53 protein-coding genes, 1 tRNA gene and 1 pseudogene (2 of these 55 running past the window's edge) are annotated in these 56,959 nt (G+C 63.9%); 21 read left to right on the top strand and 34 right to left on the bottom strand.

From position 1 onward, the window contains the following. Positions 1-1,540: the 3' portion of a DUF6504 family protein gene (locus ACGHJ7_RS01390; RefSeq protein WP_390473960.1), read on the top strand. 68 nt of this gene lie to the left of the window's left edge; only the last 1,540 of its 1,608 coding nucleotides appear in the window; the start codon falls outside the window, past its left edge; the stop codon is at positions 1,538-1,540. 90 nt (positions 1,541-1,630) lie between these two features. On the opposite strand, the gene ACGHJ7_RS01395 is transcribed toward ACGHJ7_RS01390, so the two are convergent. After that, positions 1,631-2,227, bottom strand: coding sequence for a phosphoribosyl-AMP cyclohydrolase (locus ACGHJ7_RS01395; protein WP_390473961.1), 597 nt, complete (start codon positions 2,225-2,227; stop codon positions 1,631-1,633). Between the two features lie 215 nt (positions 2,228-2,442). After that, positions 2,443-3,270, bottom strand: a complete 828-nt coding sequence (locus ACGHJ7_RS01400; protein ID WP_390473963.1) for an alpha/beta fold hydrolase — start codon at positions 3,268-3,270, stop codon at positions 2,443-2,445. 137 nt (positions 3,271-3,407) lie between these two features. Between ACGHJ7_RS01400 and ACGHJ7_RS01405 the strand changes: the two genes are divergently transcribed. From ACGHJ7_RS01405 to ACGHJ7_RS01420, 4 genes are read left to right on the top strand one after another with little or no spacing between them, the layout of a single operon-like run. Further along, a complete protein-coding gene (locus ACGHJ7_RS01405) occupies positions 3,408-4,652 on the top strand; it encodes a putative DNA modification/repair radical SAM protein (protein WP_390473965.1) in 1,245 nt (414 codons plus the stop codon). Continuing rightward, positions 4,649-6,094 carry a UdgX family uracil-DNA binding protein gene (locus ACGHJ7_RS01410; RefSeq protein WP_390473967.1) on the top strand — a complete coding sequence of 482 codons (1,446 nt, stop codon included), beginning with the start codon at positions 4,649-4,651 and terminating at the stop codon, positions 6,092-6,094. The genes ACGHJ7_RS01405 and ACGHJ7_RS01410 overlap by 4 nt, the downstream gene beginning before the upstream one ends. Positions 6,095-6,103: 9 nt before the next feature. Then, positions 6,104-9,718 (top strand): error-prone DNA polymerase, encoded by a 3,615-nt coding sequence (locus ACGHJ7_RS01415; RefSeq protein WP_390473969.1) that lies wholly within the window; start codon positions 6,104-6,106, stop codon positions 9,716-9,718. After that, a complete protein-coding gene (locus ACGHJ7_RS01420) occupies positions 9,715-10,458 on the top strand; it encodes an extensin family protein (protein WP_390473971.1) in 744 nt (247 codons plus the stop codon). Before ACGHJ7_RS01415 ends, ACGHJ7_RS01420 begins: the two co-directional genes overlap by 4 nt. Here the strand turns inward: ACGHJ7_RS01420 and phoB are convergent. The 8 genes from phoB to recJ form a co-directional block, all read right to left on the bottom strand. Continuing rightward, positions 10,455-11,144, bottom strand: coding sequence for a phosphate regulon transcriptional regulator PhoB (gene phoB / locus ACGHJ7_RS01425; RefSeq protein WP_390473972.1), 690 nt, complete (start codon positions 11,142-11,144; stop codon positions 10,455-10,457). The genes ACGHJ7_RS01420 and phoB overlap by 4 nt on opposite strands. A 47-nt stretch (positions 11,145-11,191) precedes the next feature. Continuing rightward, the gene (phoU, locus tag ACGHJ7_RS01430; RefSeq protein WP_390473974.1) at positions 11,192-11,857 is read right to left on the bottom strand and encodes a phosphate signaling complex protein PhoU; all 666 of its coding nucleotides are present in this window, start codon (positions 11,855-11,857) and stop codon (positions 11,192-11,194) included. Further along, the gene (gene pstB, locus ACGHJ7_RS01435) at positions 11,857-12,603 is read right to left on the bottom strand and encodes a phosphate ABC transporter ATP-binding protein PstB (protein WP_390474097.1); all 747 of its coding nucleotides are present in this window, start codon (positions 12,601-12,603) and stop codon (positions 11,857-11,859) included. Before pstB ends, phoU begins: the two co-directional genes overlap by 1 nt. Positions 12,604-12,641: 38 nt before the next feature. Further along, positions 12,642-13,910 carry a phosphate ABC transporter permease PstA gene (pstA, locus tag ACGHJ7_RS01440; RefSeq protein WP_390473976.1) on the bottom strand — a complete coding sequence of 423 codons (1,269 nt, stop codon included), beginning with the start codon at positions 13,908-13,910 and terminating at the stop codon, positions 12,642-12,644. After that, positions 13,903-15,288 carry a phosphate ABC transporter permease subunit PstC gene (gene pstC, locus ACGHJ7_RS01445; protein ID WP_390473977.1) on the bottom strand — a complete coding sequence of 462 codons (1,386 nt, stop codon included), beginning with the start codon at positions 15,286-15,288 and terminating at the stop codon, positions 13,903-13,905. Before pstC ends, pstA begins: the two co-directional genes overlap by 8 nt. 124 nt (positions 15,289-15,412) lie before the next feature. Next, a complete protein-coding gene (locus ACGHJ7_RS01450; RefSeq protein WP_390473978.1) occupies positions 15,413-16,654 on the bottom strand; it encodes an ATP-binding protein in 1,242 nt (413 codons plus the stop codon). Between the two features lie 133 nt (positions 16,655-16,787). Beyond that, positions 16,788-16,862, bottom strand: a tRNA-Glu gene (locus ACGHJ7_RS01455). A gap of 114 nt (positions 16,863-16,976) precedes the next feature. Beyond that, the gene (recJ, locus tag ACGHJ7_RS01460; RefSeq protein ID WP_390473980.1) at positions 16,977-18,764 is read right to left on the bottom strand and encodes a single-stranded-DNA-specific exonuclease RecJ; all 1,788 of its coding nucleotides are present in this window, start codon (positions 18,762-18,764) and stop codon (positions 16,977-16,979) included. Between the two features lie 84 nt (positions 18,765-18,848). On the opposite strand from recJ, the gene ACGHJ7_RS01465 reads away from it, so the two are divergent. Together ACGHJ7_RS01465 and ACGHJ7_RS01470 are read left to right on the top strand one after the other, a co-directional pair. Further along, a complete protein-coding gene (locus ACGHJ7_RS01465; protein WP_390473981.1) occupies positions 18,849-19,337 on the top strand; it encodes a flavodoxin family protein in 489 nt (162 codons plus the stop codon). A gap of 69 nt (positions 19,338-19,406) precedes the next feature. Beyond that, a complete protein-coding gene (locus ACGHJ7_RS01470; RefSeq protein WP_390473983.1) occupies positions 19,407-20,186 on the top strand; it encodes a hypothetical protein in 780 nt (259 codons plus the stop codon). Positions 20,187-20,198: 12 nt separating this feature from the next. On the opposite strand, the gene ACGHJ7_RS01475 is transcribed toward ACGHJ7_RS01470, so the two are convergent. The 8 genes and pseudogenes from ACGHJ7_RS01475 to miaA all read right to left on the bottom strand — a co-directional run bounded on the left by ACGHJ7_RS01475 (position 20,199) and on the right by miaA (position 29,816). Further along, complete coding sequence (locus ACGHJ7_RS01475) at positions 20,199-21,170, bottom strand: NAD(P)H-dependent flavin oxidoreductase (protein WP_390473985.1); 972 nt, start codon at positions 21,168-21,170, stop codon at positions 20,199-20,201. Positions 21,171-21,311: 141 nt separating this feature from the next. After that, entirely contained in the window at positions 21,312-22,361 is a 1,050-nt protein-coding gene (locus tag ACGHJ7_RS01480) for an amidohydrolase family protein (RefSeq protein ID WP_390473987.1), read from the bottom strand. 259 nt (positions 22,362-22,620) lie between these two features. Further along, positions 22,621-24,294 (bottom strand): 2-isopropylmalate synthase, encoded by a 1,674-nt coding sequence (gene leuA, locus ACGHJ7_RS01485; RefSeq protein WP_390473989.1) that lies wholly within the window; start codon positions 24,292-24,294, stop codon positions 22,621-22,623. A gap of 231 nt (positions 24,295-24,525) precedes the next feature. Beyond that, positions 24,526-25,179, bottom strand: a complete 654-nt coding sequence (locus tag ACGHJ7_RS01490; RefSeq protein ID WP_390473990.1) for a YceI family protein — start codon at positions 25,177-25,179, stop codon at positions 24,526-24,528. 62 nt (positions 25,180-25,241) lie between these two features. Next, positions 25,242-26,279, bottom strand: a pseudogene (gene ilvC / locus ACGHJ7_RS01495) (ketol-acid reductoisomerase); the annotation flags it as partial. 98 nt (positions 26,280-26,377) lie between these two features. Then, a complete protein-coding gene (ilvN, locus tag ACGHJ7_RS01500) occupies positions 26,378-26,893 on the bottom strand; it encodes an acetolactate synthase small subunit (RefSeq protein WP_390473992.1) in 516 nt (171 codons plus the stop codon). Beyond that, positions 26,893-28,692, bottom strand: a complete 1,800-nt coding sequence (gene ilvB, locus ACGHJ7_RS01505; protein ID WP_390473994.1) for a biosynthetic-type acetolactate synthase large subunit — start codon at positions 28,690-28,692, stop codon at positions 26,893-26,895. Before ilvB ends, ilvN begins: the two co-directional genes overlap by 1 nt. A 98-nt stretch (positions 28,693-28,790) precedes the next feature. Then, positions 28,791-29,816, bottom strand: a complete 1,026-nt coding sequence (miaA, locus tag ACGHJ7_RS01510; protein ID WP_390473996.1) for a tRNA (adenosine(37)-N6)-dimethylallyltransferase MiaA — start codon at positions 29,814-29,816, stop codon at positions 28,791-28,793. A 76-nt stretch (positions 29,817-29,892) separates the two neighbouring features. Between miaA and serB the strand changes: the two genes are divergently transcribed. Together serB and ACGHJ7_RS01520 are read left to right on the top strand one after the other, a co-directional pair. After that, a complete protein-coding gene (gene serB, locus ACGHJ7_RS01515) occupies positions 29,893-30,693 on the top strand; it encodes a phosphoserine phosphatase SerB (protein ID WP_390474099.1) in 801 nt (266 codons plus the stop codon). Between the two features lie 57 nt (positions 30,694-30,750). Continuing rightward, the gene (locus tag ACGHJ7_RS01520) at positions 30,751-31,605 is read left to right on the top strand and encodes a Coq4 family protein (protein ID WP_390473998.1); all 855 of its coding nucleotides are present in this window, start codon (positions 30,751-30,753) and stop codon (positions 31,603-31,605) included. A gap of 6 nt (positions 31,606-31,611) precedes the next feature. Here ACGHJ7_RS01520 and ACGHJ7_RS01525 read toward each other — a convergent pair whose 3' ends face one another. The 5 genes from ACGHJ7_RS01525 to ACGHJ7_RS01545 all read right to left on the bottom strand — a co-directional run bounded on the left by ACGHJ7_RS01525 (position 31,612) and on the right by ACGHJ7_RS01545 (position 36,088). Further along, entirely contained in the window at positions 31,612-32,298 is a 687-nt protein-coding gene (locus ACGHJ7_RS01525; protein ID WP_390474000.1) for a nitroreductase family protein, read from the bottom strand. A 9-nt stretch (positions 32,299-32,307) separates the two neighbouring features. Beyond that, complete coding sequence (locus ACGHJ7_RS01530) at positions 32,308-32,715, bottom strand: DUF3052 family protein (RefSeq protein WP_390474001.1); 408 nt, start codon at positions 32,713-32,715, stop codon at positions 32,308-32,310. Positions 32,716-32,719: 4 nt separating this feature from the next. Beyond that, complete coding sequence (purL, locus tag ACGHJ7_RS01535; RefSeq protein WP_390474003.1) at positions 32,720-34,966, bottom strand: phosphoribosylformylglycinamidine synthase subunit PurL; 2,247 nt, start codon at positions 34,964-34,966, stop codon at positions 32,720-32,722. A 10-nt stretch (positions 34,967-34,976) separates the two neighbouring features. Further along, positions 34,977-35,510: a hypothetical protein gene (locus ACGHJ7_RS01540; RefSeq protein ID WP_390474004.1), complete on the bottom strand. Its 534-nt coding sequence runs from the start codon at positions 35,508-35,510 to the stop codon at positions 34,977-34,979. Between the two features lie 179 nt (positions 35,511-35,689). Beyond that, positions 35,690-36,088, bottom strand: coding sequence for a DUF2177 family protein (locus ACGHJ7_RS01545; RefSeq protein ID WP_390474005.1), 399 nt, complete (start codon positions 36,086-36,088; stop codon positions 35,690-35,692). Between the two features lie 74 nt (positions 36,089-36,162). Here ACGHJ7_RS01545 and ACGHJ7_RS01550 point away from each other — a divergent pair, with 74 nt between their 5' ends. The 10 genes from ACGHJ7_RS01550 to ACGHJ7_RS01595 all read left to right on the top strand — a co-directional run bounded on the left by ACGHJ7_RS01550 (position 36,163) and on the right by ACGHJ7_RS01595 (position 45,744). Next, a complete protein-coding gene (locus ACGHJ7_RS01550; protein ID WP_390474007.1) occupies positions 36,163-36,456 on the top strand; it encodes an exodeoxyribonuclease VII small subunit in 294 nt (97 codons plus the stop codon). 8 nt (positions 36,457-36,464) lie between these two features. Further along, positions 36,465-37,373, top strand: a complete 909-nt coding sequence (locus ACGHJ7_RS01555) for a polyprenyl synthetase family protein (RefSeq protein ID WP_390474101.1) — start codon at positions 36,465-36,467, stop codon at positions 37,371-37,373. Beyond that, complete coding sequence (coaD, locus tag ACGHJ7_RS01560; protein WP_390474009.1) at positions 37,370-37,894, top strand: pantetheine-phosphate adenylyltransferase; 525 nt, start codon at positions 37,370-37,372, stop codon at positions 37,892-37,894. The genes ACGHJ7_RS01555 and coaD overlap by 4 nt, the downstream gene beginning before the upstream one ends. Positions 37,895-38,000: 106 nt before the next feature. After that, positions 38,001-38,690, top strand: coding sequence for a peptidylprolyl isomerase (locus ACGHJ7_RS01565; RefSeq protein ID WP_390474011.1), 690 nt, complete (start codon positions 38,001-38,003; stop codon positions 38,688-38,690). A gap of 50 nt (positions 38,691-38,740) precedes the next feature. After that, positions 38,741-39,769 carry a tRNA preQ1(34) S-adenosylmethionine ribosyltransferase-isomerase QueA gene (gene queA, locus ACGHJ7_RS01570; RefSeq protein ID WP_390474013.1) on the top strand — a complete coding sequence of 343 codons (1,029 nt, stop codon included), beginning with the start codon at positions 38,741-38,743 and terminating at the stop codon, positions 39,767-39,769. 7 nt (positions 39,770-39,776) lie between these two features. Beyond that, entirely contained in the window at positions 39,777-40,730 is a 954-nt protein-coding gene (locus ACGHJ7_RS01575; RefSeq protein ID WP_390474015.1) for an ABC transporter ATP-binding protein, read from the top strand. Further along, the gene (locus tag ACGHJ7_RS01580) at positions 40,727-41,497 is read left to right on the top strand and encodes an ABC transporter permease (protein WP_390474017.1); all 771 of its coding nucleotides are present in this window, start codon (positions 40,727-40,729) and stop codon (positions 41,495-41,497) included. The genes ACGHJ7_RS01575 and ACGHJ7_RS01580 overlap by 4 nt, the downstream gene beginning before the upstream one ends. 52 nt (positions 41,498-41,549) lie before the next feature. Beyond that, positions 41,550-42,500: a YdiY family protein gene (locus ACGHJ7_RS01585; protein WP_390474019.1), complete on the top strand. Its 951-nt coding sequence runs from the start codon at positions 41,550-41,552 to the stop codon at positions 42,498-42,500. A 3-nt stretch (positions 42,501-42,503) separates the two neighbouring features. Then, complete coding sequence (gene tgt / locus ACGHJ7_RS01590) at positions 42,504-43,634, top strand: tRNA guanosine(34) transglycosylase Tgt (RefSeq protein ID WP_390474021.1); 1,131 nt, start codon at positions 42,504-42,506, stop codon at positions 43,632-43,634. 94 nt (positions 43,635-43,728) lie between these two features. Next, positions 43,729-45,744 carry an alpha/beta hydrolase family protein gene (locus ACGHJ7_RS01595; protein WP_390474023.1) on the top strand — a complete coding sequence of 672 codons (2,016 nt, stop codon included), beginning with the start codon at positions 43,729-43,731 and terminating at the stop codon, positions 45,742-45,744. A gap of 76 nt (positions 45,745-45,820) precedes the next feature. Here the strand turns inward: ACGHJ7_RS01595 and rpsD are convergent, their stop codons facing one another. After that, a complete protein-coding gene (rpsD, locus tag ACGHJ7_RS01600) occupies positions 45,821-46,435 on the bottom strand; it encodes a 30S ribosomal protein S4 (RefSeq protein WP_390474025.1) in 615 nt (204 codons plus the stop codon). A 248-nt stretch (positions 46,436-46,683) separates the two neighbouring features. On the opposite strand from rpsD, the gene ACGHJ7_RS01605 reads away from it, so the two are divergent. Continuing rightward, entirely contained in the window at positions 46,684-46,992 is a 309-nt protein-coding gene (locus ACGHJ7_RS01605) for a chorismate mutase (protein ID WP_390474027.1), read from the top strand. A 92-nt stretch (positions 46,993-47,084) separates the two neighbouring features. Here the strand turns inward: ACGHJ7_RS01605 and ACGHJ7_RS01610 are convergent, their stop codons facing one another. The 7 genes from ACGHJ7_RS01610 to rpiB all read right to left on the bottom strand — a co-directional run bounded on the left by ACGHJ7_RS01610 (position 47,085) and on the right by rpiB (position 51,151). After that, positions 47,085-47,387: a hypothetical protein gene (locus tag ACGHJ7_RS01610; RefSeq protein WP_390474029.1), complete on the bottom strand. Its 303-nt coding sequence runs from the start codon at positions 47,385-47,387 to the stop codon at positions 47,085-47,087. A gap of 109 nt (positions 47,388-47,496) precedes the next feature. After that, entirely contained in the window at positions 47,497-47,814 is a 318-nt protein-coding gene (locus ACGHJ7_RS01615; RefSeq protein ID WP_390474030.1) for a hypothetical protein, read from the bottom strand. A 17-nt stretch (positions 47,815-47,831) separates the two neighbouring features. Then, complete coding sequence (locus ACGHJ7_RS01620; protein WP_390474032.1) at positions 47,832-48,572, bottom strand: RNA methyltransferase; 741 nt, start codon at positions 48,570-48,572, stop codon at positions 47,832-47,834. Further along, positions 48,569-49,042: a transcriptional regulator NrdR gene (gene nrdR, locus ACGHJ7_RS01625; RefSeq protein WP_390474033.1), complete on the bottom strand. Its 474-nt coding sequence runs from the start codon at positions 49,040-49,042 to the stop codon at positions 48,569-48,571. Before nrdR ends, ACGHJ7_RS01620 begins: the two co-directional genes overlap by 4 nt. Positions 49,043-49,077: 35 nt before the next feature. Beyond that, positions 49,078-49,368, bottom strand: a complete 291-nt coding sequence (locus tag ACGHJ7_RS01630; RefSeq protein ID WP_390474035.1) for a hypothetical protein — start codon at positions 49,366-49,368, stop codon at positions 49,078-49,080. A 2-nt stretch (positions 49,369-49,370) separates the two neighbouring features. Next, entirely contained in the window at positions 49,371-50,648 is a 1,278-nt protein-coding gene (gene glyA / locus ACGHJ7_RS01635) for a serine hydroxymethyltransferase (RefSeq protein WP_390474103.1), read from the bottom strand. A gap of 53 nt (positions 50,649-50,701) precedes the next feature. Beyond that, positions 50,702-51,151 carry a ribose 5-phosphate isomerase B gene (gene rpiB, locus ACGHJ7_RS01640; protein WP_390474036.1) on the bottom strand — a complete coding sequence of 150 codons (450 nt, stop codon included), beginning with the start codon at positions 51,149-51,151 and terminating at the stop codon, positions 50,702-50,704. Between the two features lie 151 nt (positions 51,152-51,302). Here rpiB and ACGHJ7_RS01645 point away from each other — a divergent pair, with 151 nt between their 5' ends. After that, complete coding sequence (locus ACGHJ7_RS01645) at positions 51,303-52,994, top strand: M20/M25/M40 family metallo-hydrolase (RefSeq protein ID WP_390474038.1); 1,692 nt, start codon at positions 51,303-51,305, stop codon at positions 52,992-52,994. 27 nt (positions 52,995-53,021) lie between these two features. Here ACGHJ7_RS01645 and ACGHJ7_RS01650 read toward each other — a convergent pair whose 3' ends face one another. The 3 genes in view from ACGHJ7_RS01650 to dnaG are tightly spaced (at most 11 nt apart) and all read right to left on the bottom strand, a layout consistent with a single transcriptional unit that may run on beyond the window. Then, positions 53,022-53,606, bottom strand: a complete 585-nt coding sequence (locus tag ACGHJ7_RS01650) for a DUF2059 domain-containing protein (protein WP_390474040.1) — start codon at positions 53,604-53,606, stop codon at positions 53,022-53,024. After that, positions 53,603-55,618, bottom strand: coding sequence for an RNA polymerase sigma factor RpoD (gene rpoD / locus ACGHJ7_RS01655; RefSeq protein WP_390474042.1), 2,016 nt, complete (start codon positions 55,616-55,618; stop codon positions 53,603-53,605). The genes ACGHJ7_RS01650 and rpoD overlap by 4 nt, the downstream gene beginning before the upstream one ends. Positions 55,619-55,629: 11 nt before the next feature. Further along, positions 55,630-56,959, bottom strand: the 3' portion of a protein-coding gene (gene dnaG / locus ACGHJ7_RS01660; protein ID WP_390474044.1) for a DNA primase. Its footprint extends 572 nt past the window's final position; 1,330 of the gene's 1,902 nt are visible here — the last part of the coding sequence; its start codon lies off the right edge, out of view — the gene reads right to left on this strand; the stop codon is at positions 55,630-55,632.

Consider the following 56,959-nt stretch of genomic DNA (forward strand, 5'->3'; position numbering starts at 1 on the left):
GCTCGATCGCTGGCGCACGGCGCTGCAATGCGAACCCGGAGAAGGCGCGGATAGCGAACCGGTCGCGCTGATTACCGAAACGGCGCACGGCCCGCGGATCGATGCTGCCAACGCGGCAGGCGTCGCAGGTGGTGCGCGGGGCGGCATGATGCTGGCCGACGCCCGCACGCTCTGTCCGCAATTGCGCGCCGTTCCCGGCGATCCGGCAGGCGACCGCGAATTGCTGGAAAACCTGGCGGCATGGTCCCGCCGCTGGGGACCATGGTCGGCGCTGGACCCTCCCGACAGCCTCTTGGTCGACGTGACCGCTGTCGCGCACCTGTTCGGCGGCGAGGAAAAGCTGCTTGCCGATGCCCGCGACTGCTTCGTGCGGCGCGGGCTCGCCGTACGGCTCGCCATCGCTCCCACGGCAGGGGCGGCATGGGCACTCTCGCATTACGGTCGGGCAAGGGCAGGCGAGGCGGGCTGCATCCTTGCACCGGGCGAAGACATCGCCATGCGGCTGTCCGACCTGCCCGTCGCCGCGCTGAGGCTGGATGACGACGTGCTGACCGTGCTGCGCCGTCTTGGCCTCAAGACGCTGGGCCAGATGACCGGGGTGGAGGATGGCGGAAACGGACGCGATGCCATCCAGCGCCGCTTCCGCAACAGGCGCAGCCCGGCCGCCAATCCGCTGATCCGGATGGACCAGCTGACAGGCCGCGTGCCCGAACCGCTCTTGCCGGTGGTTCCGCAGGACATGCCGCTGGCACAGCGCCGGCTTGCAGAGCCGATCCGCCACCGGGAGGCGCTGGATCACGTGCTGGACGACCTGGCCGCAGACATGGTCCGGGTGCTGGAAGGGCGGGGCGAGGGCGCTCGCCGCCTGGAACTGGGCCTGTGGCGGGTCGATGGCGAGGTAACGGTGCGCCGGCTCGAATTCGCGGCCGCCACGCGCGATGCCGCGCATATGTGCCGCCTGTTTGCGGAAAAGCTGGACGATATCGATGCAGGTTTCGGGATCGAGACCATGCGCCTGCGTGCCAGCTGGTCGGAACCGCTGGACGCCGCACAGGCGGACATGGAAGAAGCCGCGCAGGATCACGGCACATCGCTGGCCGCCTGCATCGACCGCTTGGCCACACGGCTTGGGCCGCGGGCGGTTTCGCGGCCCGTGCTCCATGCCAGCCACCTGCCCGAACGGGCACAGCGCTGGAAGCCGGCGCTGGAAGCGGAGCCGGTGCATCAGCAGGAACTGCGTTTTCACGCTCGCCCTCTGAAACTGCTGGACCGGGCAGAGCCGATCGCGGTGTTGTATGCCACGCCCGACGGTTATCCCCGCCGCTTCCAGTGGCGCGGGAATGTCCACGAAGTCGTGCGGGTAGAGGGGCCGGAGCGTATTGCGCCCGAATGGTGGCGCGAGAAATCGACCGTGCGCCTGCGCGATTATTACCGGATCGAGGACAATTCCGGTCGCCGTTACTGGATATACCGCCATGGCCTGATCGGCGACGGTCGTGGCGGGTTGCCGGATTGGTACCTGCAGGGACTCTGCGCCTGACCGGTTTCCATCCGCGCACGAAGAAAGGGCGCGCCTTCCGAAAGAAAAGCGCGCCCCATGTCTTGACCCAGTCTCCGGGCGCGTAGGCCGTTAGCCGCCGCTATAGGGGATGGTCGACTTGTGCACGGTCATCCGCAGGTCGCCTTCCGCATCGCGGATGTAGCCGATGGTGTATTCCACCTTCACCTCGTCGCCGCCGTCAGCGGGCGTGAAGTAGTAATTGCCCATCGCCACGGCCATGTGACAGATGTTGTTGGTGATCCCGGCATTCTGCCAGCGAACATCCGTCCATGGCGTGATGGCAAAACCCTTGTCCTCCGGATAGGACGGGTTTCCGCCCACGAAATAGGACAGCGCCCCGTCGAAAGAAGGCCGGAACTGTTCGATCGACGCCAGCGTCGGCTTGAACAGGACGAGGCTTTGATCATACGCGTAGAATTCGCTGATATGGTCGGCTGCGGCCTTTTCGTAGTCGCCGCCAGCGGAATAGACCTTGCCGATATTGACGATACCTTCGCCCCACGCCTTCTGCGCGGCGACCACTTCCTGTTCAGTGATGCACTGCAGCTGCGCCTCGGTCGGCTGCAGATTTTGTCCCGTGCCAACCGGCTGACCGCCGGTCTGGGCCATGACTGCCACGGGCGAGACGGCCATGGCCGTACCGATAAGAGTAGTGAGAATTTTCAACGTTCAATCTCCAAGACCTGCCGCACGCGCCAGCGACGCGGGCGGCGATTAACCTTGGGGCCGAATGTCAGTGATTGCCGGCCCCGTTCGTTACGTCCGACATCACGAGCATTGCTGCTCGCCAGAGGGGCCCGGTCCGTGGTTTGATTACGCACAGGCAAGGGGCGGGTTCCCGAAAAACCGGAAACCCGCCCCTGGTAGAGTCCGCTATCCGGTCAGTTGGCGGTGAAGAAGTCGACCAGGTCGTCGCTCAGTCGCTGTGTCTGCGTAGCGAACACGGCGTGGGGCTGGCCGTCATATTCGATCAGCGTCGCACCCTCGACCTTTTCTGCCACCTGGCGGCCGGTGGCATCGATCGGCACCGTCTGGTCCTTCGTGCCATGGATCACCAGCGTCGGCACGGTGAAGCTGGCGAGGTCGGGGCGGAAGTCGGTCGTGGCGAATGCTGCGGCCGACTGCATCGTTGCCCACTTGGCGCTCATCATCGTGGTCATCCAGGCCCAGTGCTTCTCTTGGTCGCTCACCTTGTTCGACAGGATGCCATCGCCGTAGAAGTCTTGGAAGAAGCCCGTGAAGAAATTGCGATAATCGGTCTTCATCCCCTCGGTCATCTCGTCGAAGGTCGATTGCGGCACACCGTCGGGATTGCCATCCGTCTTCAGCATGTACGGCACGACCGAACTGACGAGGGCGACTGCGCTCACTCCCTTGCCGTCGTGGCGGCTCAGATAGCGGGCGATCTCGCCGCCACCCATGGAGAAGCCGGCCAGGCCGATATTGTCCCCAAGGCCGAGGTGAGCAATAAGATCGGCCAGGTCGTCGCTGAACGTATCGTAATCATAACCGGTCTTCGCGTGGTCGCTGCGACCGAAGCCGCGGCGGTCATATGCGATGGCCCGCATGCCGTTGTCGGCCATTGCCATCATGACCGGGTCCCAGCTGTCGCTCGACAGCGGCCAGCCATGGATCAGGATGACCGGACGGCCTTCGCCCAGTTCCTTGTACCGGATATTCGTGCCGTCGCGCGTGGTGAAATACGTCATGGTGTCTCCTCGGAAATAGTCTCGTTGCAGAAAGAAGGCGGCAAGGGGGGAGGTTGTTCCCGAAAGTTTCCAAGGGGATATCTTTTATCAAAAGGAAAGGGGTGGAAGGATGGCCTGCCAGAACATATATGGAACACATGGCTGTTCTGCCCATCCTCGACCGACTCGAAATCCTGGCCGACGCGGCGAAGTACGATGCGTCATGCGCGTCGTCCGGCACGGCGAAGAAGAACAGCATCGGGGGCAAGGGTATCGGCTCTACGGAAGGTATGGGCATCTGCCATGCCTATGCGCCCGACGGGCGGTGTATCAGCCTCCTCAAGGTGCTACTGACCAATCACTGCATCTTCGATTGCCATTACTGCATCAATCGCAAGAGCTCGAACGTGCGCCGCGCGCGTTTCACACCGCAGGAGGTCGCCGACCTCACACTGAGTTTCTACCGCCGCAACTATATCGAAGGGCTGTTCCTTTCCTCCGGCATCGTGAAAAGTTCGAACCACACGATGGAGCAATTGGTGGAAACCGCGCGTATCCTGCGGGAAGAATACGATTTTCGCGGTTACATTCACCTCAAGACCATCCCCGAGGCGGATCCGGAACTGGTCCACCAGGCGGGTCTTTATGCCGACCGCGTTTCCATCAATGTCGAATTGCCCACCGATAGCGGACTGACCCGGCTCGCACCGGACAAGGACGCGCGCCAGATCGAGGGAGCGATGGGCGGCATGAAGTCGTCGATCGTCGAGGCGAAGGATGCGAGGAAACGCTTCAAGCATGCGCCGCGCTTTGCGCCTGCCGGCCAGTCGACCCAGATGATCGTCGGCGCGGATACGGCAAGCGATGCGGATATCGTGGGCAAGGCCAGCCGACTGTACGACAATTTCCGCCTGCGCCGGGTGTATTACAGCGCCTTCAGCCCGATCCCCGATGCCAGCGCCGTCCTGCCGCTCAAGCGTCCGCCGCTGATCCGCGAGCACCGGCTCTACCAGTCCGACTGGCTGATGCGGTTCTACCAGTACAAGCCGGGCGAGATCATGCAGGCGACGGAAGCCGACGGGAACCTGCCGCTCGATATCGATCCCAAGCTGGCCTGGGCGCTGAAATTTCGTGATTGGTTTCCGGTCGATGTGAACCGCGCGACGAAAGAGCAATTGCTGCGCGTGCCGGGGCTGGGTGTGAAGGGCGTGCACCGCATACTGGCGGCACGACGTCATCGTACCCTGCGGCTCGACGATGTGGCGAAGCTGTGCGTCTCGCTCGGCAAGGTGCGGCCGTTCATCGTGACCTGCGATTGGCGCCCGACCACTCTGACGGACCGCGCGGACCTGCGCCGCCTCTTGGCCCCGCGTGAGGAGCAGCTGGAGCTGTTCGCGGCATGACGGCGCTCCAGCACGTGAAGCTCGGCACCTATTACGTGGTGCATCTTCCCCGGCCCGACGACTTCGATTTCTGGCGGGAAAAGGCGCGGGCCCTTGTCCAGTGCGATGTGCCGCCCGACCGGGTGGCATGGGTCGAGCCTGGCGGTTCGGGCGATCTCTTCGCGCATGGCGATACCAGGCTGCCGACACCGCCTGCCGATGCGCCGCAGGTACGGGCGAGCAAGCGTTTCCAGCAATTGGCGAAGAACGCGTCGCTTCATTCCGATCCCGACCGGTTCGCGCTGCTCTACCGTTTGCTGTGGCGTCTCCAGACCAATCCGCGGATCATGGAGGACAAGGCCGACAGCGATGTTCGCAAGCTGGAAGAACTGGACAAGAACGTCCGGCGCGACAGTCACAAGATGCATGCCTTCGTCCGGTTCCGGCAGGTCGAGGATGAGGACGGCGCCGAACACTATGTCGCCTGGTTCGAGCCCGATCATCACATCGTGCGCGCCAATGCCGGCTTCTTCCGCCGCCGCTTTGCCAACATGAAATGGTCGATCCTGACGCCCAGGGGCACGCTGCACTGGGATGGCAATACGATGCGGGAAGGCCCTCCCGCCCGGCGCGAGGATGCGCCCAGCGGCGATCCGGTCGAGGAACTGTGGCGCAAGTATTATGCGTCGATCTTCAATCCGGCGCGTTTGAAGGTTGGGGCGATGCTGTCCGAAATGCCGATGAAATACTGGAAGAACCTGCCCGAGGCTTCGCTCATTCCCGAGCTGATTGCCGGGGCGCAGACACGCGAGGCGCAGATGGTCGATGCAGGGGCGTCGAAATTCACAGGGGAGTTCGAGGAGAAGCCGGATACGCTCGAGGCGATCGACAAGGCCATCCATGCCTGCCGCAAATGCCCCATAGGCACGCTCGAAAACACCGCCGTCATGGGGGAAGGACCGCAAGACGCCGCTCTCATGATCGTGGGGGAGCAACCGGGCGATCAAGAGGACATGGCCGGGCGGCCCTTTGTCGGCCCCGCAGGACAATTGCTGGACCAGCATCTGGAGAAGGCGGGTATCCGGCGCAGTGCGGCCTATGTCACCAACGCGGTGAAGCACTTCAAATATGTCCAGCGCGGGAAGCGGCGGATCCACCAGAGCCCGGGGGCGAAGGAGATCGACACCTGTCGCTGGTGGAACGAGGCAGAGCGCGCGATCGTGCAACCAAAACTGGTGCTGGCGATGGGCGCAAGTGCAGCGCGCGGGATGCTCGGCAAGACGGTCAGCATTTCCAGGGCGCGGGGCGAACCCATTGCAATGGAAGACGGCAGCGAATTGTGGATCACGGCGCATCCGTCCTACCTGCTCCGTCTCGACGGGGCAGCGCGCGAGGAACAGGCGCGCCTGTTCGATGCCGACCTTGCCGCCGTGAAGGAACGGTTGGACGAACTTGCGGGCTGATCGAATGCCATGCCCGACCAGCCTCTCACCCCCGACAAACGCACTCTGGAGATCGATCCGGACCTGATCGACGCGCCACCGCGCGCATCCTTTGTCGAGCTGGGGCTTGTTTCCTGCTTCAGTTTCCTGCGCGGGGCATCGGACGCCGTCGATCTGGCCATGCGCGCACGGTCGGCGGGATATGATGCGATAGGGATTGCCGACGTCAATTCCATGGCCGGCGTCGTTCGCCTCCATACAGAAGCGAAAACGCTGAAGCTGCAACCGGTTATCGGATGCAGGATCGAAACGGTCGAAGGTCTCGGTTTCCTGGCCTACCCGACCGATCGCGCAGCCTATGGACGGCTGTGCCAGTTGATCAGCGCCGGCCGCATGCGCACGCTCGATGGCGGGTGGCAGGAAAAGGGCGAATGCGCGATCAGCCTGTCGATGCTGGCCCGGCATGCCCAGGGCGTGCAACTCATCCTCCTGCCGCCGCGCAATCTCGATGCCGAACTGGCCATCGAAGTGCCGAGCAACGTGGTCGATTTTCCGCAGCCATCAGGTGAAAGTCCCGCGCCGGACACAGCCTCCGCCCGGCGAGAGGGGCGTGTTCTTTCCGGTCCATTGCCGGACCTTCTTCCGCATTTGGCCAGCCTGTTGCCGACGCTGCGACATCTTGCCGCCAGCCACCTTCACCTTGGTGACGATGTCGCGCGGATCGACCGGCTCGATGCTTTGGCGAAGGCTCATGGGCTCGGCCTGCTGGCGACCAACGACGTTCATTACGCAACCGCGGACAGGCGCCCGTTGCAGGATGTCATGACCGCGATCCGCCACAAGACGACCGTGGCGCAGGCAGGGCACCGTTTGCACGGAAACGGGGAGCGGTATCTCAAATTGCCGCAAGTGATGGAGAAGCTGTTCGAACGCTGGCCCCATGCCATCAGGGCGGCGCGCGATGTGGCGGATGCCTGCAGCTTCAGCCTCGACGAACTGCGATACGAATATCCGGAGGAAATCTATCCCGGCGGGATGGAGCCCCAGGATTATCTCGAACAGGCTACGTGGGACGGTGCAAAATGGCGCTATCCCAATGGTTTGCCGGAAACTGTTCGTGAAACCCTGCACAAGGAACTGGCGCTGATCGGCAAGATGGATCTTGCCCGCTACTTCCTGACGATCAAAGACATCGTCGATTTCGCGCGCGAGAAGGTCGATCCGCCGATCCTGTGCCAGGGGCGGGGCAGCGCGGCGAATTCGGCCGTCTGTTTCTGTCTCGGCATTACGTCCGTCGATCCGGCGCATCACCAGCTCCTCTTCGACCGCTTCATCTCCGAAGACCGGAACGAGCCGCCCGATATCGATGTCGATTTCGAACACGAACGGCGCGAGGAGGTTATCCAGTATCTCTATCGCAAATATGGACGACACCGTGCCGGACTGGCGGCGACGGTGATCCATTATCGTCCGCGCATGGCCATCCGCGAGGTGGGCAAGGCGATGGGGCTGTCGGAAGATGTCACCGGGGCACTGGCCAAGACGGTCTGGGGCGGATGGGGCAAGGAAATCGGCGAGGGCCATGTCTCGGAAACCGGCATGGACGCGGAAGATCCGCACCTGAAGCGGGTTCTCGCGCTAACTCGCCAAATGATTGGAATGCCGCGACATCTTTCCCAGCACGTCGGTGGTTTCATCCTGACCGAGGGGGCGCTGACCAAGACCGTCCCGGTCGGCAATGGCACCATGCCGGACCGCAGTTTCATCGAATGGGACAAAGACGATATCGAGGCGCTAGGCATATTGAAGGTCGACGTGCTCGCGCTGGGCATGCTGACCTGCATCAGGAAATGCCTCGATCTGCTTGAAAACCATCACGAAAGACCGCTGGAACTGGCGAGTGTCCCGCGGGAGGATCCGGAAACCTACACCATGCTGCGCAAGGGCGATTCCCTCGGCGTGTTCCAGGTGGAGAGCCGGGCACAGATGAACATGCTGCCCCGGTTGAGGCCGCGCGAATTCTACGACCTCGTCATCCAGGTGGCGATCGTGCGGCCGGGACCGATCCAGGGCGACATGGTGCATCCCTATCTCAAGCGGCGGCGGGGCGCGGAGCAGGTACAGATCCCGGCACCTTCGCCAGACCACGGCCCGCCGGACGAGCTTTCGAGCATTCTCGAACGTACGCTGGGCGTTCCCATTTTCCAGGAACAGGCGATGAAGATCGCTCTCGACGCGGCGCAATTTTCCTCGAAGGAAGCAAACCGGCTGCGCAAGGCCATGGCGACGTTCCGTAGCCGCGGGATGGTCGACGAATTGCAGGACATGATGGTCGAGAGGATGGTCCTGCGCGGCTACGACCGGGAGTTCGCGCAGCGCTGCTTCAACCAGATCAGGGGGTTCGGCGAATACGGCTTTCCGGAAAGCCATGCGGCCAGCTTTGCGCATCTGGTCTATGTCTCGAGCTGGCTGAAATGCCATTTCCCGGCGGCCTTTGCCTGCGCGCTGCTGAATTCGCAGCCGATGGGGTTCTACGCCCCGGCCCAGATCGTGCGCGACGCGGCGGAACACGGGGTCGAGATATTGCCGGCGGATGTGAACCGCAGCCAGTGGGACTGCACGCTGGAAACCGTCGCAAGAGCCGGAAGCGGACATGACGACCCACAAGAGCGCGATACCGGCCGCCTCGACACCCATCTCGGCCTGAGGCTAGGTCTCCGGCAGATCGATGGTCTGCCCGAACACATTGCCGCCGGACTGGTGGCAGAACGCGTGGAAAACGGCGCCTATGTCGATGTTCGCAGCCTGCGGGACCGGACGGGGACCGGGCCCGGCCATATCGAACGGCTCGCCAGTGCCGATGCCTTCGGCTCTCTCGGACTGCCGCGCAGGCAGGCTCTGTGGGATGCGCGCAGCCTGGTTGCAGGGCCGGACCTGCCCCTGTTCCGGGCGGCAGAGGAGCGCGACGAGGGGGCGGAGAAGCGTATCACCCGCTTGCCGCAAATGCCTCTGAGCGAGGAGGTGGTGGCGGATTACCAGACCACGCGGCTCAGCCTGAAGGCGCACCCGATGGCGTTCCTGCGCGCGGGCCTCGCAGAACGCGGTTTCGTGCGCGCATGCGACCTGCGCGACCGGAAGTTTCGCTCCATGGTGCAGGTCGCGGGCGTGGTCCTGATCCGTCAGCGACCGGGCAGCGCAAAGGGTGTGTGCTTCATTACGCTGGAAGACGAAACCGGCGTCATCAACCTGGTGGTCTGGCCCGATCTCAAGGAGAAACAGCGCAAGGTCGTGATGGGCGCCCGCCTGATGGAAGTGCGGGGCCGGGTAGAGTATGACGACGAGGTGATCCATGTCATCGCCCACCACATGACCGATGCGACGCAAAGCCTTTACCAGCTGTCCGACGACATGCTGAACGCTCCGGTCGCCAGGGCGGATCACGTCAATTCGCCGCTTCCCGCGAAGTTCGGTCCCCGCGACAACCTGCCTGAAGGCAAGGACGATCCCCATGCCGGACCCGATGCAGAAAGGCCGCTGCCGGTAGAACCGTGGGAACCACCACCTGCAGGCAATCGTGAATGCGGTGATCATGGAGGCCATCCGCGAAACGTGCGGATCATTCCCAAGTCGAGGGATTTTCATTGAGCAGATTACAGGGGCCTTGGGGCATTTCCCGCAGGATCGGCGACTTCGCACTCGACCGGCGGTTCCTGTCGCTCCTGCTCGTGCTTGCTGTCGGCCTCGGGGCCAAGGCTTGGTTGCAGGACAATCCGCAGCACGATCCGTGGGCCCCGCTGGACCTTCGCGACCCGCCGGGCTGGGCGACCGACACCAAGCTTGCGGCGCTGACAGATGACCCCGCGCAGTGCCGGGCAGTGCTCGAGCGTAGCGAGGTCACCTTTACCGCGCTCGAACCGGTGGGCGAGGGAGCTTGCCGAAGGGAGGACCGGACCCTGCTGGGCGAATATCCCTACGCCTCGCCGACGCCGCCGACGACGTGCCCCGTGGCAATCGCCATGCAATTATGGCTGGAGCGCGGAGTGCAGCCCGCAGCTCGCGCGGCGTTCGGTCAGGACGTGGCCCGTATCGAGCACTTCGGGGCTTATAGCTGTCGCCGTCTTTATGGACGGGACGAGGGACCATGGAGCGAGCATGCAACCGGGAATGCGGTCGATATTGCCGGGTTCGTCCTCGAGGACGGGACCCGGGTCTCCGTGCTGCAGGATTGGGACGGAGAAGGCGAGCGCGCCGCTTTCCTGCGCGAAGTCCGCGATGCCGCGTGCACGGGTTTCAGCACCGTGCTTTCACCCGACTATAATGCCGCCCACCGCGACCACTTTCATTTCGACCGCGCGCCGCGGAGGATTGGCGGGGTCTGCCGCTAGCGTGCCTGGAAAGCGTAGCCTGCCGAGCGAACGGTTCGCACCGGGTCGTTCAGACCATCCATTTCGATAGCCTTTCTCAACCGGCGGATATGAACGTCGACCGTGCGCAGTTCGATATCGCTGCCAGTCCCCCAGACACCGTCCAGCAGCTGACCCCGGCTGAATACGCGGTCCGGGCTTTCCATGAAGAATTTGAGCAGGCGGTACTCGGTCGGCCCGAGCTGCAATTCCTTGCCCGCACGCTCGACCTTGTGTGCGACAGGGTCCAGCCTGATGTCACCGACCTCGATCGCTTCGCCGGCGAGGGCCGGGCGGATGCGCCGCATCACGGCCGAGACGCGCGCCAAGAGCTCTCTCGGCGAAAACGGCTTTGTCAGGTAATCGTCCGCCCCGGTATCGAGACCCCGAATGCGGTCGTCCTCAGCCTCGCGCGCGGTGAGCATGATGATGGGCACATGCGCCGTCGATTTCTCGCGGCGCAGGCGGCGGCAGACCTCGATGCCACTCGTCCCTTCGATCATCCAGTCGAGTATGACGAGGTCCGGAACGTCTTCCTCGGCCAGCAACAGCGCCTCGTCGCCGTCGGCGGTCGTACGCACCCGGTAGCCTTCGCGAGTGAAGCGGAATTCCAGCAATTCCGACAGGGCCGGATCATCTTCGACGAGGAGGAGGCTGGCACTTGTCACGAGCGGGGGTTCCTGGGCTGATCGATCAAGGACGGGGATCGGTGATTTTAGTCGTCGTCCGGCGGGTAATTCCCGGTTGCCGCGAAATGGACCATCTCGGCGACATTGGTGGCGTGATCGCCGATCCTCTCGATATTCTTGGCCACGAACAGCAATTGCGCAGCGGTCGAGATCGTCTTCGGGTTCTCTACCATGTGGCTGACAAGATTGCGGAATATGCTGTCGTAGAATGCGTCGACCTTCTGGTCGGCAGCGATCACTTCCAGCGCGAGGTCGGGGTCGCGCGCGGCATAGGCCGTCAGGACATCGTGGACCATTTCGGCAGCCAGTTCGGCCATCGCGGGCAACAATGTCAGCGGTTCGAACTTGCCGCGTTCCTCGATCTTGTCGATCCGCTTGGCAATGTTCTTCGCATAGTCGCCGATGCGCTCGACCACGCCGGCAATCTTGAGCGCGGCGATAACCTCGCGAAGGTCGTCCGCCAGCGGTGCGCGCAAGGCGATGATGCGGACCGCGAGCTTGTCCACCTCCGTTTCAAGGGCATCGAGCTTCTTGTCCCGCGCGACCACGCCGTCGCCCAGTTCCTTGTCGCCGCGCACCATGGCGTCGATCGATTCGTGAACGGCCACTTCGGCCAGACCGCCCATTTCGGCGATCAGCCCGCGCAGGCGCGTGATGTCCTCGTCGAATGCCTTGACTGTGTGATCCATCATCAGCCGTACCGTCCCGTAATGTAATCCTTGGTCCGTTCCTCAATCGGATTGGTGAAGATCGCTTCGGTCGGACCGTATTCGACCATCTTCCCGAGGTGGAAGAAGGCGGTGCGCTGCGACACACGGGCCGCCTGCTGCATGGAATGCGTGACGATGACGATGGCATAGCGCCCGGTCAGTTCGTCGATCAGTTCCTCGATCTTTGCTGTCGCGATGGGGTCGAGCGCCGAGCAGGGCTCGTCCATGAGGATGACTTCGGGATCGACGGCGATGGCACGCGCGATGCACAGACGCTGCTGTTGCCCGCCGGACAGCGCCGTACCGGATTCGTCCAAGCGGTCCTTCACCTCGTTCCAGAGCCCTGCGCGGGAGAGCGATTTCTCGACGATGGCGTCCAGTTCGTCCTTGCTCTCGGCAAGGCCGTGGATCTTCGGGCCGTAGGCGATGTTGTCGTAGATCGACTTCGGGAACGGGTTGGGTTTCTGGAAAACCATGCCGACCCGCGCGCGCAGTTGGACGACATCCATCGAAGACCGGTAGATGTCTTCGCCCTCCAGTTCGATCACGCCATCGACCCGCGCGCTGGGGATGGTGTCGTTCATGCGGTTGAGCGAACGCAGGAAGGTCGACTTCCCGCAGCCCGACGGGCCAATAAATGCGGTCACATATTGCGAAGGGATGTCGATCGTGACGCCGTCGATGGCCTGTTTGTCGCCGTAATAGACGTCGACGTCCCGGGCCCGCATCTTGGGATCGCTGGTTTCGGTATTTTCGTGTCTGACGGTCACCAGGTTTTCTCGAACTTGTTGCGCAGATAGATGGCGAGGCCATTCATCAGTAGCAGGAATATGAGCAGGACTATGATAGCAGCGCTGGTCCGTTCCACGAAACCGCGATCGATTTCGTCGGACCAGAGGAAGATCTGAACGGGAAGCACGGTCGCCGGCGTGGTGAACCCGTCCGGCGGGCTGGCGACGAAGGCGCGCATGCCGATCATCAGCAGCGGCGCGGTTTCGCCGAGCGCGCGGGCCATGCCGATGATGGTGCCGGTCAGGATGCCGGGAAGGGCAAGCGGCAGGACGTGATGGAAGACGACCTGCACCGGCGATGCGCCCACTGCCAGAGCACCGTCGCGGATGGATGGCGGCACGGCCTTGATCGCGTTGCGCCCGGTAATGACGATCACCGGCATTGTCATGAGCGCGAGCGTCATGCCGCCGATCAGCGGAGCCGACCGCATATTGGGAAATATGGTCAGGAAGACCGCGAGGCCGAGAAGACCGAAGATGATCGACGGCACCGCTGCGAGGTTGTTGATCGAGACCTCGATGATATCGGTCCAGCGGTTCTTGGGCGCATATTCCTCGAGATAAAGTGCGGCCAGGACCCCGATCGGGAAGGCCAGGGCGAGAGTGACGATCATGGTCAGGATCGACCCCTTGAGTGCCGCCCAGATGCCCACAAGTTGCGGATCGGTTGCGTCCGAACGGCTGAGGAAGCCGAGGTCCATCCGCTTGTCCAGCGATCCTTCCGCCTCCAGCCTGCTGGCAAGCGCCTGCAATTCCGGCGAGCCTTCTCCTTCGAGACCCTGCGCCAGACCGGCCGTCGCGGGGACCCACAGATCCTGCTCGCCCTTCGCAAGGTCGGGGTCGTCGACGATCCGCGTCGCGAGTTCGCGCCAGGCCTCTCCGCTGATTTCGGCAGCACCGTCTTCGCCCAGCGCCTGCTCGCCGAAATATTCGATGATCTGTGGCAGGCCTTGCGTTTCGAGGGATTGAATACCGCCCTGTTCCAGGGTTGCAGGATCGACCGATAAGCCGGCCTCTGCAAAGTCGACAGGGATGCGAAGTTCCGCACGCTGGAACCCGCCAATGCCGTTATACAGCATCGTGAAGAGCAGCACGCACAGGACGGCGACCGAGAAAAGGACGGCGCCCAAACCGATCAGGCGGAAGCGTTTTTCGGCTGCATAACGCTTTTTCAGGCGCGCATCGAAAGCCGCTTGCCGATCGCTCGCAGGGTGGGACGTGGAAGGAATGGCTGCGTCACTCATACGCTTCACGGAACCGTTTGACGACGCGCAGGGCGATGAAATTCAGCCCCAGCGTGACGAGGAAAAGGACGAACCCCAGAGCAAAGGCACTGAGAGTGGCGGGATGGTCGAAGCTTCCTTCGCCCGTCAGCATGGCGACGATCTGGACGGTCACCGTAGTCATCGCCTCGAGCGGATTGCCGGACAGGTTGGCTGCGGTGGACGCCGCCATGACGACGATCATCGTCTCGCCGATAGCGCGGCTGATGGCGAGCATGATGCCGGCGACGATGCCGGGGAGCGCTGCAGGAATGAGGACCTTCTTGATGGTTTCGGACTGGGTCGCGCCCATCGCCAGGCTGCCGTCGCGCATCGCGCTTGGAACGGCGGCAATGCTGTCGTCAGCCATGGAGGATACGAAGGGGATGATCATCACCCCCATGACGAGGCCCGCGGCCAGCGCGCTTTCGCTGGAGGCGTTCTCGATCCCCGCAGACTGCGCCAGATCGCGGATGAACGGGGCCACCGTCAACGCAGCGAAGTAGCCGTACACCACCGTCGGAACGCCGGCGAGAACTTCGAGCGCCGGCTTGAGCCACGCACGCAGCCGCGGATCGGCATATTGTGTCAGGTAGATTGCGCTCATCAGCCCGAGGGGGATGGCAACGATCATTGCGATGATCGCACCGATGAAGATCGTGCCCCAGAAAAGCGGAATCGCGCCGTACCGGTCGCCCTGGTCGGCATCCGGGCTCGACATCGGGTCGGGGTTCCAGCTGGTTCCGAACAGGAAGTCGATCGGGCTGACGAATCCGAAAAAGCGTATCGTCTCGAACACCAGGCTGGCGAGGATGCCGAACGTCGTCAGGATCGCGACGAGCGAGGCGATCAAGAGAACGGCCATGACGGCTCGTTCCACCCGCGTGCGTGCCGTGAAGTTCGGATTGATCCGCGTATAAGACCATAGCGCCGTTATCACGGCGATGCAGAGGGACAGGACCAGCCCTATGATGGTATATCGCTGGATGGCGCTGCGGAACGGTTCGACCAGCGCCTGTGCGCGGCTATCGAATACCGCGGCCTGGGCTCCCGTTGCGACCGCTCGGGCTTCTGCCATCAGCGTGTCGCGCACGAACCCGAATTCCGGCAGGACCGCCGCCGCGTCGCTCGCCAGTACGGACTGGGTAACCAGCATCGGCATCAGGGTGATCCACAATGCGGCAAAGGCAAGCAGGGGAACGCCAACCCAGAGGGCCACGTACCAGCCGTGGTAATTGGGCCGCGCCACCGGGCGGTGGGTCGCGCTCACGCTCTGGAAAGCGGAGGCCTTCGCACGGCCTGCGAGCCAGCCGACCAGGCCGAGGCCCAGCGCGACGAAGAGGAGTAATGCAGGCGACATCAGAGCAATGAGACCCCGTTATATCCGTTCGGAATTTCGCGCCCATAGGCAGGTGCGCGCGGGCATACAATGGCAAGACCCGGAAGTGCGGCGCGTTTCCACGCCTCTTTGGGAACATTGTATTTCATGTCTGTGACAGGCTTGGCGGCTGTGTGTTTTCGGCGACAGCTTTCCGATCATCGAGCATAGGGATACGGGCAATAACGTCGGTTCCCTTGCCTAGGGTGCTTTCTATCTCGAGCCGGCCGCGATGCCGCTCCACGATATGTTTGACGATGGCTAGGCCGAGCCCGGTTCCGCCAGAGGCGCGGCTCCGGCCGGGATCCGTGCGATAGAAACGGCGGGTGAGATGCGGGAGGTGTTCCGGTGCAATCCCCTCGCCAGTATCGCTGACAATAAGGCGCGCATTGCCGTGCGGACCCTTGTCCAGCTTCACCGTGACCGGACCATCCTTCGCACCGTATTTCAGCGCGTTGTCGACCATGTTGCGCACCAGCTGCTCGAGCTGCTGCGTATCTCCGGCGACCTTCAGGCCTTTGTCGATCTCGAAGACCAAGCGTGCCTTGCGATCAACGCCTGCTGCATCACCTGCGGCCCGTTCAACGAGGGCGGAGTAATCCACGGGCCGCGCAGGCTGCTCGTGTTTCTCCGCCTCGATGCGGGACAGGGACATGAGGTCGTTGACCAGATTCTGGAGGCGACGGGCCTCGCGCTGGATGGTGTCAAGGAACTTGGTCGCCGTGGGCATGTCCAGTTCGCCGGGCGCTTCCCGCAAAGTCTCGACATATCCTATGATCGAGGCGAGCGGGGTGCGCAGTTCATGGCTGGCATTGGCCACGAAATCGGTATGCGCGCGTCCTATGTCGGCTTCGCTGGTGCGGTTAAGCAATTCGATCACCGCGTAATCGCTGTCGATCACGTGCCGGCTGATTCGCCAGATATCCCGCCTGCGCTGAAGTCCCGTGACGATCGCCTCGCCATGTGTGGGCGAATCCATCAACGCGATGGCTTGCGGATGCCGCAGCGCGACCCGCGGGTCCTGGCCGAGGATATGATCGCCCAGAACGTGCCGCGCTGCCCGGTTCGCCACACCGATGCGCGATCCCTTGGTCAGGAGCAGCGGCGTGCCGGAATGCTCGATCATCGCCGACATGCTTTCGGCAATAGCCGTCGCCGAAGCGTTCTCCGATGCGCCCTCCATCGCCAGCTGGTTTTCCGGGGGACGGGTAAGGAACCAGACGGTTCCCGCCCATATCAGGAAGAGAAGCACGGCGAGGGGCATCGGCAAGCCGGCGAACCCCATGGCGGCGGACGTCACTGCGGCGAGGACCATTGCTGGCCAGAAAAAGATTTCCGAGGCAGGCACGATGAAGGCGTTAGCTATCGAGGGGCGACTGCGCCAGCGCTACCATGTCAATTGCACACAAATGACGGATGGGTGAAGGTCGCATCAACGACCGGAGTACGCATCACCAAAGAGGGGGAAATGCGCCTCCGGGTGGTGACCCCTACGGGAATCGAACCCGTGTTTCAGCCGTGAAAGGGCCGCGTCCTAACCGCTAGACGAAGGGGCCATTGCCGGGTTGGCCCCGGAGGCGAGAGGCGCACTTAGGGGCGGTCCGGGAGTCGGTCAACCCTCATTTCGCGAAGAATGGTCCGATAAGCGAATATCTGTCGAAAATTCTGTCTCAATCGGCCCAGGCTGCATCTTCGAGGTGCAGTTCCGCGCGCGGTGTCGGCCCCCAGTCATCGATTTTCGCCCGGCCTGCGAGCCAAAGCCGGCGACCTTTCGCACCGTGAAGCAATGCCTGTCCCCATTCGGTCTCGGCCGATCTGAAGGCGATAGCTTTGAGGGACCCGCCGTCACCGCTGCCGGCAATCAGCCGCAGATGATCGGCGCCGACGACATCGGCCTTGACGAGGTGGACCGGCCCGACGGCGACGCGGGGGCCCGGCCAGCCAACGCCGTATGGCCCGGCTCCGTCCAGTGTCTCGACCAGTTCGGGGGTCAGGCCGCGCGGAGCCAGTGATAGGTCCAGCATCATTTCCCGCTCCGCGTTCGCGCGCGAGACGTCGCGTGCCAGCCGCGCATCCAGCCAGTCAGAGAATTCCTCGAGCCGGGAAGCGGAAACCGTCATGCCCGCCGCCATGGCGTGGCCGCCGCCTGCCTCCAGCAAGCCCTGTTCACGCGCGGCGATAATTGCCGCTCCCAGGTCGACGCCCGGAATGGAGCGGCCCGATCCCTTGCCGGTTTCGCCGTCCAGCGCGATGACGAGCGACGGCTTGCCGGTCTTTTCCTTGATCCGGCCGGCGACGATACCGATGACACCCGGATGCCAGCCGGTACCGAAGACGACCTGGACTGCGCGGTTGTATTGGCTTGCGACTTGCTGCTCTGCCGCTTCCTGCACCTCCGCCTCGATCGCTCGGCGATCTTCGTTGAGGGCCGATAATTGCTCGGCAATCTGCCGCGCCTCGTCCGGATTTTCCGTGGTCAGCAGCCGGACACCGAGGGTCGATTCACCGACGCGTCCCCCCGCATTGATTCGCGGCCCCAGCGCAAAACCGAGATCGCTGCATTGCGGGGCGCGTTTCAGCCTGCTGGCATCGATCAGCGCTGACATGCCAATATTGTCGCGCTTCGCCATGACCTTGAGGCCCTGGGCGACGAAGGCGCGGTTCAGCCCGTGCAACGCCGCGACATCCGCCACCGTGCCGAGCGCAACAAGATCGAGCAGGGCACGCAGGTCCGGTTCCTTCCGGCTTTCGAAATATCCGCGTTCGCGCAGGGTCCTGACCACGGCAATGGCGAGGAGAAAAGCGACGCCGACTGCGGCAAGATGACCGTGCGAGGCAGCAAGGTCGTTTTCGTCGAGGCGGTTCGGATTGACCAGAGCGACGGCCTTGGGAAGTTCGGCAGCGCATTTGTGATGATCGACCACGATCACGTCGATCCCTGCGTCCCGCGCCTGCTGCAGCGCGTCGAACGCCATTGCTCCGCAATCGACGGTCACGATCAGGCTGGAGCCACTCTCGCCGAGCTTGACCAGGGCCTCTCCGCTCGGCCCGTACCCTTCGAGCAGGCGGTCGGGGATGTAATACTGCGCCTCTGCATCCAGCATCCGCATCAGCCGGATCAGGAGGGCCGCGCTGGTGGCACCATCGACATCGTAGTCGCCATAGATGGTAACCGTCTCGCCGGAGATGATCGCCTGCGCGACGCGTTCCACTGCCGTGTCCATGTCCCGGAATTGGGAGGGGTCGGGCAGGAAGCCGCGCAGGGTAGGCTGGCGATGCCGCTCTATATCCGAGCGGTCGACCCCGCGGGCCAGCAGAAGCTGGGTCGTGATGTCGTCCTGCAGGGTGCCTGGCGCGCCGCCGCCCATCATGTCCATATTGCCGCCCCGCCAGCGCCACCGCCGCCCCGCCAGGGACCGCTCGACACCGCAGACAGCCGAAATTGCACTTGAAGCCATGCTGTTCTCTTAACCTAAATAGGCGGTACGCGAAATGCGGGGGCGATTGACTTTAGACAGTCTGGCGCGGCACTCCTCGCGGGGATGGAAACGAGCACGACCTTGCTGATTGCCTGGCACAGCCGGACAGGGACTGCCCGTGCGATGGCAACCGCGGCGGCAGAGGGTGCGGGAGACATGGCGATCCTCATGCCCGCTCCCGAAATCGAGTCGGAGCATTTCATGGCGAGCGGGGCCTACCTGTTCGTCTGCCCGGAAAACCTTGCGACGATGTCGGGCATGATGAAGGAGATGTTCGACCGATGCTACTACCCCGTCCTGGGGCGGATCGAAGGCCGACCGTTTGCAACCGCCATTGCCGCCGGTTCGGATGGTGAGGGGGCCCAGCGGCAGATCGACCGGATTGCGAAGGGGTGGCGGTTGAAGCGCGTGGCGGAGCCCATGATCGTGAATACATCTGCACAGACACCTGACGAGATTCTGGCCGAGAAAACCGTGGCCTGCGAAGAATTGCGCAAATGCCGCGAACTTGGCGAGGCACTCGCCGAAGGATTGCGGCAGGGGATCTTCTGAAAAATGCGTCCGAACCGGATACAGTTTCGCGCCGAGGACTCGACCAATTCCTTGAGACAAGGCAATGATTTGTCGTTTGTTCACGGAGACTTCGAAATCGCACATGGTGGAGGCGCCGCGGATCGCGGCACGGCCAATCCTGCTCTGAACCTGCTGTTTCCGGTTGGCCTGGGCCCGGGCCGGTCGGCAATTTTGCGCGCCATAGAGGCAGCCGAGGATCTGGGATTGGCGATCGACGGGGGTGAGGGCGGTACGCTTGAACTCGTCTCGCGAGGCCTTTCTTTCGAAGTCACCGGCAGTACGCGCAGCGCCGATGAGAGTTGGCAGGACCGGTCGACCGGCAGTTTTGCGCCGGGCGGGATGGGCAAGCGTTACGAGACGATCGGCCTTGTCGCCGGACCGCATCTGGAAACCGGGGCGCGAACGCCTGCCGTATTGAAGGGGCAGTGCAGGGCTGCCATCGCTCTTGGCCGCCAGTTCCCGGTTCTGGAGGGATTTAGTTGGTCGACAGCCAGAAACACGGTCGTCCCCGCGCATTTCGCAGACCTATTCGAACGATGGGACGCCGGCGAGGCTTTGCCGGTAGAATTGTTCGTGACGTTCCGCAAGGATCTCGACGAAGGGCTCTCCAGCGTCGGCCTCTCCCTTTTTACCGATCAGGAATTGCGGATCGAGCCGGACGCAGCCGAGGCGATCCCCGATGCAGGACGCCTCGCCATGCGGATCGCGGGGCAGCTCATCGCCATGGGTCCGCTGTCAGATCCGCAGGATTTCTCGACACCCGACGGGCGCAATCTGCGACTGGAGGCGTCGCCAAACGGGCGTTTCGTCCGCGCATTCCTGCGATAAACGGGTGCCTGCTCAGCTCCCTGCAGCCTGGCCGAGCGCCTCTCGGGCGGCGTTGTATTCGGCTTCCAGCCGGTCGACCATGTCGGCAACCGTGCCGACATTCTTCACCGCGCCGACGCCCTGGCCTGACCCCCAGATGTCTTTCCAGGCCTTGGCCTTCGTGTTGCCGCCGCTGCCGAAATTCATCTTGCTCGGATCGCTCGTCGGGAGGTTGTCGGGATCGAGCCCCGCCGCTTCGATGCTTGAGCGCAGGTAATTGCCGTGCACGCCGGTAAACAGGTTGGTGTAGACGATACCTTCGCTGCTGCCGTCGACGATGCCCTGCTTGTAGCCGTGGTCGGCATTGGCTTCCTCGGTCGCGATGAAGGCGCTGCCGATATAGGCGAAGTCCGCCGAAAGCGCCTGCGCCGCGAGGATGGACCGGCCATGCGCGATGGAGCCGGAAAGGGCGATCAGCCCGTCGAACCATTCGCGGATCTCCTGCATCAGAGCGAAGGGCGACAACGCGCCCGCATGGCCGCCTGCCCCCGCTGCCACGGGGATGAGGCCGGTCGCCCCTTTCTCGATCGCCTTGTGCGCAAAGCGGTTGTTGATCACGTCGTGCATGGTGATCCCGCCCCAGTTCTTCACCGCCTGGAATATCTCCTCACGCGCACCGAGCGAGGTGATGACCATCGGGACCTGCCATTTCTCGCACGTCCTCATGTCGGCTTCGACGCGGTCGTTGGACTTGTGGACGATCTGGTTAACGGCGAACGGCGCGGCGGGCCTGTCCGGGTTTTCGCGGTTGTGCTTCGCCAGTTCTTCCGTGATCTGGTGCAGCCACTCGTCCAGCAGCGATTGCGGGCGGGCGTTCAGCGCAGGAAAGCTGCCGACAATGCCCGCCTTGCACTGCGCGATGACCAGTTCCGGTCCCGACACGATGAACAGGGGCGACCCGATGACGGGCAGGCGCATGCGGTCGAAAGGTGCGGGCAGGGACATCGTATACTCTCCGGATCACTGTCGTCTGGATCAAGCGCATATTGCGCGGTTTCGCGCGAGTCGAGGGGGGCTTTTGTCCCACTGGCCGGTGGCTGGCTGCCGGGGCAGCAAGCCGTAGCGTCACCGGCGATCAGCGCATGCCTACTGCACCGGCAGGACGTGCTCCATGTCGTAGAACCGCGCAGCCGTGCCACTGAACAGCGCTGCCTTTTCTTCGTCGCTCTCACCCGAGGCCAGCCGTTTGAAGGCGTTCCACAGCACCGGGTAGGTCGCGCCCCAGCAATCGACCGGGTAATTGCTTTCGAACATGGCGCGCTGCGGCCCGAAGGCCTCGATGCAGGTCTCGATATAGGGGCGCCACATCGCGGCCAGCGTTTCGCTGTCCACGCCCGCGCCCGGCCCTTCGTCCGGCTGGCCGCAGAACGCCATTGCCAGCCCGCCAAGCTTGACGTGGACATTCCCGCACCCGGCCAGCTCGCGGATGGCGCTGCGCCACGTATCGAACCGGTCCCCTAGCTTTCCCTTGTACGACGCTATGCCCAGCGGCGTGCCGCAATGGTCGAGGCAGATGGGCTGATCGGGAAAGGCGCGGGCGAGATCGATGACATCGCCCAGTTGCGGCTCGAGAACCCAGGCATCGAAGGTCAGGCCCATCTTGCCGAGATGCGCGAACCCTTCCCGGAAACTGGCGCTGCGATAGAGGCCTTCCGGCGCGTGGAAGGGAGGGCCGAGGACTTCGGGATCGGCATCCCAGGCGCCCTGGTGGCGGATGCCCTTGAACCGGCCGTTGCCGGCTGCGACCAGAGCCTCCAGAACCGGTGCGGCCCGGTCGCCCAGCATCATGTTGGCATGGCCGACAATGCCTGCACAGGCGCGGTAATCGCCGTAGAGACCGCTCGCCGCCTGCGCCGCGACGCCGTTCACATATTCGACCTCGCCCACGACCTTCATGTCCTCGTCCCGGTCGAGGTCATAGAAGGCGCCGCATTCCATGAAGACCGTGGCGATGACGTTGTGGCCGGTGTCGGTGTCGGCCTTCAGCGCGTCGAAATTGTAATACGGTTTCTGCGCGATGGCAGCGATGAAGGGGTGCTGAGGATCGGGGAAGGCCGGTACCATCGGGCGCAGGTCCCACAGATGGTGGTGCGGATCGATAATCGGCAGGTCCGGGTCGAGTATCGTTTCTGTCATGGCCTCTCTCATTTCCCGCTTTCGGTATGGCGGTATGCCCGGGGCCTTGTCAAAGGATCCGGGTGACAGGAGTGGCACGTGTCATCCCTCTCCTTTTCGCCCGATTGCCGAGCATCCCCAATGGCTTGCGGCCCTTTTTCAAGTCCAGGCCGAAAAGGGGCGCGGCGCACGATTATTTCCTACAGGCGTATCGGGACAAAGACGCCCGAAGCAGTGTTAGCGCGGATGCCGCGTGTAGGAAAATGCAATTGCGCTAACCCTAGATCGCCGAATTGGCGGCGCTCAGCACGGCGCGAACGCTGGCGGTGGCGACGTCTTCGTCAATGCCCACGCCCCAGATCGTCCGGCCATCGGGCGTCCGGCATTCGAGATAGGCTGCCGCACGGGCATCGCGGCCGGAACCGAGCGCGTGCTCCGTATAGTCGACAATCTCCAGTTCCAGTCCGAAGCTTTCTTCCAGCGTGGTCAGGACGCTGGAGATGAGGCCGTTCCCACGGCCGCTGACGGTCTGTTCCTGTCCTTCGACCGCGATCGTGCCCGCAAACAGGCGCGTCCCGTCCGCTGCGCGGTTTTCCTCGTAATCGACGAGCTGGAAATGCTTGGGATGGGTCTGCACGTGATAGGCCGCGCGGAAGGTCTGCCAGATGTCGTCCGCATTGAGTTCGCGGCCGAGCCTGTCGGCCATGTCCTGCACGAACGGGCTGAAATGCGCCTGCATCTTCTTGGGCAGTTTCAGGCCCTGGTCCTGTTCCAGAACCCAAGCAAAGCCGCCCTTGCCGGATTGCGAATTGACGCGGATGACGGCTTCGTAATTGCGGCCCAGGTCGGCCGGATCGATGGGGAGGTACGGGACGCGCCAACGCTGGTCGTTCTGCGTTTCGTGGGCCGCGAATCCTTTCTTGATCGCGTCTTGGTGGCTGCCGGAAAAGGCGGTGTAGACCAGTTCGCCGCCATAGGGGTGACGTTCGTGGACGGGCAGCTGGTTGCAGTATTCCACCGTCTCGATCACGCGGTCGATGTCCGAGAAATCGAGCTGCGGATCGACGCCCTGCGTGTACATGTTCAGCGCCATCGTCACGAGGCAGCAATTGCCCGTCCGCTCTCCATTCCCGAACAGGCAGCCTTCCACCCGGTCCGCGCCCGCCATCAGGCCAAGCTCTGCCGCGGCCACGCCGGTTCCGCGGTCGTTATGGGTGTGGAGCGAGATGACCACGCTTTCGCGATTGGGAATGTTCCTTGCGAAATACTCGATCTGGTCGGCGTAGATATTGGGTGTCGCCGCCTCGACCGTGGCGGGCAGGTTGAAGATGATGGGATGATCCGGCGTCGGCGCGAGCACGTCCATCACCGACGAACACACCTCGAGGCTGAAGTCGATTTCCGCGGTCGAGAACGTCTCCGGGCTGTACTGGAAATGCCAGTCGGTGTCGGGACGCTTGCCTGCCTCGTCGCGCATCACCTTGGCCCCGGCGATAGCGATCTCGCGCACCTGGTCCCGCGTCATGCCGAAGACGATTTCGCGCCATGCGGGGCTGACGGCATTGTACAGATGGACGATGGCCGCGTTCGCGCCGGTCAGGCTTTCGAAACTGGTGCGGATCAGCTCCTCACGGCTTTGCGTCAGCACCTGGACCAGCACATCGTCCGGTATGCGGCCGGATTTGACGAGGCCGGAGATGAAGTCGAACTCGGTCGCGCCTGCACTGGGGAAGCCGACCTCGATTTCCTTTACCCCGATTTCCACCAGTAGGTCGAAAAAACGGTTCTTCTTCACCGCATCCATGGGATCGATGATCGACTGGTTGCCGTCGCGCAGGTCGGTGCTCAGCCAGCGGGGCGGGGCGTCGATGGTCTGCGAAGGCCATTGGCGTTCGGGCAGATCGACTTGCGGGAAGGGACTGTATTTCGTGGAAGGCTGCTTGAGCATCGGCATGGCAGGTCCTGCGTATTCGACTGGTGCGCTGTGAGGAAGGCGGTGCGTTCGTCCCTTGAGCGAGCGACGCAGCGCCCGTCAGGCACGCGTCAGTTCACGCCCAAGGGCGCGTAAGTCGTAGCAGGAGCGATGCGTTTCCGATCATGGCAGTACTTGTCGCCCGAAACGAAAGCGGGCGCAAGACACAACTGCCTTGCGCCCGCCGAAGCTCGGGTTTGCAGGCGAGCGGGGTCAGTCCTGCTTCTCGAAGGCGGCGGAGATCGTCAGCTCCACATCGTCCGACACCATCGGGACGGCATAGGCGATGCCGTATTCGGAGCGTGTAATGGTCGCGTGGCCGGTGAATCCGATGGTCTCCGCTTCGCTCATCGGATTGGTCCCGGCGCCGGTGAATTCGACCAGCATGGCCAGCGGGCGGGTCACGCCGTTCATGGTCAGGTCGCCGCTGGCGAGCGCGCTGGTATTGGTGACGCGGCGCACATCGGTCGCGACGAAGCGGGCCATTCCGGCATCGGGACCGAAGAAATCGGGCTCCGCACCGTCTTCGCCCGGACGCAGCATGTGATCGCGCAGACCCTCGCTGACGACGGCGAGCGAATTGATCGGGACACTGACGTCGAGCTGCGTCGCGGCGATATCGGCGGGATCGATAGTCAGCGTGCCTTCGGCATCACCGAACAGGCCGACATAGGGGTTGAAGCCGAAATGGCTGACTTCCCATTCGACCAGCGTGTGCGCGGGGTCCGTCGCATAGGTCCCGGCGGTCACACGGCTGAGATCCACCTGTCCCGGCATCTCGGCAGGCGCGTCCTGCGCATTCAGGGAAACCCCTGCGCCAAGGGCGAGGGCGGACGTTGCAGCAAGGGCGGTAAGCAATTTTTTCATGGGAACCTCCGGTTTTTGGCGGAACAACGCGCCCGCCTTACCGGAGGTTCCATGAAGGCCGGTCAGTTCTTCGACTTGTCGACCAGCTTGTTGTCGCCGATCCACGGCATCATGGCGCGAAGGCGCGTGCCCACTTCCTCGATCGGATGCGCGTCCTGACGCTTGCGGCTCGCCTTCATTTCCGGGTTGCCGACCATGTTGTCCATCATGAAGCGCTGGACGAAACGACCGGCCTGGATGTCTTCCAGCACGCGCTTCATCTCGGCCTTGGTTTCGTCGGTGATGACACGCGGGCCGGTGTGGTAGTCGCCGTATTCCGCCGTGTTGCTGATCGAATAGCGCATGTTGGCGATGCCGCCTTCATACAGCAGGTCGACGATCAGCTTGGTCTCGTGGAGACACTCGAAATAGGCCATTTCTTCCGGATAACCGGCCTCTACCAGCGTTTCGAAGCCGGCCAGGATCAGGTGGCTGATGCCGCCGCACAGGACCGCCTGTTCGCCGAACAGGTCGGTCTCGCATTCGTCCTTGAAGGTGGTTTCGATGATGGCCGAACGACCGGCGCCCATTGCGCCCGCATAAGCGAGGGCGAGTGATTGCGCGAAGCCGTTGCCGCCGCTGCCCGAGCCTTCCTGGTGGACGGCGACAAGCGCCGGGACGCCGCGGCCCTGTTCGTATTCGTTGCGAACCGTGTGACCCGGACCCTTGGGCGCGATCATGATGACGTCGAGGTCTTCGCGCGGCTCGATCAGGCCGAAATGGACGTTCAGGCCGTGGGCGAAGGCGAGGGCGGCGCCCTGCTTCATGTTGTCGCGCAAATCCTTGTTCCAGATCTCTGCCTGGTATTCGTCGGGCGCGAGGACCATGACGATGTCGGCCCATTTCGCCGCCTCGGCATTCGACATGACGGTGAAGCCGGCAGCCTCCGCCTTCTTCGCCGTGGCCGAGCCTTCGCGCAGCGCCACGCGCACTTCGCCCGCGCCGCTGTCGCGCAGGTTCTGGGCATGGGCATGGCCCTGGCTGCCATAGCCGACAATAACGATGTTGCGCTCCTCGATCAGCTTGCGATCGGTGTCGGCGTCGTAATAGACTTTCACGTGTACTTCCCCGTCTGTCTCTTGAAACTGGTTGTCCGCTCACTAGCGGGTGGGTGGCCGCCCCGGAAAGGGCGAAGATTGTTTAGTCCGGCCTAGATTGGCTAGGCCCCCTGCGGCCCGCGCATCATCCCGACGATGCCGGTTCGCCCAACCTCGACAAGTCCGAGATCGCGCATCAGGGCGATGAAGCTGTCGACCTTCTCCGGCGGGCCGGTAATCTCGAAGATGAAGCTTTCGGTCGTCGTATCGACGGGCCGCGCGCGGAAGATATCGGCGAGGCGCAGCGCCTCGACCCGCTTCTCGCCCGTGCCCGCAACCTTCACCAGCGCCAGCTCGCGCTCCACATGGGGGCCTTCCTCGGTGAGGTCGACGACGCGGTGGACCGGCACCAGCCGTTCCAGCTGCGCCTGGATCTGGTCGATCACCTCGGGCGGGCCGCCGGTGACGACGGTGATCCGGCTGACCGCGTGGTCTTCCGAGATGTCGGCCACGGTCAGGCTGTCGATATTGTAGCCGCGCGCGGTGAACAGGCCGGTGATCTTGGCAAGGATGCCGGGTTCGTTGTCGACGGTGACCGCCAGGACATGGCGTTCGGATTGCTGGGCGGAGATTTTCATTACACGAGCGCCTTTGCTTCGTCGTCCATCGTGCCGTCGACCTGGTCGCCGTAAAGCAGCATTTCGGTATGGGCCGCGCCAGACGGTATCATCGGGAAGCAGTTCGCTTCCTTCGACACGCGGCAATCGACGATCACCGGTCCGTCATGCGCCAGCATCGCCTCGATCCCGGCGTCGAGGCCCGCCTCGTCCTCGATCCGCACGCCTTTCCAGCCATAGGCCTCTGCCAGGGCGACAAAATCGGGCAGGCTGTCGGAATAGCTGTTTGAATAGCGACTTTCATAGGTCAGTTCCTGCCACTGGCGAACCATGCCCATGAATTCGTTGTTGAGGATGAAGATCTTGACCGGCAGGCGGTACTGGCTCGCCGTGCCCAGTTCCTGGATGTTCATCTGGATGCTGGCCTCGCCGGCGATGTCGATCACGAGGTCGTCCGGATTGCCCAGCTGCGCGCCGATGGCGGCCGGCAGGCCGTAGCCCATCGTGCCCAGACCGCCGCTGGTCAGCCACTTGTTGGGCGAGAAGAAGTGAAAATACTGCGCCGCCCACATCTGGTGCTGGCCGACTTCGGTGGTGATGATCGGATCGCGGGCTTTCGTCAGTTCGAAGAGCCGCTCGACCGCCTTTTGCGGCATCATCAGGCCCTGGCTTCCGGTGCCGTCGGGATAGGCGAGGCATTCGCGCGCGCGCCAGCCGGCGATGCGTGCCTTCCATTCGCCGCGGTCCTTGTGCCGCCGTTCGCCCCAGCTGGCGATCAGCTGTTCGAGAACCGCCGCGCAGTCTCCGACAATGCCGAGATCGACCGGCACCACCTTGTTGATGCTGGCCCGATCGATATCGATGTGAATCTTCTTCGCATTGGGCGCGAAGGCATCCAGCCGTCCCGTGACGCGGTCGTCGAACCGCGCGCCGACCGCAATGATCAGGTCGGACTTGTTCATGGTCATGTTGGCCTCGAACGTGCCGTGCATGCCCAGCATTCCCAGCCAGTCGGGATGGTCGGCGGGAAAGGCGCCCAGTCCCATCAGCGTCGAGGTGACGGGCGCATCGGTCAGCGCCTGCAGTTCGCGCAGCGCCTTGGTCGCGCCGGGACCGGAATTGATGACGCCGCCGCCGGTGTAGAAGACGGGCCGCTCTGCCGCCGCGATCATCTGGGCCGCTTCTGCGATTTCCTCGGGCGCGGCGACCGTGCGGGGCTGGTAACGGGCCGAAGCGAGACCGGAAGCAGAAGCCGGATTCTTTGCCTGCCCGCGACCGGCCAGCGCGATCTGCACGTCCTTGGGAATGTCGACGAGGACGGGGCCGGGCCTGCCGGTGGTGGCGATACGGAACGCCTCTGCCAGCGTGGCCTCCAGCGCCTCTGGGTCCTTCACGAGATAATTGTGCTTGGTGCAGTGGCGGGTGATGCCGACTGTGTCCGCTTCCTGGAAAGCGTCGGTGCCGATCAGGCCCGTGGGAACCTGCCCGGTAATGACCACCAGCGGGATCGAATCCATATAGGCGTCGGCAATGCCCGTGACCGCGTTGGTCGCGCCGGGGCCGCTGGTGACGAGGACGACGCCCGGCTTGCCCGTGCTGCGCGCGTAACCTTCTGCCGCATGGGCGGCGCCTGCCTCGTGCCGGACCAGGATATGACGCAGACGCTCGTCAGCGAACAATTCGTCGTAGATGGGCAGCACGGCGCCGCCCGGATAGCCGAAGACGAACTCCACACCCTGCGCCACAAGGCTGTCGACCAGGATCGACGCGCCTGTGCGTTCCGGGGCGTTGTGGCTGCTGTCGGCGTCTGGCGAGGCCATGAGGTATCTCTCTTGCATTGCGATCGTAAATGACAGGGCCCGGCGTCGGGGGGAGACGCCGGGCCCTTTGGGTATGACGCCTTCCTATGAATTAGATTCTATCCTGTCAACAGCGATTGTTGGAATAAAGTTGCAAAATATCGCGGCAGAACACTGCTATCGTTTCCGCCTGTTGATGGGTCCAAACGCGGCCAGTCCGTCGGTAACTGCCTGCGAAACCACGTCGATTGGCGCTTTGCATAGTTGCGCGTCGCCTGCGTCCCCCGCGCAACCGTTTCGTCCCGCTGCCAGTCCCCGCGCAGTTCGCCCGCGATTTCGCGCACGCCGATGGCGCGCATGACCGGCAGGTCGGGCGAAAGATTGCGTGCAAGGAGAGCTTCCACCTCCTGCAGCGCTCCATCCTCCAGCATGGCTTCGAAGCGCCGGTCGCAGCGATCATAAACCCATGCCCGGTCGGGGGCGAGCACCAGCGGCGCGAGCGTGATGTCGCCTGCGATACCGCCGCTGTTGCGGGTCTGCCATTCTCCCATGGTCGCGCCGGTGGAGCGCACGACTTCCAGCGCGCGGGCGATCCGCTGGCTGTCTGCCGGTGCCAGCATGGCGCCACGCTGCGGGTCCTCGATCTGTAGCAGGCGATACGCTTCGGGAGTGGGCAGGGCGCGCACATCCTCCCTGATGGCGGGATCGATCGCAGGTATCTCGGCGATGCCGTCCAGCAGGACTTGCAGGTACATGCCAGTGCCGCCCACCAGTATCGGGACGGCGCCCTCGGCGTGCACCGCGGAGATTTCGCGTTTCGCAGCCTTGGCCCAGTCGGCAGCGGAGCAGGCCTCGGCGCCGTCCCATGTGCCGAACAAGCGATGGGGCACACCCTGCATTTCCTCTGCCGAGGGTCGTGCGCTCAGGACGCGGAGATCGGCATAGACCTGCGCGCTGTCGGCATTGACGATGACCGCGCGCCTGCCTTCCCGCTGCAGCGCCAGCGCCAGCTGCACCGCGACATCGCTCTTGCCGCTGGCAGTCGGCCCTGCGATGAGCGCGACCGGCGGTTTCTGCCCCTCTGCGCCGACAGCACCGGGCCTGCCGTCAGCGTTTCTGAATTGCGGAGAATTGCCAGTGCCCATCGCCCGCCTGATAGCAGACCCCTCCGCTCTTGAAAGCGGGCTGGACGGATTGACGCTCGCGCTGGGCGAGGCGGGGATGCCGGTCGCCCATGCGGCCATGCTCGAATTCAATGGCGATGTCCTGCAGATCGAGATGGCGTCCTGCGACCTGGGCGCGTTCCGCAGCCTCGTCGATGAGCATCTGGGGGCGACCGACGGCCTCGTCGCCGACGAGTTCAGCGACCTGCCGCGCCTGTTCGTGAGCGACATGGATTCGACCATGATCGGCCAGGAATGCATCGACGAGCTGGCCGATTTCGCCGGACTGAAGGAAAAGGTCGCGGCCATCACGGAACGCGCGATGCAGGGCGAGCTCGATTTCGAAAGCGCGCTGAAGGAACGTGTGGGCTTGCTTGCCGGGCTGGAGGAAACCGCCATTCGGCGCTGTCTCGACGAACGGATAGAGCCCACGCCTGGCGCCCGGACGCTGGTCATGACGCTGCGGGCGAAAGGATGCCGCACTGTGCTGGTCACCGGAGGGTTCCACCACTTCGCGGACCCCGTCGCGGAAATGCTGGGGTTCGAACGCGTGGTCGGGAACAGGCTGGGCGTGGAGGGCGGAAAACTGACCGGGGGCCTGGCGGGTCCCGTGGTGGATAGCGGGGTCAAGGAGGCGACGCTCCGGTCGGAACTGGCGCTGCTGGGAGACAACGCCATCGCGATGTCCGCCGGGGACGGCGCCAACGACATCCCCATGATAGAGGCGTCCGATTACGGCATGGCCTACCGCGCCAAGCCGAAGGCGCGCGATGCGGCCAATGGATGGATCGACCGGGGCGACCTGACCTCCGTCCTCGGCCTGCTCGATATTCCGGTGGCCGACTGGGTCGGGGGGTAGGGTTTCCTTCCGCCGTGAAAACGGTATGTTGACACTCGTGTCAGTAGAGGACGTGCCATGACGTTTCAGCAGACCATCGAACCCGGTCACCGGCCCGGACCAGTCCCCGGGCTCGAATGCGCGCGCGACGGCACGCTGCTGCGCGATCCGGCGCGCCCCGTCCCGAAATACAGCCTGCCGCGGGCGATGCATCATTTCCGCGAATTGCTGAAGGACAAGGAAGACACCTCGCACGTCTTCCGCATCTTCGAATCGCTGCCCTCGAAGAAATTCATGCCCCGAGTGCGCAGCCTGACGCTGAGCGAGCATGGCGAGCGCCTGCGGCGGGAAGAGCCCTCGCTGGTCCCCATCCTCGACGGTCACGAGAGTTTGCGGCAATTGCCGAAAGGCAGCGTCGCGCAGGCCTATTGCGATTTCATGGAGCGCGAGGGGCTGTCGGCCGCCGGATTGGCAGCAGAGGCGGAAAAACTGGGCAACCCGTCCTATGGCGACCTGACCGAATGGTTCGCCCTGCGATCCCGCGATACGCATGACCTGATGCATGTCCTGACCGGCTACGGCCGCGATGCTCTGGGCGAACAATGCGTGCTGCTGTTCACCTATGGCCAGTCGCCCAGCCACGGCCACCTGCTGATCGGTTATGCCGGGGCCGTGAACATTCGCAAGACGGTGAACAGCCGGGCGCCCGTGTTCAAGGCCTGCCGTCAGGCACAGCGGACCGGTCGTTCGTGCCCGCCGCTGGTAGAAATGCCGATCCGCGAATTGCTGGCGATGGATTTGCAGGACGCCCGCCAGCGGTTGAATATCCCGCAGCCGACATGGTATCAGGAATGCCACCGGATCTGGCGCGCGGAAGGCATCGATCCCTACGACCTGCTGGGCAAGCAGGCGATGGCAGCGCAGGCCGCCTGACCGGGTTCAGAGCCAGCTGGAAATTTGCTCCAGCGGTTTCTTCCGCACGGCATGGGCCGGCACGGTCGCACCCTCTGCCGGAAGGCCGGTAACGACGATCATCAGCGGCTTTTCATGTTCGGGCCGCCCGCACAATTCGCGCAGGAAGCCCATGGGCGAGGGCGTGTGGGTCAGCGTTGCCAGCCCCGCCTCGTGCAACGTCGCAATCAGCATTCCGCAGGCGATCCCGACGCTTTCATTGACGTAGTAATTCTGCGTCTGGCCGTCTTCGTCGATGCCGCCCTTGCGCTGTGCGAACACGGCGATGAGGTAGGGCGCGGTCTCCAGAAAGGGCTTCTGAGCATCGGTCCCGATCGGGGCGAGGGCGCTGAGCCATTCCTCGCTCGCCTTGGGGTCGCCGCCATTTTCGCCGTAGAAACGCCGTTCCTCCGCCTCGGCAGCTTCGCGGATAGCGCGCTTCTTCCCGGGCGAGGTGATGACAGTGAAATGCCAGGGCTGGTGGTTTGCCCCGTTGGGCGCGCTTCCGGCGGCGAGGATGGCCTGCTCGATGACTTCGCGCGGAACCGGGACGTCGGAGAAATAGCGGCAGCTGCGGCGGCTCGCTAGTTTTTCGCGCATCGCGGCCGCGCGCGCGACCCGCTCCTCGTCCGGCATGGCCGGAAGAGAGTAGGGCAGGCTGGCATGATCTTTCATCGGGCGCGCTCAGCGTTCGCCCTTGGGGATGACGAATTTCAGCGCCGACCAGTCGTCACCGATCTCGCAGCCCTTGGTGGCGACGAAGCCTGCTTTCTCGCCGGCCTCGCGCACCGCCGCTTCGTCGACCTCGCATTCCTGCGGAGAGCCTTCGCGCGGCCAGCTGACCCAGACCTGCCCGTCGCCTGCGATCTCGCCGCGCAAATCCGCCAGCTTGCTGGTCAGCGAGACGGGGCACGTCACGAAGATATGCGCGGCGTCCACACCCTCGTCCGGGCTGGCGACGAAGGTCAGTTCCAGCGCGTATTCGTCGATCTCGTCCTGCACATCGGCAGGCATGCCGTCGAACCAGCAACGCTGCCCGTCGCGCAGGTTCAGCCGCTTGGCGAGCGGCGCTTCGGATGAAGGGGCGGTCACGCGGTCAGACTTCCATCCAGTCGCGGAAAAACGCTTCGTGCGCTTCCTTCAGGTCGGCAAGGCTCGCGCCCAGCACATTGTCGCCGCCGACGATGCCGATGCGGCGGAAGCCGATTTGCGCCGTTTCGCTGTCCCGCGTACCCTTGGCGAGCGCTGCATTCAGGGCTTCGGTGTCCGGGACAGAGACGACATAGCGCGCCTGGTCTTCACCGAACCACCACTGCGCCGGCGTGTAGTCGGGATTGCCTTCGACCTCTGCGCCAAGCCCGCTCGCCAGCGCCATTTCGGCCAGGGCCACAGCCAGGCCGCCATCCGAGAGGTCGTGCACGGCGTTGACCAGCCCGTCGGCGATCAGTTCGCGCACGATCTCGCCAGCATTGCGTTCGATGACGAGATCGGTCGGCGGCGTGCGCCCTTCGTCGCGGCCGTGGATTTCCTTCAGCCAGAGCGACTTGCCGAGATGCGAGCGCGTCGGGTCGGGCTTGGCCCAGAATTCCGGCCCAACGAGATACAGCGTGTCGCCTTCGTTCTTGAACCCCATGGTCATCATGTCGGCGTAATCGTCGATCAGGCCGACCCCTCCGATGGCCGGGGTGGGCAGGATGGCGGACCCGCCTCCGGTTGCCTTGCTCTCGTTGTAAAGCGACACGTTGCCGCTCACGATCGGGAAATCGAGCAGGCGGCAGGCATCGCCCATGCCTTCCAGCGCATGGACCAGCTGCGCCATGATTTCGGGCCGCTGGGGATTCGCGAAGTTGAGGCAGTTGGTCACTGCCAGCGGACGTGCGCCGACGGCGCACAGGTTGCGGAACGCCTCGGCAATGGCCTGCTTGCCCCCTTCATAGGGTTCGGCATGGACGTAGCGCGGCGTGCAGTCGGTGGTGATGGCCAGCGCCTTCTTCGTTCCATGCACCCGGACCACGCCCGCATCGCCACCGGTCTGCAGCGTGTCGGCGCCGACCTGGCTGTCATACTGGCGCGAGATCCACCCGCGCGAGGCGAGGGCGGGGCTGCCCATCAGCTTGACGAGGTCGGCGGCGACATCCGTGCTTTCGGGCACGCCGTCCAGCGGCTTCACCCCGGCCCACGCCTTGTATTCCTCTTTCGAGAGATAGGGCCGGTCATATTCCGGCGCATCGGCGGCGAGCGGCCCCAGCGGGATGTCGCACACGACTTCGCCGCCGAATTCCAGCACCATGTGCTGCGTATCGGTCACCTCGCCAATGACGGCGAAATCCAGTTCCCATTTTTCGAAGATGGCAGCGGCCATGTCTTCCTTGCCGGGTTTCAGCACCATGAGCATTCGCTCCTGGCTTTCCGACAGCATCATTTCGTAAGGCGTCATGCCCTCTTCGCGGCAGGGCACCCTGTCCATGTCGAGCCGGATGCCGGCCTTGCCGTTGGTCGCCATCTCGACCGACGAACTGGTCAGGCCGGCCGCGCCCATGTCCTGTATCGCGACGATCGCATCGGTCGCCATCAGTTCCAGGCACGCCTCGATCAGAAGCTTCTCGGTAAAGGGATCGCCCACCTGCACCGTGGGGCGCTTCGCCTCGGCATCTTCCTCGAAATCGGCGCTGGCCATGGTCGCGCCGTGAATGCCGTCGCGTCCGGTCTTGGACCCGACATAGACGATCGGATTCCCGACGCCGGTCGCGGCGCTGTAGAAGATCTTGTCCGCATCCGCGACGCCCACCGTCATCGCGTTGACGAGGATATTGCCGTCATAGGCGGGATGGAAATTCGTCTCGCCCGCAACGGTCGGGACACCGACACAATTGCCGTAGCCACCGATGCCTGCGACCACGCCCTGCACCAGGTGCTTCATCTTGGGATGGTCGGGCCGTCCGAAGCGCAGCGCGTTGGCATTTGCCACGGGCCGCGCGCCCATGGTGAAGACATCGCGCAAAATGCCGCCCACGCCGGTCGCCGCGCCCTGATAGGGTTCGATGTAGCTCGGGTGATTGTGGCTCTCCATCTTGAAGATGGCGGCCTGACCGTCGCCAATGTCGATCACCCCGGCATTCTCGCCCGGGCCGCAGATCACCCACGGCGCCTCGGTCGGCAGCTTCTTCAGGTGCAGGCGCGAGGATTTGTAGGAGCAGTGCTCGCTCCACATCACGGAAAAGATGCCCAGTTCCACGAGGTTGGGCTCACGGCCCAGACCGCTGAGGACGCGCTCGTATTCCTCGGGGCTGAGCCCGTGCTGCTCTACGATTTCGGGGGTGATCGAGTCGGTATGTGTCGCCATGCCTCGCGCGTTAGCGCCGCAGGCTCGTGACTGCCAGTCCGACCTCGCGTTTATGCCACCGCGTCGCGCCGACCCATGCCGCCAGCAGCGTCGCGACAAGGAACGCGGCCAGTGCCGACAGATAGAGGGCGGGGCCGGCGGATTCCGGCTCCGGACCGAACCAGTTGATCGCCTGCATGGCGAGCATGACGCCGAGCAGGATCAGGGGCGGCACGAGCGGCCCCTTCGTGCGGCGCATGAAATAGATGAAGCTGCCCAGGATCAGCGCCAGTTCCAGCGGAATGGCGGCCCATGGATAATTCCACAGGCCGAAACCGATCTTGTCCTCCCCTCCGGCCAGCGTCAGGTCCGGGCGGTGGGTCACGAGGTCCAGCACCCAGTGCGACATGACGACGAGGAAACCGATCAGGGCGGGCACGACATCGCGCCACTTGACCAGCAGGAACGCTGCAAAGGCAAGGCCCCAGACCGCAGTTCCCAGCAGGCTGTGCGTATAGGGCATGAAATAGAGATCGAGCGGGTTCATCGCGGTTATCCCGGGCACGATCCGCATCGCCTCCACGCCGATTGCCGCGAAGGCGAAGAATCCCCAGTCGACCAGTTGCGCCCCGACGAAAAGCGTCGAAAGTTTCGGCGCGCGGCGCGAAGATGCTGCGGCGATGAATGCCGCGGAAAAATGACCGATGAAAATGACCGCCCCCCGGTAGCCCTGCTGTCAGGGCATCAGGTAAAGCGCAGAGTTACCCACGTGGCAAGGGCGGCGGCGCTCGCCGTGGCGAATGCGCCCCATGCGATGTCGGCCACGGTCACGGTGGTCGACCACTGTTTCAGCACTGCCTGGCTGGTCAGGTCGTAGGTCGCGTAGCACAGCCCGCCCAAGAGGGCGCCGTTCAGGGCGGCAGTGCCGACCGATCCTGCAGCCAGCCCCGGACGGATTGCGAACCAGACCATGCCGGCAATGTAGATCACGTAGAAAATCCCGGCCGGCACGCCGCGGAAACTTTCCGCCATGACCGCGCCGATACGGGGGCGGTAGAAATTGGGTCCGGCCCAGCCGAGCCAGAGCGCATCGAGTATGCCGAAAGCGATTGCGGCTGCGATATAGGCGATGATCCACTGCATGATCGAAATTCCCTGTTGCCCCGAGCCTTTGCACGCCTTGACCGCGGACTGGCGCGCGGTCAAAGCTTCCGGCCATGCAAGAAGGAACCACAGACCAGGCTTCCCGTTCCGCCACCGCGGAGCAGCCACCGATTTCCGACCTTTCTTTCGAGCAGGCGCTGGCCGCCCTGGAAAAGGTCGTGCGGCAGCTGGAAAGCGGCGATGTCCCGCTCGACGAATCGATTACGCTCTACGAACGGGGCGAGGATCTTCGCAAGGCATGCCAGGCGCGGCTCGACGCGGCACAGGCGCGGATCGAAGCGATCGTGCAGGATGCCGAGGGCAAGGCCACCGGCACGCGCCCCTTCGACGGCAATGCCCCTGCGTGAGCGCGGCAATGGAACTGGTCGATTCCTCCGCCACGAAGCTGGATAGCGCCTTCACCCGCATACAGCGCGACGTCGACGCGGTGTTCGATGCGCTGCTGCCGCTGCCGGAGGATACCCGCCGCCCCCTGTTCGAGGCGATGCGGTACAGTGCGATGGACGGGGGCAAACGGGTGCGCCCGCTGCTGCTGGTCGCGACGGCGGAGATGCTGGGCGTCGCACGCGATCCGGCCCTGCGCGCAGGTTGCGCGGTCGAGGCGATCCATGCCTATTCGCTGATCCATGACGACCTTCCCTGCATGGACGACGATGCCCTGCGCCGCGGCAAGCCGACGCTGCACCGGGCTTTCGACGAAGCGACAGCGGTCCTTGCAGGCGACAGCCTCCACGCGCTGGCCTTCGAGATCCTGACCGACCCAGCGACGACAAGCGATCCCTTCACCATGGCGCAGCTGGTCCGCACGCTGGCCACCGCGTCGGGGATGAACGGCATGGCGGGCGGGCAGGTGATGGACATGGCCGCCGACAGCGCGACCTACGACCTGCCGACGATTACCCGGCTGCAACAACTCAAGACCGGCGCCCTGCTGGCGGCGAGCGTCGAAATGGGCGCCATCCTTGCCAAGCTTCCACCGGAAGGGCGCGGCCCGCTCAGGGCCTATGCGCGCGACATCGGCCTCGCCTTCCAGATCGCGGACGATTTGCTGGACGTCGAAGGCGATGCGGAAACGGTCGGCAAGGCGGTGGGCAAGGACAGCGACCAGGGCAAGCAGACCTTCGTGACCCTGATGGGCGTCGAGGGGGCTCGCAACCAGTCGCGTGCGCTGGTCGAGCAGGCAGCCGGGCATCTTGCCCAGTATGGCGAGGACGCGGACCTGCTGGTCGCCCTTGCAAGGTTTATCGTAGAGAGGGATCGTTGAGCGTACAGACCGATAAGCGGATCGGGGTCTATCCCGGCACTTTCGATCCGATCACGCGCGGCCACCGCGACATCATCCGCCGCGGGGCGAAACTGGTCGACGAACTGATCGTCGGCGTCACCACGAACCCGTCCAAGAACCCTATGTTCACGCCGGAAGAGCGCATGAAGATGGTGACCGCCGAACTGGCGGAGATGGGGCTCGACAATAGCCGCGTGGTGGGTTTCGACGCCCTGCTGATGAAATTCGCCCGGAAGCAGGGCGCCAGCGTCATCGTGCGCGGCCTGCGCGCCGTGGCCGACTTCGAATACGAGTACCAGATGGCAGGCATGAACCAGCAGATCGACGACGAGATCGAGACCGTGTTCCTGATGGCCGACGTCTCGCTCCAGCCCATCGCATCGAAGCTGGTGAAGGAAATCGCCCTTTACGGCGGCGACATCTCGCCCTTCGTAAGCGATGCCGTGCGCGCGCAGGTCGATGCGCGGGTCGCCGAGATCGGTCGCAAGGGCGAGTACTGACATCACCACGCATGGCGGCCCGTCCGCTTCCATTCATTGTAACGACAGTGCTGCATGGGTAAGCCGCGCAGCATACCGATATTCGCCAATTCAGGACTGTAGACCCATGTTCAAACGCCTTGTCACCGCCGGTGCCCTTGCCGCGCTGGCCGTTTCTCCCGCGCTGGCGCAGGAGGCCGAAGCGCCCGCAGCGCCAAAGGTTTACGAGAAGGTGAATTTCAACGCGCAGGAAGACCCGGAGAACATCCTGCTGCTCGACCTGTCGAACGGGCAGCGTGTCGGCATCCGCCTGATGTCCGACTGGGCCCCCAGCCATGTCGAGCGGGTGAAGACGCTGACCCGGCAAGGCTTTTACGACGGGGTTATCTTCCACCGCGTGATCGACGGCTTCATGGCGCAGACCGGCGATCCGACCGGCACGGGGCAGGGCGGATCGACGCTCCCCGACCTGGAGGAGGAATTCAATCCGTTGCCGCATCTTCGCGGCACCGTGTCCATGGCCCGCGCGCAGAGCGAGGACAGCGCCAACAGCCAGTTCTTCATCGTGTTCTATCCGCGTTTCTCGCTGGACAACAAATACACCAATTTCGGCCGGGTGATTTCGAACATGGCTGCGGTCGACACCATCCAGCGGGGCGAGCCGCCGCAGAACCCGACCCGGATCCTGCAGGCATCGATCGCCGCCGACAACAAGCCGCAGGTCACCACTCCTCCGCCGGCACCCGTTTCCGAAGAGGAAGCGCCGTCCTTCGACGGGATTTCGGTCGACGACCTGAACGCGCCGCTGTCGGAGTAACGCGAAACAGGCAGGTGACGCACAGGCCGCATCCGCTATAGGCGCTGGCCATGCGCGTTGACCTGTTCGATTTCGACCTCCCGCAAGAGCTCATCGCCCTGCGCCCCGCGTCACCGCGCGATGCGGCGCGGATGCTGCTGGTGCGCGGGGACGAGCCGTTCGCCGACATGGGGGTGCGCGACCTGCCCGGCCTGCTGGAGCCGGGCGACGTCCTTGTCTTCAACGACACCCGCGTCATCCCAGCGCAGCTGACCGGCAGGCGCGGGGAAGCGACCATCGGCGCCACATTGCACAAAAGGATCGACCTGCGCCGCTGGCAGGCCTTCATCCGCAATGGCAAGCGGTTGAAACCCGGCGACCGGGTCGATTTCGGCGAAGGCGTATCCGCCATTTCCGAAAGCCGCGCGCCCGATGGCAGCTGGACGCTGGCCTTCGAGGGCGACGAACCGGACGAGGTCCTGCTGGAGCGCGCAGGCACCATGCCCCTGCCGCCCTATATCGCAGGCAAGCGCGCCACGGACGAGCGCGACCGCGAGGACTACCAGACGATTTTCGCGCGGGAGAAAGGCGCCGTTGCCGCGCCCACTGCGGCTCTGCATTTCACGCCCGGCCTGCTGGCCGCTCTCGACGAGCGCGGTATCGCGCGCGAGACCCTGACGCTGCATGTGGGCGCGGGGACGTTCCTGCCGGTCAAGGCGGACGATACCGACGACCACGCAATGCATGCCGAGTGGGGCCGGATCGAGCCGGACGTGGCTGCCCGCCTCAACGCCGCGCGTGCAAATGGCGGCCGCATTATTGCGGTCGGCACCACGTCGCTCCGACTGCTGGAAAGCGCGGCGAGCGAAGACGGTGTGATAAAACCCTTTGCCGGCGATACGTCGATCTTCATCACGCCAGGCTATAGCTTTCGCGCGGTCGACGGCCTGATGACCAATTTCCACCTGCCCAAGTCGACCCTGATGATGCTGGTCAGCGCGCTGGTCGGGCGTGAGCGGATGATGGACGCCTACGCCCACGCCATTGCCAATGGCTACCGCTTCTACAGCTATGGCGATTCCTCGCTCCTCCTGCCATGACGGCAAGATGGATGATGCCATTCTGCGCCTTCGCGGCCTGACCAAGATCTATGACGGGCGCTTCACCGCGCTCGACAATGTCGATCTCGACATTCGCAAGGGCGAGATTTTCGCGCTGCTCGGGCCCAATGGTGCGGGCAAGACGACGCTGATCGGCGCGGTCTGCGGTCTCGTCAATCCGACCGCCGGCAGCATCGAGGTTTTCGGGCAGGACCTGCAAAGCACATGGCGCAGCGCACGAAGCCGCATCGGCCTGGTGCCGCAGGAACTCAGCACCGACATGTTTGAGCCCGTGATGCGCTCCGTCACCTATTCGCGCGGGCTTTTCGGCCTGCCGCCCGACCGCGCCCATATCGAGGAAGTGCTTCGTGCGCTGAGCCTGTGGGACAAGCGCGACGAGCAGATCCGGGCGCTTTCCGGCGGGATGAAGCGGCGCGTCCTTATCGCCAAGGCCATGGCGCACGAGCCGGACCTGCTGTTCCTCGACGAACCGACCGCGGGCGTCGATGTGGAACTGCGCAAGGATATGTGGAAGCAGATCGGCGCGATGCGGGAGCGCGGTACGACCGTCATCCTGACCACGCACTATATCGAGGAAGCCGAGCAGATGGCCGACCGCGTCGGCATCATCAGCGGCGGGCGCATCCTGATGGTGGACGACAAGGACGCGATGATGAAGCGCCTGGGCCGGACGGAAGCGCTGATCGAACTCGCCCGGCCGCTCGCCGCAATACCGCCCGAAATTGCGTGCTATCCCGTGCAGCTGGAAGATGGCGGCACGACACTGTGCTATCGCGGCGGCGACGGATCGGGGAAGGGGCGCAGCGAAGTTGCTGACGTGACCAAGGCCCTGACGGCGGCGGGTATCGACTATGTCGGCATCGACGTGCGCGAAAGCTCTCTGGAGGATATCTTCGTGGACCTGCTGGAACGCGGAGAGGCGGAAGGGGCTGCGGCATGATGGGCTTCAATCTGCGCAGCACCTGGGCGATCTACCAGCGAGAGCTGTTCCGCGCCCTGCGTACCGCGTTCCAGTCGATCCTCGCGCCGGTCCTGACGACGGCGCTCTATTTCATCGTCTTCGGTGCGGCCATCGGGGAGCGCATGCCCGATCTGGGCGGCGTGGATTACGGCGCCTTCATCGTGCCGGGCCTGCTGCTGCTGACCCTGCTCAGCGAAAGCACGTCGAATGCCAGTTTCGGCATCTACATGCCCCGCTTCACCGGCACGATCTACGAACTCCTCTCCGCGCCGGTGGGGGTGGCGGAAACGCTTGTCGGCTTCGTCGGGGCGGCGGCCACCAAGTCGCTGATCCTCGCCGCCATCATCCTAGCCACGGCGACCCTGTTCGTCGATTACTCCATCGCGCATCCCGTGCTGGCGATCTTCTACATCATGCTGGTCGCGGCCGGTTTCAGCCTGTTCGGTTTCATCCTCGGCGTATGGGCGGACAGTTTCGAGAAGCTGGGCATCATCCCGCAGCTGATCCTGCTGCCACTGACGTTCCTCGGCGGCACGTTCTACTCGATCGACATGCTGCCAGAGCCGTGGGACACGGTCGCGCTGTTCAATCCGATCGTCTATCTTGTCAGCGGCCTGCGCTGGACTTTTTACGGCAGCGCCGATGTGCCGATCGAGGTGTCGTTCGGGCTGACCATCGGTTTCCTCGCCGTCTGCATCGCCATCATCGCCTTCATCTTTCGCACGGGCTGGCGCCTGCGGCCATGACCAGCGCATCCGGGGTGGAAGGATCCTGCGCGAGGCGCTAGCGGTCGCGGCCATGCGCTACCTTCTCCTTCCCCTGGCTGCCTGCGCGTTGACGCTGCCGAGCGCCGCGCTCGCACAGCTTCCCCCGCCGGTGCGGGCCATGATCGATGCCGCCATCGAAAGCGGTGACAGCAAGGCGGTTTCGACCGTGCTGAAATTGGCCCGCCAGACCAATCCGGACCAGGTCGCTGAGATCGACGAGATCGCGAACGCCTATTCGCAGCAACAGGCCGAGCTTGCCCGGCAGGCTGCGGAGGAAAAGGAACGCGCACTGGCGGATGCCGGCGTGCTCGACAACTGGACGGGCAAGGGGGAAATCGGGGCCTTCCGCGCCACGGGCAATACCAGCAATACGGGGCTCAGCGGCGCGCTGGAATTGCGGCGCAGCGGTATCGACTGGAGCCACAAGCTGACCGGCCGCGCCGACTACCAGCGGACCGGCGGCGTCACCACGCGCGAGAAATATTTCGCCGCCTACGAACCGCGCTACCAGATCGACGACGGCTTCTTCGCCTATGGCCTCGCCCAGTATGAAGGCGACCGATTCCAGGGCTTCGATGCGCGCTATTCGGTATCGGCAGGCGCCGGCTACACCGTGATCGATACCGACGATCTCAGCCTGTCGGTGAGGGGCGGCCCGGCCTATCGCAGGACCGAGTTCCTAGACGGGACCAGCGATACGAACCTGGCCGGGCTGATCGGGGCCGATTTCGACTGGGCCATCAGCGACCGGATAAAGTTCACGCAGGACACCAACGTGGTCTCGGGCGCAGCGGGCGGGACGGCGACGGTGTTCATCGACGGAGCAAATACCTCCGTCAACCTGCTGTCCGGCCTGCAGTTCAGGGTCAGCGACAAGGTTTCGACCCGCCTTTCCTACCAGGTCGATTACGACAGCAATCCGCCGGCGGGCGCGGTTTCGACCGATACGCTTTCACGCTTCACCCTTGTCTACGGTTTCTGATCGATGAGCGACAAACCCCGTTTCGAATTCTCCATCCACGCGGTGGACGGCAAGGCGCGCACCGGCACAATCGCCATGAAGCGCGGCGACATTCGCACGCCCGCTTTCATGCCGGTCGGCACTGCTGCCACGGTGAAGGCGATGAAGCCTGAAACCGTGCGCGCTGCCGGGGCGGATATCATCCTTGGCAACACGTACCACCTGATGCTGCGCCCGGGCGCGGAACGTATGGCGCGGCTTGGCGGCCTGCACGAATTCATGAAGTGGGACCGCCCGATCCTGACCGACAGTGGTGGATATCAGGTGATGAGCCTGTCCGACCTCAACAAGCTGACCGAGAAGGGCGTGGAATTCCGCAGCCATATCGACGGGTCCAAACACATGCTGACGCCGGAACGCAGCATGGAAATCCAGCGCTTGCTCGGCAGCGATATCGTGATGGCCTTCGACGAATGCCCGCGCGCCGACCGTCCGCTGGCCGAGATCGAGGCGAGCATGGAAATGTCCATGCGCTGGGCGAAGCGCAGCCGCGACGGCTTCGACAGCGGACAGGAACATGCCGCGCGTTCTGCCCTGTTCGGCATCCAGCAGGGCGCGCTCGACGAGGGGCTTCGCGCCCGCAGTGCAGAGGCGCTGAGGGACATCGGCTTCGACGGCTACGCCATCGGCGGACTGGCCGTGGGGGAGGGGCAGGAAGCGATGTTCGGCGTGCTGGACTATGCGCCCGGACAATTGCCCGAAGACCGGCCGCGATACCTGATGGGTGTCGGCAAGCCCGACGATCTCGTCGGCGCGGTGGAGCGCGGGGTCGACATGTTCGACTGCGTGCTGCCGACGCGCTCGGGACGCAACGGACAGGCTTTTACCTGGGACGACCCGATAAACATCCGCAATGCCCGCTTTGCCGAGGACACCGGACCGCTCGACCCCGATTGTGCCTGTCCTACCTGCGCCAGATACAGCCGGGCCTATCTCCATCACCTCGTCCGCGCGGGCGAGATGCTGGGCGCGATGCTGATGACCGATCATAATATCGGGTTCTACCAGCAGCTGATGCAATCGATGCGCGATGCGATTTTCGATGGTAAATTCACCGAATTCGCCGACCGTTTCAGGAAAAGATACCTTGGTTAAGGACTTGATCCCGGACGCCTTCCTTGAAAGGATGACGTCATAAACCTGCGGCAGGGATGATCCGCAGGTGACGATTTAATTCCGGGGGTCTCTCTTGCTACACAAATTCAAATTCGCGGCCGGCGTCGCGGCCGCTGCACTTTGTCCGATCCCGGGCCAGGCTCCGGCCCATGCCGAAACGCCGCAGGAAACGGCCCAGCTCTTCGGTGCGCGGGAGGGGGTGCGCCACGTTTCGCTGTCCCCCGACGGCAGCAAGTTTTCCTATATCGCCCCCTATGGGGCGCAGGGCGAGGCGCTGTATCTCGTCGATCTGACACAGGCAACGCCGGCACCGCAGCGCGTCATCGCCCTGACGGTGGAGCGATCGAACCTCGACTATTGCGAGTTCGCGACCAACACCCGTTTCGTGTGCCGAACGTCCTTTTCCCGCGACAGCAATGTCAGCGGCGACATCTTCGGATACAGCCGGCTCTTCGCAGTCGATGCCGATGGTGAAAATGTCGAGCAGCTGAGCCCCGATGTCGGATCGCGTTCGCTGTATGTCGGGTTCAGCGGCGGCTCGGTCGTTGCCCTCGATGTCGAGGGGGAGCCCGACAAGATCCTGATGACGCAGGACTGGTTCCCGGAAAACGGAGCCAATACGCGCCTTGCGAACAAGGAATGGGGCCGCGGCGTGGTGGAGGTCGACATCGATTCCGGCCGCACCAGCAAGGTCGAGAATCCCGATGGTAACACCTTTGCCTATTACGCCGATGAAACGGGAGCGGTCCGGCTGAAGGGGGTCGGACGCTTCGTACAGGGGCGCGATACCGGGGAAAGGGCATATTTCTATCGCAAGCCGGGTTCGTCGCAGTGGGAGGAATTGTCCCGCGCGACGGTGGGCGCACAGACAATCGACGAAGGCTTCATTCCCGTAGCCGTCGCGGCGCGTGAAAACGCCGTGTACGGGTTCGAGCCGAATGCCGATGGCAATCTCGCGATCTATCGCCAGAAACTGGACGGTTCGGACACGCGCGAGGAAGTCGTGTCGCGCAGCGACGTCGATGTCGACGATCTCATCCGTCTGGGACGACAGCGCCGGGTGGTCGGCGCAAGTTATGCGACGGAGGTGCGCAGAGCCGTCTATTTCGATCCCGAGCTGAAGGCGCTTGCCGAAGGGCTCGAAGCCGCTCTTCCAGGCAGTCCGCTGATCGGCATACGCGGAGCCAATGCGGACGAGAGCAAGCTGCTGATTTCCGCATCCAGCGATACGGATCCCGGCATGCTGTATCTCTATGACAAGCAGACGCGGCAACTGAACGAGCTTATGCCGCTGCGCGATGGTTTCGCCGGACGCCAGCTCGGCACAATGATGCCGGTTACCTATCCTGCGGCGGACGGAACCGACATTCCCGGCTACCTGACGCTTCCGCCCGGACAGGAAGACGCGAGCGGTCTTCCGGCTATCGTCATGCCCCATGGCGGCCCCGGAGCGCGAGACGAATGGGGCTTCGACTGGCTGGTGCAATTCTTCGCCGCGCGCGGCTATGCCGTATTGCAGCCCAATTTCCGCGGGTCGGCGGGGTATGGATCGGAATGGTTCGGCAAGAACGGCTTCCAGGCATGGGAAACCGCGGTTGGCGATGTGAACGATGCAGGCCGCTGGCTCGTGTCGGAGGGCGTAGCCGATCCGGACAAACTTGCTATCGTGGGCTGGTCCTATGGCGGCTATGCGGCGTTGCAGTCGCAGGTTCTCGACCCTTCGCTGTACAAGGCGATTGCGGCCATTGCCCCGGTCACCGACCTGAAGATGTGGCGCAACGAATTCCAGACTTCGGGCAGCCTGCGACTGATCGACGACTTTGTCGGCGAAGGGCCGCATGTCACGCAAGGGAGCCCGGCACGCAACGTCGCGGCCTTCGCCTCGCCCGTTTTTCTCGTGCATGGCGATGCCGACCAAAATGTCGGCGTGGAACATTCGCGCGAAATGGAAACCGAATTGCGCAAAGCGGGCAAGGACGTCCAGTTCGTCGAATTCGAAGGCGTGGCGCACAGCATCGATGATTCCGCAATGCGCACGCGGATGCTGGCGGATATCGACGCCTTCCTGACCCGCCATCTCTCCCCTTGAGGCGTGCGGCCCGGAAGCACAAAAAGAAAGGGCGGCCCGTGAAGGCCGCCCTTTTCGTATCAGGTATGTGTACCGATCAGCGCGAGTAAAACTCGACAACGAGGTTCGGTTCCATCGTGACGGGGTAGGGCACCTCGTCCAGCTTCGGCACCCGGGTGTAGGTCACCTTGTCGTTGCCATCGGGAACCACGTAGTCGGGGATCTCGCGCTCGGGCAGGCTCTGCGCTTCGATGACGAGAGCCATTTCCTGCGCCTTCTTGCCGAGCGAAACAACGTCGCCGACCTTCACGCGGGCACTGGCGATGTTGGTCTTCACGCCGTTCAGCAGGATGTGGCCGTGGCTCACGATCTGGCGCGCGGCGAAGATCGTCGGTGCGAACTTGGCGCGGTAGACGACCATGTCGAGGCGCTGTTCCAGCAGGCCGATCAGGTTCTGGCCGGTATCGCCCTTCATGCTGGCCGCTTCCTTGTAGGTGCGGCGGAACTGCTTCTCGGTGACGTCGCCGTAATAGCCCTTCAGCTTCTGCTTGGCGCGCAGCTGCAGGCCGAAGTCCGACATCTTGCTCTTGCGACGCTGGCCGTGCTGGCCGGGGCCGTAGGAACGCTTGTTGACCGGGGAATTCGGGCGACCCCAGATGTTTTCGCCCATCCGGCGGTCGAGTTTATACTTGGCGCTTTTGCGCTTCGACATGGTATCTTCCTTCAATTTGCTGCAATCCGCCAAGAATGCGGACCGTTCGAACCCGGCTGCGCACCACACGGCCGATTGTGCCGTGTGCGGCCACCGCTTCACCGGGATGCGGGGCCAATCGGGCGCGCCGTTGGAAAGGCGCGTTGCCGAAGTGAGCGTGCCAAATAGCGCGCCTGCCGTGTAAAGCAAGGGGAATCGCCGTCACGACCGGCTCGACAAACGGCCTCGCGCTCGCCAAGGGACGCGGCATGACCGATATTCGACTGCCCGAAGATTGCGAGACCATGGCCGACGTACGCGCTGGCGTGGACCGGACGGACCGGGAACTGATGGAACTGCTGGACCGCCGCTTCGGCTACATGCGCGCCGCTGCCCGGATCAAGCCGACGCGCGATGCCGTGCGGGACGAGGATCGCAAGGCCGAAGTCATTGCCAATGCTGTTGCCGATGCAGGAACGCGGAACCTTCCGGCGGAGGAACTGGAAGCGATCTGGGACAGGTTGGTCGAGGCATCGATCGCCTATGAAATGACGATCTGGGACGATCTCAGGAAATAACAGCACGGGTCTCGCGAGGCTTAACGAAAAAGGCGCGCCGCCCGGAACGTCCGGACAGCGCGCCTTTTCTAAAAAGCCGAAGCTTAGTCGGCTTAGTTGTTGTCGCCCACGGCGGAACGACGGTTCAGGGCCTGGCCGATCGAGTCCTGGGTGTCTTCCTCGTACTTTTTCCACTCGTAAGCGGTGCGGCAGACCTTCTTCTTCGCAAGGCGCGAGCCGGTGACCGTGTAGGTCTTGCAAATCTTGCGGTTCATATCGAGGCCGTCATCGTCCTCTTCCGTTTCGGGCGCGGCTTCCGGTGCCTGAGCATTTTCCTCGTCGCCCTGGGCGTAGGCGATGGTGGGGGCGGATGCTGCGAAAAGAACGCCTGCGGCAAGTGCTGCGGTCAGTTTCATGAAATCTTCCTCTGTTTTCGGGTCGCTTGGTTTGGGGGTGTGCAGTGTCGAAATAGCAGATGCGTGTTACGGGGCGGTGAATTTACAATATTCCGCCCCGCGTCACCCGTTATCCCGGCGTATCCGAGTAACGAGCGGTCGCCTGGTTAAGCGAATCCTGCGTATCCTGTTCGTAAATCTTCCATTCGGCCTTCGTGCGGCAGACCTTCCGGCTTGCCAAACGGGATCCGGCGATCGTGTGGCGGCGACATTCGATCTTGCCGCCGTCATCTTCGTCTTCCGCTTCAACCTCCGGCGCGGTTATGTCGTCGGGGATGGCGTTCTCGGGGGCAGCCTGAGCGGTGGAATCATGGGCCGGCGGTGTTTCCACCGCGGGCGTGACCTGCATCAGAAGCAGACCTGCGAGAAGGGGGGAAAGCACAGCCATGGAGGTACACATACCTCCTATCGGCTATCTCCGTCAAATCGCCCCCGTTGCAGCGTGCTGAGGACGCCCCGCAGGGTGCGGACCTCCAGATGGTTCCAGCCCGGCTTCGTCAGCACGGTGCGGAGCGTGCGGCGAGTCGCTTCGCGGCGTGCTTCGGGGCGAAAATATCCGTTAGGCTCCAGCATCCGCTCGAAATGGTCGATCAGGCCTTCCAGTTCTTCCTGCGGAGCGGGGGGAAGCAGATCCTCCATGGTCGGCTGAGCCAGGTCGGCGCCTTTCGACCATTCATACGCGCACAGGATCACGGCCTGTGCCAGGTTCAGCGAGCCGAAATCGGGATCGATCGGCACGGTAAGTATGGACCGCGCCAGCGCGACATCGGCGGTTTCCAGGCCCGATCGTTCAGGCCCGAACAGGATTGCGGAGCGCCCCTGCGCGCTGCGGATCTCTCCTGCAGCCTCGGCCGGAGTTACGACCGGCTTCGACACCCCGCGCTTGCGAACCGTGGTCGCATAGACATGGGCACAGTCGGAAACCGCGTCGGCTGTCGAGCCGAAGACCTGCGCCTGTTCCAGCACGTCGTCGGCGCCAGAGGCTGCGGGACCGGCGGAGGGATTGGGCCATCCGTCGCGCGGGCTCACCAGACGCATCTCGGTCAGGCCGAAATTGCGCATGGCGCGCGCGGCCTTGCCGATATTCTCGCCCAATTGCGGGCGGACGAGCACGATGATCGGCTTGCCGTGCGCTTGCGAGGTCATTGCTGACCCGCCTCGTGGACGGTGCTGGCGAACTCCTCGAAATCGCGGGCTTCGCTGAAATCGCGGTAGACGGAGGCGAAACGGATATAGGCCACGGAATCGAGCTGGCGCAGCCCGTCCATCACAAGTTCGCCGATACGGCTCGATGCGATCTCGCTTTCGCCCGTCGTCTCTACCTGTCGCTGGATGCCGGAGACGAGCTGGTCGATCTGTTCCCGGCTGACATCGCGCTTGCGGCAGGCGAGGGCAATCGACTGCTCCAGCTTCATCCGGTCGAAGGGCTGCTTGCGCGCTCCGGCCTGATCGGCCGATTTGACCACGGTCACCTCGCGCAATTGCACGCGTTCGAACGTGGTAAAACGCGCCCCGCAGGAAGAACATTGCCGCCGGCGACGGATCGCGGCGTTGTCTTCGGCGGGACGCGAGTCTTTTACCTGGCTGTCATCATGGGCGCAGAAAGGGCAGCGCATCGTGTCTCACTGGAATGTCGAAAGGGGATCGGCCCCTATTTGACGGAATTGAGCCGTTTGTAAAACGCATATCCGCCGCCTGCCGCAGCGCCGATCAGCGGACCGACGATGGGCAGGATGATCCCGGCCACCGCGCCGATGGCTGCGCCCTTCAGGACGGGTTTCGTCGAGGGATGCTTCATCCCTTCCTTGAACATCGCGGACGCTTCGGTCTTCGCCTCGTCCGCGATGCGTTCACGGCGCTCGCGCTCGCGGCGCTTGTCGCCGGGCAGGGATTCAGCCGTGGAGGCGGTTTCGTTCTGGGTGGTGGTGTCGAAGTCGGTCATGTCTATCGTCCCGGATATACTGGAAACTGGTTGCACAACTGACTGACGCGTTCCTGCACGCTTCGTTCCACCTGGGCGTCTCCGTCCGGCCCGTTTTTGCTCAATCCGTCGACAACTTCGGCAATCAGCTTGCCGATGGTGCGAAACTCTGCCGGACCGAACCCGCGGGTCGTCCCCGCCGGCGTGCCGAGGCGGATGCCGCTGGTGACGAACGGGCTGCGGGTGTCGAACGGGATGCCGTTCTTGTTACAGGTGAGCCATGCGCGGTCGAGGCCCTTTTCCGCGGCCTTGCCGGTGACATCCTTGCCCGACAGGTCGACCAGCATGGAATGGTTGTCCGTGCCGCCCGACACGATGCGCAGGCCGTTTTCCTCCAGGCTTGCAGCGAGGGCGCGGGCGTTCTCGACGACGCTTGCGGCATAGGCCTTGAATTCGGGACGAAGCGCCTCGCGGAAGGCAACGGCCTTGGCCGCGACAACGTGCATCAGCGGGCCGCCCTGCATTCCGGGGAAGACCGCCATGTTGATCGGCTTGGTCAGGTCCTCGTCATTCCACAGGATCACGCCGGAACGCGGACCGCGCAGCGATTTGTGCGTGGTGGTGGTGACGACATCGGCATGGGGGAAGGGGGAGGGATGCGCGCCGCCCGCGACAAGGCCCGAAATGTGGCTCATGTCCACCATCAGATAGGCGCCGACCTCGTCCGCGACGCGGCGGAATGCTTCCCAGTCCCAGACGCGCGAATAGGCGGTGCCGCCGGCGATGATCAGCTTCGGCTCGTGCTCCTTCGCGGTCGCCATCACGGCGTCCATGTCGATCAGTTCGTCTTCCTGCCGCACGCCATAGGCGACGGGGTTGAACCACTTGCCGCTCATGTTGACGGGGCTGCCGTGGGTCAGATGGCCACCGGAATTGAGATCCAGCCCCATGAAGGTGTCGCCCGGCTGCAGCAGTGCGAGGAAGACCGCCTGGTTCATCTGGCTGCCCGAATTGGGCTGGACGTTGGCGAAGTTGCAACCGAACAGTTTCTTCGCCCGGTCGATCGCCAGCGTCTCCACGACATCGGCATAGTCACAGCCGCCGTAATACCGCTTGCCGGGATAGCCCTCGGCATATTTGTTGGTGAAGACGCTGCCCGTCGCTTCCAGCACGGCGGTAGAGGCGATGTTCTCGCTCGCGATCAGTTCGATCTTGTCCTGCTGCCGGGCCAGTTCCTTGTCGATCGCGGCCGCGATTTCGGGATCGGCCGTCGCCAGGTCGTCATGCCAGAAACGGTTCATGTCGGCGGTGCGGGCGTCGATCTGATCGGGAGTGGTCTGGTCGGGGGCAGTGCTCATGACGGGTCTCTTGAGGCAGGATTGGAAAGCTTGTCGACGCGGCGCTGGTGGCGACCGCCGGCAAACTCGGTATCGAGGAAGGCGGTGACGCAGGCTTTCGCCATTTCGATCCCGGTCAGGCGGGCGCCGATGGCGAGGCAGTTGGCATCATTGTGTTCGCGCGCAAGACTGGCGCTGAGCGGCTCGGAAACCAGCGCGCAGCGGACCTGCGGATTGCGGTTCACACTCATCGAGATGCCGATGCCGCTGCCGCACAGCGCGATCCCGCGCTCCGCCGTGCCGTCCGCGACGACGCCGGCCAGCTTGTAACCATAATCGGGATAATCGACGCTGTCGCCGCTATCGGGGCCGAGGTCGGCGACTTCGTGCCCGATCTCGACGAGCCATTCGCGCAGTTCGGCTTTCATGGAGAGGGCGGCGTGGTCTGAGGCAATGGCGATACGCATGGCGCGCCTATAGGGGAGGGCGGCGATTCCCTCCACCCCCGACATTGGGTTGTAGGGCGCTTTGCACAGGGAAGGCCGGCGCGCGTCCGTCGCGGTTGCGCCTACTGTCGGAAACGCGCAATCAGGGACGGAACGAGGGGAAACCGAACGAATGCGCCACCTGCCCGTCATCGCCGCGATTATCGGGGCCTTCATCCTTGCGATCATCGCGACGACGCCGCCCCGTGATGCAGGGCTATCTGCCCCGGGCACCGCATTCTCGGCCGCCCGTGCGATGCAGGACGTGGAGATAATCGCACGAGAGCCGCACGTGACCGGATCGCAGGCCAATGCCGAGGTGCGCGAACATATCGCCGGCCGCCTGCAGGCCATCGGCATGGAGGTGTCGACCACGCAGGGGCTGGTGCCGGAACAGGGCCTCGACAAGTTCGGGAACTGGAGCGGGACGCGGCCCGACGCGCTGACCTTCACCAATGTCATCGGCGTTCTGCCGGGCCGGGACCGGTCCAAACCCGCACTGCTGCTGATGGCCCATCACGACACGGTCTGGAACTCGCCCGGCGCGCCCGACGATACGGCAGGTGTCGCCGCCATCATCGAGACGCTGCGAGCTTCGCAGGCGCAGGGCCCGCTTGAACGTGACGTAATCGCCCTGTTCACCGATGCGGAAGAGCTCGGGCTGGTCGGCGCGCGCCAGTTCTTCGGCGAGAACCCGCTTCGCGAGCGCGTCGGAGCCATCGTCAACCTGGAAGCGCGGGGCGGGGGCGGGCGCACCACACTGTTCCAGACATCGCGAAACAATGGCGGGGCGGTGGAAGCCTACGCCGGCGCTGTCGATACGCCCGGCGGCTCTTCGCTGGCGACATTCGTGTACGAGACCTTGCCCAACGATACCGACCTCACTCCGGCGCTGGAGCTGGACGTCACCGCGTACAATCTCTCCTTCATCGGCCGCCCGGGGCTCTATCACTCGCCATTGGCAACGCCTGCCAATCTCGACCGGGGCGCGCTGCAGGACATGGGGGAGCAGACCCTGGCTCTCACCCGTGCCCTGGGCGAGGCCCAGGCGCTTCCCGAGGCGGCGCCCAACGCCACGTTCTTCGATGTCTTCGGCCTGTTCGTCCTGCACTACGGAACGGTCACAGGCTGGATACTGCTGGGCCTGACGATCCTGCTGCACATCTTTGCGATCCGCACGAACGAGGCGATGATTGCGCCCCGCAACCGCGTCTGGCGATCGGTGGGCGCGTCCATGGGCGTAATCGTCGGGGGCGGCGCGGTGCTTTACCTTCTGAACCTCGTGTCGGGCGCGGGCGCTGAGGGAAGTTATTACGACCGCCTGGCAGCCATACCGTATCTGGAGGCGCAGGCCCTGCTCGTCTGCGCGGGCGCCCTTGCTGTTACGGCGCCGCTATGGGCCGGGCGGAAGGGAACGCTTTTCGGGCTGGTGCTGGCCATCGCCGCGCAAGTCATTGCGCCGATCACGACGTTCATCATCGTGTTCCCGTTGCTGGTCGTCGGGGTAGCCGGGTTTGTGAGCCATTTTCTGCCGGAACGCATCGGACTGGGCGTGAAGGTCGTGGGCGGCGCCATCGCCGGTGGCTTCCTGCTGCAATACGGGCACCAGTTGATGCAGGGTGTGGGGCCCGACATGCCCTCTGTCACTGCCCTGCTGGCCGCGCTTGCCATTCCTGCTTTGGGAATGCTCGTGCCTCGGTCGGACGGGAAGGCTTCCCCGCGCATCGCGGCGATTTGCCTGCTTGCGGCATTGGCGATCGCATTGTTCGTCCGGTTCGATCCGGTAGCGGATACCGTCGCCGATTATGCGAGCATGAAGGGTTAGGGCCCCGACAGCCGCCCTGGCCAGTAATCAGGCCGGGTCAGCCGTGCCTTGCGCCTGCTCCATGAAATACGCTTCGAGGTCGGCAATCATCCGCGCCTGCAACTCCTGCGTATAGCGATGGAGCTCCTCGAAATACGGGCCGTTGGCGGATGTCAGGGCCGGATGGTTCATCAGGCCCGGCGACTGCTCGAAAAACGCTGCACCCGCCGGGGTGGACGCAAAATTCCGGATCGCAACCAGTTCGGTCAGCGTGAATGTGTCGGCATAGGCAATTGCCGTCGCGTCCATCAGCTTCGGAATATGCCGCGCCATGATCGGGCGCAGGCCGCGAAGGCCCTCGACCATTCCTTCTTCCAGGATACGGCGCGCCCCTTCGTCGTCGATTTCGTCGAGATTGCGCGAGCCTGCGATCTGCGCACCCAGCGACTGCGCCATCTCCACGATGGTATCCTCGCGCGTTTCGGGAGGATACATGGCGGCAATAATATCCCGGGCGACCTGCAGCGACTCCGCGGAGACATCGCTCGTCGCTACTGCATCCTGTGCGATTGCAGGTGCGGGCAGGCTTATCGCCGCCAGCGCCGCAGCGGCAAGGAATGCGCGCTTCCTCACTGGTCCAGGAAGCTGCGCATCTTGCGTGAACGACTCGGGTGCTTGAGCTTCCTCAGCGCCTTGGCCTCGATCTGGCGGATACGTTCGCGGGTCACGGAGAACTGCTGGCCGACTTCTTCCAGCGTGTGATCGGTGTTCATGCCGATGCCGAAGCGCATGCGCAGCACGCGTTCCTCGCGCGGGGTCAGGCTGGCGAGGACGCGGGTGACGGTTTCCTTCAGGTTCGCCTGGATCGCGGCATCCACCGGGATGATCGCGTTCTTGTCCTCGATGAAATCGCCCAGATGCGAATCTTCCTCGTCGCCGATGGGGGTCTCGAGGCTGATCGGTTCCTTGGCGATTTTCATCACCTTGCGAACCTTTTCCAGCGGCATGGAAAGGCGCTCTGCCATTTCCTCTGGCGTGGGCTCGCGGCCCTGCTCGTGCAGGAACTGGCGGCTCGTGCGAACCAGCTTGTTGATCGTTTCGATCATGTGGACCGGGATGCGGATCGTGCGTGCCTGGTCGGCGATGGAGCGGGTGATTGCCTGCCGGATCCACCACGTCGCGTAAGTGCTGAACTTGTAACCGCGGCGGTATTCGAACTTGTCGACCGCCTTCATCAGGCCGATGTTTCCTTCCTGGATCAGGTCCAGGAATTGCAGGCCGCGATTGGTGTATTTCTTGGCGATGGAAATCACGAGACGCAGGTTCGCCTCGACCATTTCCTTCTTCGCGATGCGTGCCTCGCGCTCCGCCTTCTGCACCATGTTCACGATGCGGCGGAATTCGGGCAGGCTCATGCCGGTGGCGCTGGCGATGTCGGCAATCTCGACGCGGATACGTTCGATGGATGCGCCTTCCTTCTCGGCAAAGGCGGCCCATTTCTTGTCTTTCTTCACCCGGTCCTTCAGCCAGTTATCGTCCAGCTCGTTGCCGATATAGGCCTGCAGGAAGTCGGCGCGCTTGACCTTGTGACGTTCGGCAAGGCGCAGCATCTGGCCGCCCAGCGCCGTCAGGCGGCGGTTGAAGGCGTAGAGGTTGTCGACCAGGAATTCGATCTTGGTCGCGTGGAACTGCATGCTTTCGACTTCCGCCGTCAGTTCCTCGCTCAGGCTTTCGTATTTCTTTTCCTTCGCCGCCGGGAAGGCTTCGCCGCGGCCCAAGGTTTCCACGCGTTCGCTCTGCAGCTTCTCGAACTTCTTGAACAGCGAGGTGATGCGGGCGAAGCGCTCGATGGCATCCGGCTTCAGCGCGGCTTCCATCTGGGCAAGGGACATGGTGTTGTCCTCTTCCTCCTCGTCGTCCTTCTTCTTGGCCGAACCGCCTTCGCCGTCCTCGCCATCATCCTCGTCGTGGTCGGAATCGTCTTCATCGTCCACGATGGTGGGGCCGGCGGTCTCTTCCGAGATCTCGCCGTCGTCATCGTCGTCGGCATCATCGGCCATCTTGTCAGCCGGCGGTTCCTTCGACAGCATCGCGTCGAGATCGAGGATCTCGCGCAGCTGCATTTCCTCGTTGTTGAGCGCTTCGGACCACTGGATGATGGCGTGGAAGGTGATCGGGCTTTCGCACAGGCCCATGATCATCATGTCACGTCCGGCCTCGATCCGCTTGGCGATGGCGATCTCGCCTTCGCGGCTGAGCAGTTCGACCGCGCCCATTTCGCGCAGGTACATGCGGACGGGATCGTCCGTGCGTTCGCCCGTCGTCGTCTTCTTCGCAGCGGCTGCGGGCTTCTTCTTGTCGTCCTTCGAACCGTCGGCGGCGATCTCGGCGACTTCGCTTTCCTTCTCCGCCTCGGCCTCGGCTTCCTCGTCGTTTTCCACGATCTGGACGCCCATTTCGGACAGCGCGGTCTGGATATCCTCGATCTGGTCGGGGCCGATATCGGAAGGCAGGGCGGCGTTCAGCTCGTCAAAGGTGACGTAGCCTTTCTTCTTCGCCTTGGTGATCAGTTTCTTGATCGACGCTTCTTTCATGTCGATCAGCGGAGCATCTTCGCCCTGCTTCGATTTCGCCTTGGACGCCATAGGGTATCGTCTCAATCTGTTTGCGCGCCGTCTGCCGGTTCCGGCGTGGGCGGGGTGGTATCTTCGTTTCCGGACGCTGTGCCGTCATCCTCGGCATCGGCCCGCATGCTTGCCATTTGGCCGAGTCGCGCCTCGAATTCCAGCTTTCGCTTCAACAATCTCTGCTGATCGGCGAAAGCTCCTTCGGGGTCGGTGGCGAACCGGGCCGTGGCTGCGGCAAGCGCAGCCTCCAGCGCCGGTCGTTCGACCAGCAACGAAACGGCTTCAGCCAGGCTCTCGCGCGCAACCTGCGGATCGGTCCCTTCTCTGAGGAAGGTGAAACGAGTCTTATCCGGGGGCGCAATATGTCCGGCAGCGCCCGATATGGGCGTTTCGCCGGTGTCTTCAAGCGGTTCGAGCGAATCGAGTAGTGGATTAATCGCAGCCGCGACTTTCGGGTCACGCTCGGCAAGGTCGGACAGGTCTTCGCAGTGGCGATCGAGCTGGTCGGGGAAGCGCACCAGCCCGCCGACCACGGCGGACAGCAGCGCATCCCTGTTCGATCCGCCCGCCAGCATCCGCAGGCTGTTGCGCGCAGCAGGCGTGACCATGGGGCGGGCGGGAAAATTTCGCCCTTTCCAATCGCCTTTCTTCCAGGTGTTCTCGCGCCGCGGAAAGGCGAAGGCGGAAAACCGGTCGAGCAATTCGCGGCGGTAGAGCGCGCGGATATCCTCGTCCCCGATCGTATCGACATGTGCCAGCAGCCGCGATTTCAGGCCGGCCTTTGCTTCCGGGCTGTCCAGCGGCTGCGCGTCGCGTTCGTTCTCCCACAGCGTGTCGAGCAGGCTGGCCGGGCTGGCGAGCAGTGTTTCCATCGCGCGGACCCCGCGTTCCTGCAGCAGGTCGTCGGGGTCCATGCCCTTCGGCATCCGGACTATGCCCAGCGAATGGCCGGGACGCAGGAGTGGCAGGGCGCGTCCGACGGCGCGCATGGCGGCGCGCTGCCCGGCGGCATCGCCGTCGAAGCACAGGACGGGGCGTTCGACCATTCGCCACAACAGCTCGATCTGCCGCTCCGTCAGCGCCGTGCCGAGCGGGGCCACCACGTCCTCTATTCCTGCATTGGCAAGCGCGATGACGTCCATGTAGCCTTCCACGACAACCACCCGTCCGCTCTGGCGCGATGCCGGGCTGGCGCGGTGCTGGTTGTAGAGGACATTGCCCTTGTCGAAGAGCGGCGTGTCGGGCGAATTCAGGTATTTCGCCACGCCATCGCGGTTGTCGAGGATGCGTCCGCCAAACGCGATGACGCGGCCGCGCGCGTCCTGGATCGGCAGCATCAGGCGGTCGCGGAAACGGTCG

The sequence above is a fragment of the Altererythrobacter sp. MTPC7 genome, from assembly GCF_042851395.1.
GTDB lineage: Bacteria > Pseudomonadota > Alphaproteobacteria > Sphingomonadales > Sphingomonadaceae > CAJXSN01.

Bases quoted from the DNA above. Each gene is read 5' to 3' on its own strand.
- ACGHJ7_RS01545 (WP_390474005.1), bottom strand. From the start codon at position 36,088: ATGCAGTGGATCATCGCCTATATCGCAGCCGCAATCGCTTTCGGCATA.
- ACGHJ7_RS01410 (WP_390473967.1), top strand. From the start codon at position 4,649: ATGACGGCGCTCCAGCACGTGAAGCTCGGCACCTATTACGTGGTGCAT.
- ACGHJ7_RS01475 (WP_390473985.1), bottom strand. From the start codon at position 21,170: ATGTCCCTGCCCGCACCTTTCGACCGCATGCGCCTGCCCGTCATCGGG.
- purL (WP_390474003.1), bottom strand. From the start codon at position 34,966: ATGGCGACACATACCGACTCGATCACCCCCGAAATCGTAGAGCAGCAC.
- leuA (WP_390473989.1), bottom strand. From the start codon at position 24,294: ATGCCGATGCTCAAGCAGCCTTCCACGAAATACAGTCCCTTCCCGCAA.
- rpsD (WP_390474025.1), bottom strand. From the start codon at position 46,435: ATGTCGAAGCGCAAAAGCGCCAAGTATAAACTCGACCGCCGGATGGGC.
- ACGHJ7_RS01520 (WP_390473998.1), top strand. From the start codon at position 30,751: ATGACGTTTCAGCAGACCATCGAACCCGGTCACCGGCCCGGACCAGTC.
- ACGHJ7_RS01465 (WP_390473981.1), top strand. From the start codon at position 18,849: ATGGAAACGAGCACGACCTTGCTGATTGCCTGGCACAGCCGGACAGGG.
- ACGHJ7_RS01415 (WP_390473969.1), top strand. From the start codon at position 6,104: ATGCCCGACCAGCCTCTCACCCCCGACAAACGCACTCTGGAGATCGAT.
- serB (WP_390474099.1), top strand. From the start codon at position 29,893: ATGCCGGTCGCCCATGCGGCCATGCTCGAATTCAATGGCGATGTCCTG.
- miaA (WP_390473996.1), bottom strand. From the start codon at position 29,816: ATGGGCACTGGCAATTCTCCGCAATTCAGAAACGCTGACGGCAGGCCC.
- ilvN (WP_390473992.1), bottom strand. From the start codon at position 26,893: ATGAAAATCTCCGCCCAGCAATCCGAACGCCATGTCCTGGCGGTCACC.
- ACGHJ7_RS01605 (WP_390474027.1), top strand. From the start codon at position 46,684: ATGACCGATATTCGACTGCCCGAAGATTGCGAGACCATGGCCGACGTA.
- pstB (WP_390474097.1), bottom strand. From the start codon at position 12,603: ATGCGGGCCCGGGACGTCGACGTCTATTACGGCGACAAACAGGCCATC.
- queA (WP_390474013.1), top strand. From the start codon at position 38,741: ATGCGCGTTGACCTGTTCGATTTCGACCTCCCGCAAGAGCTCATCGCC.
- ACGHJ7_RS01580 (WP_390474017.1), top strand. From the start codon at position 40,727: ATGATGGGCTTCAATCTGCGCAGCACCTGGGCGATCTACCAGCGAGAG.
- rpiB (WP_390474036.1), bottom strand. From the start codon at position 51,151: ATGCGTATCGCCATTGCCTCAGACCACGCCGCCCTCTCCATGAAAGCC.
- rpoD (WP_390474042.1), bottom strand. From the start codon at position 55,618: ATGGCGTCCAAGGCGAAATCGAAGCAGGGCGAAGATGCTCCGCTGATC.
- ACGHJ7_RS01645 (WP_390474038.1), top strand. From the start codon at position 51,303: ATGCGCCACCTGCCCGTCATCGCCGCGATTATCGGGGCCTTCATCCTT.
- ACGHJ7_RS01480 (WP_390473987.1), bottom strand. From the start codon at position 22,361: ATGACAGAAACGATACTCGACCCGGACCTGCCGATTATCGATCCGCAC.
- ACGHJ7_RS01585 (WP_390474019.1), top strand. From the start codon at position 41,550: ATGCGCTACCTTCTCCTTCCCCTGGCTGCCTGCGCGTTGACGCTGCCG.
- ACGHJ7_RS01555 (WP_390474101.1), top strand. From the start codon at position 36,465: ATGGAACTGGTCGATTCCTCCGCCACGAAGCTGGATAGCGCCTTCACC.
- ACGHJ7_RS01610 (WP_390474029.1), bottom strand. From the start codon at position 47,387: ATGAAACTGACCGCAGCACTTGCCGCAGGCGTTCTTTTCGCAGCATCC.
- nrdR (WP_390474033.1), bottom strand. From the start codon at position 49,042: ATGCGCTGCCCTTTCTGCGCCCATGATGACAGCCAGGTAAAAGACTCG.
- ACGHJ7_RS01400 (WP_390473963.1), bottom strand. From the start codon at position 3,270: ATGACGTATTTCACCACGCGCGACGGCACGAATATCCGGTACAAGGAA.
- pstC (WP_390473977.1), bottom strand. From the start codon at position 15,288: ATGTCGCCTGCATTACTCCTCTTCGTCGCGCTGGGCCTCGGCCTGGTC.
- phoU (WP_390473974.1), bottom strand. From the start codon at position 11,857: ATGATGGATCACACAGTCAAGGCATTCGACGAGGACATCACGCGCCTG.
- ACGHJ7_RS01525 (WP_390474000.1), bottom strand. From the start codon at position 32,298: ATGAAAGATCATGCCAGCCTGCCCTACTCTCTTCCGGCCATGCCGGAC.
- ACGHJ7_RS01565 (WP_390474011.1), top strand. From the start codon at position 38,001: ATGTTCAAACGCCTTGTCACCGCCGGTGCCCTTGCCGCGCTGGCCGTT.
- ACGHJ7_RS01630 (WP_390474035.1), bottom strand. From the start codon at position 49,368: ATGACCGACTTCGACACCACCACCCAGAACGAAACCGCCTCCACGGCT.
- glyA (WP_390474103.1), bottom strand. From the start codon at position 50,648: ATGAACCGTTTCTGGCATGACGACCTGGCGACGGCCGATCCCGAAATC.
- ACGHJ7_RS01550 (WP_390474007.1), top strand. From the start codon at position 36,163: ATGCAAGAAGGAACCACAGACCAGGCTTCCCGTTCCGCCACCGCGGAG.
- pstA (WP_390473976.1), bottom strand. From the start codon at position 13,910: ATGAGTGACGCAGCCATTCCTTCCACGTCCCACCCTGCGAGCGATCGG.
- recJ (WP_390473980.1), bottom strand. From the start codon at position 18,764: ATGGCTTCAAGTGCAATTTCGGCTGTCTGCGGTGTCGAGCGGTCCCTG.
- ilvB (WP_390473994.1), bottom strand. From the start codon at position 28,692: ATGGCCTCGCCAGACGCCGACAGCAGCCACAACGCCCCGGAACGCACA.
- ACGHJ7_RS01575 (WP_390474015.1), top strand. From the start codon at position 39,777: ATGGATGATGCCATTCTGCGCCTTCGCGGCCTGACCAAGATCTATGAC.
- ACGHJ7_RS01615 (WP_390474030.1), bottom strand. From the start codon at position 47,814: ATGGCTGTGCTTTCCCCCCTTCTCGCAGGTCTGCTTCTGATGCAGGTC.
- ACGHJ7_RS01490 (WP_390473990.1), bottom strand. From the start codon at position 25,179: ATGAAAAAATTGCTTACCGCCCTTGCTGCAACGTCCGCCCTCGCCCTT.
- ACGHJ7_RS01620 (WP_390474032.1), bottom strand. From the start codon at position 48,572: ATGACCTCGCAAGCGCACGGCAAGCCGATCATCGTGCTCGTCCGCCCG.
- tgt (WP_390474021.1), top strand. From the start codon at position 42,504: ATGAGCGACAAACCCCGTTTCGAATTCTCCATCCACGCGGTGGACGGC.
- ACGHJ7_RS01405 (WP_390473965.1), top strand. From the start codon at position 3,408: ATGGCTGTTCTGCCCATCCTCGACCGACTCGAAATCCTGGCCGACGCG.